49 protein-coding genes and 1 tRNA gene (2 of these 50 running past the window's edge) are annotated in these 57,671 nt (G+C 64.2%); 24 read left to right on the top strand and 26 right to left on the bottom strand.

The window, feature by feature from the left end; translation table 11 throughout:
* The 4 genes from JJE66_RS14310 to JJE66_RS14295 all read right to left on the bottom strand — a co-directional run.
* A protein-coding gene (locus JJE66_RS14310) for a microcin C ABC transporter permease YejB (RefSeq protein WP_200514879.1) crosses the window boundary here: on the bottom strand, nucleotides 1-320 show its 5' portion. It extends 790 nt beyond the left edge of the window; 320 of the gene's 1,110 nt are visible here — the first part of the coding sequence; its start codon is at nucleotides 318-320; its stop codon lies off the left edge, out of view.
* Nucleotides 321-322: 2 nt separating this feature from the next.
* Complete coding sequence (locus tag JJE66_RS14305; RefSeq protein WP_246756188.1) at nucleotides 323-2,209, bottom strand: extracellular solute-binding protein; 1,887 nt, start codon at nucleotides 2,207-2,209, stop codon at nucleotides 323-325.
* On the bottom strand, nucleotides 2,206-4,104 hold the full coding sequence (locus tag JJE66_RS14300) for an extracellular solute-binding protein (RefSeq protein ID WP_200514878.1): 1,899 nt from the start codon (nucleotides 4,102-4,104) through the stop codon (nucleotides 2,206-2,208). The genes JJE66_RS14305 and JJE66_RS14300 overlap by 4 nt, the downstream gene beginning before the upstream one ends.
* 212 nt (nucleotides 4,105-4,316) lie before the next feature.
* Nucleotides 4,317-4,871: a cytochrome c family protein gene (locus JJE66_RS14295; protein WP_200514877.1), complete on the bottom strand. Its 555-nt coding sequence runs from the start codon at nucleotides 4,869-4,871 to the stop codon at nucleotides 4,317-4,319.
* 219 nt (nucleotides 4,872-5,090) lie between these two features.
* Between JJE66_RS14295 and JJE66_RS14290 the strand changes: the two genes are divergently transcribed.
* On the top strand, nucleotides 5,091-5,831 hold the full coding sequence (locus JJE66_RS14290; protein ID WP_200514876.1) for a 3-deoxy-manno-octulosonate cytidylyltransferase: 741 nt from the start codon (nucleotides 5,091-5,093) through the stop codon (nucleotides 5,829-5,831).
* Nucleotides 5,832-5,852: 21 nt separating this feature from the next.
* Complete coding sequence (locus JJE66_RS14285; protein ID WP_200514875.1) at nucleotides 5,853-6,698, top strand: prephenate dehydratase; 846 nt, start codon at nucleotides 5,853-5,855, stop codon at nucleotides 6,696-6,698.
* A gap of 6 nt (nucleotides 6,699-6,704) precedes the next feature.
* Here JJE66_RS14285 and JJE66_RS14280 read toward each other — a convergent pair whose 3' ends face one another.
* Complete coding sequence (locus JJE66_RS14280; RefSeq protein ID WP_200514874.1) at nucleotides 6,705-7,721, bottom strand: LLM class flavin-dependent oxidoreductase; 1,017 nt, start codon at nucleotides 7,719-7,721, stop codon at nucleotides 6,705-6,707.
* A gap of 384 nt (nucleotides 7,722-8,105) precedes the next feature.
* Here JJE66_RS14280 and metF point away from each other — a divergent pair, with 384 nt between their 5' ends.
* The 3 genes from metF to JJE66_RS14265 all read left to right on the top strand — a co-directional run bounded on the left by metF (nucleotide 8,106) and on the right by JJE66_RS14265 (nucleotide 14,177).
* Nucleotides 8,106-9,032 (top strand): methylenetetrahydrofolate reductase [NAD(P)H], encoded by a 927-nt coding sequence (gene metF, locus JJE66_RS14275; RefSeq protein ID WP_200514873.1) that lies wholly within the window; start codon nucleotides 8,106-8,108, stop codon nucleotides 9,030-9,032.
* 6 nt (nucleotides 9,033-9,038) lie between these two features.
* Nucleotides 9,039-12,890: a methionine synthase gene (gene metH / locus JJE66_RS14270; RefSeq protein ID WP_200514872.1), complete on the top strand. Its 3,852-nt coding sequence runs from the start codon at nucleotides 9,039-9,041 to the stop codon at nucleotides 12,888-12,890.
* Between the two features lie 279 nt (nucleotides 12,891-13,169).
* Complete coding sequence (locus JJE66_RS14265; protein ID WP_200514871.1) at nucleotides 13,170-14,177, top strand: DUF3592 domain-containing protein; 1,008 nt, start codon at nucleotides 13,170-13,172, stop codon at nucleotides 14,175-14,177.
* Nucleotides 14,178-14,374: 197 nt separating this feature from the next.
* Here JJE66_RS14265 and JJE66_RS14260 read toward each other — a convergent pair whose 3' ends face one another.
* The 7 genes from JJE66_RS14260 to JJE66_RS14230 form a co-directional block, all read right to left on the bottom strand.
* Nucleotides 14,375-15,004, bottom strand: coding sequence for a glutathione S-transferase family protein (locus tag JJE66_RS14260; protein ID WP_200514870.1), 630 nt, complete (start codon nucleotides 15,002-15,004; stop codon nucleotides 14,375-14,377).
* Between the two features lie 329 nt (nucleotides 15,005-15,333).
* Nucleotides 15,334-16,839, bottom strand: coding sequence for a glycerol kinase GlpK (gene glpK / locus JJE66_RS14255; protein WP_200514869.1), 1,506 nt, complete (start codon nucleotides 16,837-16,839; stop codon nucleotides 15,334-15,336).
* Nucleotides 16,840-17,100: 261 nt separating this feature from the next.
* Nucleotides 17,101-17,874, bottom strand: a complete 774-nt coding sequence (locus tag JJE66_RS14250; protein WP_200514868.1) for an SDR family NAD(P)-dependent oxidoreductase — start codon at nucleotides 17,872-17,874, stop codon at nucleotides 17,101-17,103.
* 167 nt (nucleotides 17,875-18,041) lie between these two features.
* Nucleotides 18,042-19,184: a pimeloyl-CoA dehydrogenase small subunit gene (gene pimD / locus JJE66_RS14245; protein ID WP_200514867.1), complete on the bottom strand. Its 1,143-nt coding sequence runs from the start codon at nucleotides 19,182-19,184 to the stop codon at nucleotides 18,042-18,044.
* Between the two features lie 192 nt (nucleotides 19,185-19,376).
* The gene (gene pimC, locus JJE66_RS14240) at nucleotides 19,377-20,567 is read right to left on the bottom strand and encodes a pimeloyl-CoA dehydrogenase large subunit (RefSeq protein WP_200514866.1); all 1,191 of its coding nucleotides are present in this window, start codon (nucleotides 20,565-20,567) and stop codon (nucleotides 19,377-19,379) included.
* 27 nt (nucleotides 20,568-20,594) lie between these two features.
* Nucleotides 20,595-22,262, bottom strand: coding sequence for a dicarboxylate--CoA ligase PimA (gene pimA, locus JJE66_RS14235; protein WP_200515362.1), 1,668 nt, complete (start codon nucleotides 22,260-22,262; stop codon nucleotides 20,595-20,597).
* 100 nt (nucleotides 22,263-22,362) lie between these two features.
* Nucleotides 22,363-24,459, bottom strand: a complete 2,097-nt coding sequence (locus JJE66_RS14230; RefSeq protein WP_200514865.1) for a 3-hydroxyacyl-CoA dehydrogenase NAD-binding domain-containing protein — start codon at nucleotides 24,457-24,459, stop codon at nucleotides 22,363-22,365.
* Nucleotides 24,460-24,589: 130 nt separating this feature from the next.
* Here JJE66_RS14230 and JJE66_RS14225 point away from each other — a divergent pair, with 130 nt between their 5' ends.
* From JJE66_RS14225 to JJE66_RS14180, 10 genes are all read left to right on the top strand, one after another.
* A complete protein-coding gene (locus JJE66_RS14225) occupies nucleotides 24,590-25,456 on the top strand; it encodes an IclR family transcriptional regulator (RefSeq protein ID WP_200515361.1) in 867 nt (288 codons plus the stop codon).
* A gap of 66 nt (nucleotides 25,457-25,522) precedes the next feature.
* Nucleotides 25,523-26,320, top strand: a complete 798-nt coding sequence (locus JJE66_RS14220; RefSeq protein ID WP_200514864.1) for an ABC transporter ATP-binding protein — start codon at nucleotides 25,523-25,525, stop codon at nucleotides 26,318-26,320.
* Complete coding sequence (locus JJE66_RS14215) at nucleotides 26,317-27,030, top strand: ABC transporter ATP-binding protein (RefSeq protein ID WP_027530248.1); 714 nt, start codon at nucleotides 26,317-26,319, stop codon at nucleotides 27,028-27,030. Before JJE66_RS14220 ends, JJE66_RS14215 begins: the two co-directional genes overlap by 4 nt.
* A gap of 12 nt (nucleotides 27,031-27,042) precedes the next feature.
* Nucleotides 27,043-27,921, top strand: a complete 879-nt coding sequence (locus tag JJE66_RS14210; RefSeq protein WP_200514863.1) for a branched-chain amino acid ABC transporter permease — start codon at nucleotides 27,043-27,045, stop codon at nucleotides 27,919-27,921.
* Between the two features lie 2 nt (nucleotides 27,922-27,923).
* Entirely contained in the window at nucleotides 27,924-28,943 is a 1,020-nt protein-coding gene (locus JJE66_RS14205) for a branched-chain amino acid ABC transporter permease (RefSeq protein ID WP_200514862.1), read from the top strand.
* 27 nt (nucleotides 28,944-28,970) lie between these two features.
* Nucleotides 28,971-30,200, top strand: coding sequence for an ABC transporter substrate-binding protein (locus tag JJE66_RS14200; RefSeq protein ID WP_200514861.1), 1,230 nt, complete (start codon nucleotides 28,971-28,973; stop codon nucleotides 30,198-30,200).
* Nucleotides 30,201-30,320: 120 nt separating this feature from the next.
* Complete coding sequence (locus JJE66_RS14195) at nucleotides 30,321-31,547, top strand: ABC transporter substrate-binding protein (RefSeq protein ID WP_200514860.1); 1,227 nt, start codon at nucleotides 30,321-30,323, stop codon at nucleotides 31,545-31,547.
* Between the two features lie 242 nt (nucleotides 31,548-31,789).
* Nucleotides 31,790-33,019, top strand: a complete 1,230-nt coding sequence (locus JJE66_RS14190; protein WP_200514859.1) for an ABC transporter substrate-binding protein — start codon at nucleotides 31,790-31,792, stop codon at nucleotides 33,017-33,019.
* Nucleotides 33,020-33,234: 215 nt separating this feature from the next.
* Nucleotides 33,235-34,518, top strand: a complete 1,284-nt coding sequence (locus JJE66_RS14185; RefSeq protein ID WP_200514858.1) for a glycerate kinase — start codon at nucleotides 33,235-33,237, stop codon at nucleotides 34,516-34,518.
* Nucleotides 34,519-34,724: 206 nt separating this feature from the next.
* Nucleotides 34,725-36,821: a bifunctional diguanylate cyclase/phosphodiesterase gene (locus tag JJE66_RS14180; protein ID WP_200514857.1), complete on the top strand. Its 2,097-nt coding sequence runs from the start codon at nucleotides 34,725-34,727 to the stop codon at nucleotides 36,819-36,821.
* Nucleotides 36,822-36,836: 15 nt separating this feature from the next.
* Here the strand turns inward: JJE66_RS14180 and JJE66_RS14175 are convergent, their stop codons facing one another.
* A complete protein-coding gene (locus JJE66_RS14175; RefSeq protein WP_200514856.1) occupies nucleotides 36,837-37,382 on the bottom strand; it encodes a MarR family winged helix-turn-helix transcriptional regulator in 546 nt (181 codons plus the stop codon).
* A 178-nt stretch (nucleotides 37,383-37,560) separates the two neighbouring features.
* Here JJE66_RS14175 and JJE66_RS14170 point away from each other — a divergent pair, with 178 nt between their 5' ends.
* Genes JJE66_RS14170 through JJE66_RS14160 form a run of 3 tightly spaced genes read left to right on the top strand, consistent with a single transcriptional unit; the run spans nucleotide 37,561 to nucleotide 41,106 of the window.
* Nucleotides 37,561-38,601, top strand: a complete 1,041-nt coding sequence (locus JJE66_RS14170; RefSeq protein WP_200514855.1) for a branched-chain amino acid ABC transporter permease — start codon at nucleotides 37,561-37,563, stop codon at nucleotides 38,599-38,601.
* Between the two features lie 7 nt (nucleotides 38,602-38,608).
* A complete protein-coding gene (locus JJE66_RS14165; RefSeq protein WP_200514854.1) occupies nucleotides 38,609-40,378 on the top strand; it encodes an ABC transporter permease subunit in 1,770 nt (589 codons plus the stop codon).
* Nucleotides 40,375-41,106: an ABC transporter ATP-binding protein gene (locus JJE66_RS14160; RefSeq protein ID WP_200514853.1), complete on the top strand. Its 732-nt coding sequence runs from the start codon at nucleotides 40,375-40,377 to the stop codon at nucleotides 41,104-41,106. Before JJE66_RS14165 ends, JJE66_RS14160 begins: the two co-directional genes overlap by 4 nt.
* On the opposite strand, the gene JJE66_RS14155 is transcribed toward JJE66_RS14160, so the two are convergent.
* Nucleotides 41,107-41,649 carry a disulfide bond formation protein B gene (locus tag JJE66_RS14155; protein ID WP_200514852.1) on the bottom strand — a complete coding sequence of 181 codons (543 nt, stop codon included), beginning with the start codon at nucleotides 41,647-41,649 and terminating at the stop codon, nucleotides 41,107-41,109.
* A gap of 157 nt (nucleotides 41,650-41,806) precedes the next feature.
* On the opposite strand from JJE66_RS14155, the gene JJE66_RS14150 reads away from it, so the two are divergent.
* Nucleotides 41,807-41,891 (top strand) — tRNA-Leu (locus JJE66_RS14150).
* A 135-nt stretch (nucleotides 41,892-42,026) separates the two neighbouring features.
* Here the strand turns inward: JJE66_RS14150 and JJE66_RS14145 are convergent.
* Nucleotides 42,027-42,476, bottom strand: coding sequence for a DUF6314 family protein (locus JJE66_RS14145; protein WP_311979870.1), 450 nt, complete (start codon nucleotides 42,474-42,476; stop codon nucleotides 42,027-42,029).
* Nucleotides 42,477-42,568: 92 nt separating this feature from the next.
* Here JJE66_RS14145 and JJE66_RS14140 point away from each other — a divergent pair, with 92 nt between their 5' ends.
* From JJE66_RS14140 to JJE66_RS14125, 4 genes are all read left to right on the top strand, one after another.
* Nucleotides 42,569-42,802, top strand: coding sequence for a hypothetical protein (locus tag JJE66_RS14140; RefSeq protein WP_200514850.1), 234 nt, complete (start codon nucleotides 42,569-42,571; stop codon nucleotides 42,800-42,802).
* A gap of 455 nt (nucleotides 42,803-43,257) precedes the next feature.
* On the top strand, nucleotides 43,258-45,933 hold the full coding sequence (locus tag JJE66_RS14135; protein WP_200514849.1) for a DUF2235 domain-containing protein: 2,676 nt from the start codon (nucleotides 43,258-43,260) through the stop codon (nucleotides 45,931-45,933).
* A gap of 78 nt (nucleotides 45,934-46,011) precedes the next feature.
* A complete protein-coding gene (locus JJE66_RS14130; protein ID WP_200514848.1) occupies nucleotides 46,012-46,695 on the top strand; it encodes a response regulator transcription factor in 684 nt (227 codons plus the stop codon).
* Nucleotides 46,692-48,599 (top strand): sensor histidine kinase, encoded by a 1,908-nt coding sequence (locus tag JJE66_RS14125; RefSeq protein ID WP_200514847.1) that lies wholly within the window; start codon nucleotides 46,692-46,694, stop codon nucleotides 48,597-48,599. The genes JJE66_RS14130 and JJE66_RS14125 overlap by 4 nt, the downstream gene beginning before the upstream one ends.
* A gap of 135 nt (nucleotides 48,600-48,734) precedes the next feature.
* Here JJE66_RS14125 and JJE66_RS14120 read toward each other — a convergent pair whose 3' ends face one another.
* Nucleotides 48,735-49,025 (bottom strand): hypothetical protein, encoded by a 291-nt coding sequence (locus tag JJE66_RS14120; protein WP_200514846.1) that lies wholly within the window; start codon nucleotides 49,023-49,025, stop codon nucleotides 48,735-48,737.
* Between the two features lie 254 nt (nucleotides 49,026-49,279).
* Between JJE66_RS14120 and JJE66_RS14115 the strand changes: the two genes are divergently transcribed.
* On the top strand, nucleotides 49,280-49,504 hold the full coding sequence (locus JJE66_RS14115) for a cysteine rich repeat-containing protein (protein ID WP_200514845.1): 225 nt from the start codon (nucleotides 49,280-49,282) through the stop codon (nucleotides 49,502-49,504).
* 60 nt (nucleotides 49,505-49,564) lie between these two features.
* Here JJE66_RS14115 and JJE66_RS14110 read toward each other — a convergent pair whose 3' ends face one another.
* The 10 genes from JJE66_RS14110 to JJE66_RS14065 form a co-directional block, all read right to left on the bottom strand.
* Nucleotides 49,565-50,257: a hypothetical protein gene (locus JJE66_RS14110; protein ID WP_200514844.1), complete on the bottom strand. Its 693-nt coding sequence runs from the start codon at nucleotides 50,255-50,257 to the stop codon at nucleotides 49,565-49,567.
* 86 nt (nucleotides 50,258-50,343) lie between these two features.
* Entirely contained in the window at nucleotides 50,344-51,051 is a 708-nt protein-coding gene (locus JJE66_RS14105; RefSeq protein WP_200514843.1) for a hypothetical protein, read from the bottom strand.
* A 132-nt stretch (nucleotides 51,052-51,183) separates the two neighbouring features.
* Entirely contained in the window at nucleotides 51,184-51,432 is a 249-nt protein-coding gene (locus JJE66_RS14100) for a hypothetical protein (RefSeq protein WP_200514842.1), read from the bottom strand.
* Nucleotides 51,433-51,973: 541 nt separating this feature from the next.
* Nucleotides 51,974-52,747, bottom strand: coding sequence for a thioesterase family protein (locus JJE66_RS14095; protein WP_200514841.1), 774 nt, complete (start codon nucleotides 52,745-52,747; stop codon nucleotides 51,974-51,976).
* An 89-nt stretch (nucleotides 52,748-52,836) separates the two neighbouring features.
* Nucleotides 52,837-53,805 carry a nitronate monooxygenase family protein gene (locus JJE66_RS14090; RefSeq protein WP_200514840.1) on the bottom strand — a complete coding sequence of 323 codons (969 nt, stop codon included), beginning with the start codon at nucleotides 53,803-53,805 and terminating at the stop codon, nucleotides 52,837-52,839.
* A gap of 280 nt (nucleotides 53,806-54,085) precedes the next feature.
* Nucleotides 54,086-55,486, bottom strand: a complete 1,401-nt coding sequence (locus tag JJE66_RS14085) for an aspartate ammonia-lyase (RefSeq protein WP_200514839.1) — start codon at nucleotides 55,484-55,486, stop codon at nucleotides 54,086-54,088.
* A 37-nt stretch (nucleotides 55,487-55,523) separates the two neighbouring features.
* On the bottom strand, nucleotides 55,524-56,054 hold the full coding sequence (locus JJE66_RS14080; protein ID WP_200514838.1) for a hypothetical protein: 531 nt from the start codon (nucleotides 56,052-56,054) through the stop codon (nucleotides 55,524-55,526).
* Between the two features lie 54 nt (nucleotides 56,055-56,108).
* Nucleotides 56,109-56,711, bottom strand: a complete 603-nt coding sequence (locus JJE66_RS14075) for a YqaA family protein (RefSeq protein WP_200514837.1) — start codon at nucleotides 56,709-56,711, stop codon at nucleotides 56,109-56,111.
* A 135-nt stretch (nucleotides 56,712-56,846) separates the two neighbouring features.
* Entirely contained in the window at nucleotides 56,847-57,251 is a 405-nt protein-coding gene (gene hisE, locus JJE66_RS14070) for a phosphoribosyl-ATP diphosphatase (protein WP_200514836.1), read from the bottom strand.
* A 116-nt stretch (nucleotides 57,252-57,367) separates the two neighbouring features.
* Nucleotides 57,368-57,671, bottom strand: the 3' portion of a protein-coding gene (locus tag JJE66_RS14065) for a hypothetical protein (protein ID WP_200514835.1). The gene runs 68 nt beyond the window's last position; only the last 304 of its 372 coding nucleotides appear in the window; the start codon falls outside the window, past its right edge; it ends in the stop codon at nucleotides 57,368-57,370.

Genomic DNA, 57,671 nt, shown 5'->3' with positions numbered 1-57,671 from the left:
GCGAAGCGTTCCGGCGCCGGCTTGTCGAAACCGAACTGCACTTCCAGCTTCTTGATGAAATCGGGGTCGAGGCCCTGCGCACCGCGGTACTTGGAGTTGATGGCATCGCCACCGGCCCCCAGCTGCCCGGGCGCGCGTTGCGCAAAGTCGCCGCCTCCGGAAATGCGCGAACTGCCGCCGGTGTCGGCCCCGGAGAGCTGCGCGATCACGCGCTCGACCGGACCACCCGGCGCGAACTGCACGACGACGAACGACACGAAGAGGATTCCGAGCAGGGTCGGAATCATCAGGAGAATGCGGCGGGCGATATAGGCGCTCATGATTATTTCGCCTGCTCGAGCTTGGCCGCCTTGGCGGCGTCGAACCACCAATTCTCCGGCGCGCCGACGCCTTGCGCATATTTCGGCGGCTTGTCGGGATGGCTGAACTGGTCCCAATAGGCGACGCGATGAAAGTTCGCATACCACTGCGGCACCCAGTAGCGCCCGGCCCGGAATACGCGGTCGAAGGCCCTGCAGGCCGTGGTCAGCTCCGCCCGGGTCTGGGCGGCGATGATCTTCTCGATCAGCGCGTCGATGATCGGATCGGAGATGCCGGCGAGATTGTACGAGCCCTTGGTCCTGGCGGCCTGGGAGGAGAAGAACGCCCGCATCGCATCGCCGGGCGTCGCCGACATCGAGAAGCGCTCGATCGTCATGTCGAAATCGAAATCTTCCAGCCGCGCGCGATACTGCACGGCGTCGACCAGACGGAAGGTCGCATCGATGCCGAGGGTTGCGAGATTCTTTAGATAAGGTCCGTGATGTGGCTGGATCGAGGCTTCGTCGTTGAGGAATTCGATCGTGAAGGGCTCGCCATTGGGCAATACCCGCTTGCGGTCCTTGATGACGTATCCGGCCTCGTTGAGCAGCTCACCCGCCTTGCGCAACAGGGTGCGGTCCTGTCCTGAGCCGTCCGATACCGGCGGCACGAACGGCTGGCCGAACACTTCGTCGGGCACCTTGCCGCGGAACGGTGCGAGCAGCGCGAGCTCTTCAGGCGACGGCGGGCCGGAGACCATCATGTCCGAATTCTGGAACGGCGAGACCGTGCGCGCATAGGCGCCGTACATGATGGTCTTGTTGGTCCACTCGAAGTCGAAGGCGTAGATCAAAGCCTCCCGCACCCGAGCATCCCTGAATTTGTCACGGCGCAGATTGATGAACCAGCCCTGTGCGCCGGAGGGCGTCTCGTCCGGCAGCTGCTCGCGCTTGACGCGGCCGTCCTTCACCGCCGGGAAATCATAGCGGGTGGCCCAGATGCGCGCCGTCAGTTCCTCGCGAAAAAGATAGCTTTTGCCGCTGAAGCCTTCGAAGGCGACGTCGCGATCGCGGTAGAATTCGTAGCGCACGGTATCGAGATTGTAACTGCCGCGGCACACCGGCAGATCGGCGCCCCACCAATCCTTGACGCGCTCATATTCGATGTAGCGGTTGACCTCGAATTTTCCGACCTTGTAAGGCCCCGAACCGAGCGGCGTGTCGAGTGTGGATTCATCGAAAGCACGCGCCGCGTAATACGCCTTCGAGAAGATCGGAAGGCTCGCGACATAGAGCGGCACGTCGCGCGCACGGTTCGGCGCGAAGGTGACGACCACCGTGGCCTCGTCAAGCGCGTCGGCCTTCACGAAATCGCGGAGCTGCACCACGATCAGCGGATGGCCCTTCTCCTTCAACGTGTTGAGCGAGAAGGCGACGTCCTGCGCGGTGAGCCTGGAGCCGTCATGGAAGCGGGCCTCGGGCCGCATCGTGAAGGTGTAGGTCAACTTGTCCGGCGAGATCCGCACCGATTTTGCCGCAAGCCCGTACATCGCGTCGGGTTCGTCGTTGGCGCGCGCCATCAACGGCGCGAAGGTCATGTCCATGCCCTGCGCACCCTCGCCCTTCAGGATGTAGGCGTTGAGCGACGAGAACGTGAAATAGGATTGATTGTAGGCCCGCACGGAGGGAATGAGCGAGAACACGCCGCCCTTCGGCGCGTCGGGATTGACGTAGTCGAAATGGTGGAAGTCGACCGGATATTTGAGATCGCCGAAGGCCGACATGCCGTGGGCCTCGGCGAGAGTTTCGGAGGTCGCCGCGCCCGGCAAACAGGCGGCGCCGAGCGCGCTGAAACCAACGCCGAGCGCCTGGCGGCGAGAGAACAGCGGCCTGCCAAGGGGCCGGCTCAAGAGCGTCCACCCGTCTTGGCGGCTTTTTCGGCATCCCACCACCACAAGCTTGGAAATCCAGTGACGCCGTACTTAGGCAATGGCTCGGGATGGCTGAAACGATCCCACCGCGCTGCGCGCTGAAATCCCGCGGCAAACTGCGGGACGACATAGCAATTCCAGAGCAAGACGCGGTCCAGGGCCTTGCAGCTTGCAACCAGCTCTGCACGATCCTTGGCGAAAATAATCCGATCTATCAGGGCGTCGACTGCGGGATTCTTGATTCCGGGAAGATTCCGCGAACCGGGCCGATCGGCCGCATCCGAACCAAAGAAATCACGTTGCTCGTTGCCGGGCGAGAGCGATTGTCCCCATACAGCCGTCGTGATGTCGAAGTCGAAGCTTCGCAAGCGATTCTGGTACTGCACGCTATCGACCGTGCGAACATTGACTGCGATGCCGAGCCGTTCGAGGTAAGGCTTGTAGAAGAGCACGCTGCGCTCGTCGCCTTGCTCCGCAGACAAGAATTCAACGCTGACAGGTTTCCCTGAAGGATCGATCAGCTTTCGATCACGAATATCGAAACCAGCTTCCTTCAGGAGCCGCGCCGCCTCGCGCAAGTTGTTGCGAGACGCTTCGGCATTGCCGCCGACCGGATTCTTGTAAGGTGTGGTGAAGAGCTCGGACGGCACCTTGTCGCGCAACGTCTCTAGAACCTCGAGCTCCTTTCCCTCAGGAAGGCCCGACGACATGAGATCGGGGATACCATCAAAATAGCTGCTGTCGCGATGGTACTCTCCGTTCGAGAGCTGCCGATCGGATTCCTCCCAATCATAGGCATAGTTGAATGCGCGGCGCACTCTGACGTCGGCAAACAGCGGACGGCGCAGATTGAACGCAAAACCCTGCATCTGCCCAGAGCTCGCATCCGGGAACTTTTCCTTTATGACTCGCTTTTCGCGCTCTGCCGGAAAGTCATAGGCCGTCGACCATTGCTTACCGCTACGTTCGGTGAACCAGTCCAGCTGATCAGCCTTGAAAGCCTCGCGTCCGACGGTGTCGTCGCGGAAGAATTCGTAGCGGAGTTGGTCGAAATTGTCCTGACCGACGCTGTGCGGCAGGTCCTTCCCCCAATAATCCTGGACCCGTTCCAGCACCAGCGTCCTGGCCGCAACAAACTCCTTGATGCGAAAGGCCGCAGATCCCAGCGGGCTCTCAAGAGTCGTCAACGTAACGTCTCTTTTGCGCCCATCGGCCCCGCTGCCTTCCCACCAGTGTTTCGGCAGGACCGGAACCTCGCCGGCGATGGATGGAAGCTCGCGGTTGCCGGGCTTGTCGAACGTGAACTTAACGACCCGATCTGCCGTCTGCTCGCAATTGACGATGTGCCGATAATACGCGGCGTACATCGGACTGTTCGTCTTGAACGCATTGAATGAAAAAATGACGTCATCGGGCGTCACCGGCTTGCCGTCGTGCCAGCGTGCCGCTGCATTCAATCGATAGAGCACGTAGGAAAAGTCGTCGGGATAGGCGACAGCGTCGGCCAACAGTCCGTACGCGGTCGAGGGTTCGTCCTGCGACCTGACGGTCAGTGTCTGATTGATCAGGGCAGCGCCGCCTGCGAGCGATCCCTTCAATCCGGCGATCACCAGATTGAAATTGTCGAAAGTACCGAATTCAAACAGGCGTACGATGCCTTGTTTTGGCGCGCCCGGATTGACGTAGTCGAAATGTTTGAAGCCGGCGGGATATTTCACGTCGCCAAAAGTCGAAACGGCGTGACGCCAAGGCAGCTCGCCGGCGGACTGCGCCTGTGCGGATCCGGTGATCGAAACCCCCGCCACGGAGCCGAAGGCGGGGAGCGCAGCGACGGCCGCGCCGGTGAGCAGGAGATCGCGTCGGGTAATGGCCAAATCAACATCCCAGTCTTGAAGGAGGTTACCCCTTTAAGAGCTCAATATAGGCGAGGTTTCGACCGAATATGTTGCTTTTTCCTCATGTTGGAAGCCGGGTTGGGCGGTTCGCTGCGACCAAACGCCCCGATAACGACATTGCGAGGCCTTGAAGCGGAAACGGCCAGGCTTTTCAGCCTGGCCGCGCATTCCATGAACGATGCCGAAGAGCCTTATTTCGCCGCGGTCGGCAGCGGCTTCGGGCTGTCGGAGAGGCTGTTCAGGTAAGCGATGACGTCGGCGCGCTCGGAGTCCTTCTGAATACCGGCGAAGCCCATCGCGGTGCCCGGGATGAACCCCTTCGGGTTGGCGATGAACTTGTTCAGGTCGTCGATGGTCCAGGTGCCGCCCTTGGCCTTCATCGCGGCCGAGAAATTGAAACCGTTGCGGTCTTCGCCGCGGCGATCGTCGACGATGCCGTAGAGGTTCGGACCAACGCGATTCGGACCGCCCTTCTCGAAGGTGTGGCAGGCCTGACACTTCTTGGCGGCGGAGGCGCCCTTCTCGACGGAGGCGGTCTGAAGCAGCTTTTCAATCGGCTCGGAGGGCGCAGCAGCAGCCGGGGCACCTCCTTTGTCGCCAGCCGTCTCCTTCACCGCGATTTCAAAACCCGGCTTTTCCGGAAATTTCGGCGAGAACAGCGCCTGGGCGGTGAAGCTCGTCACCAGCAGAATGAGACAGGTGCCGAGCACGGCACCGAGGATCTTATTGAGTTCGAAAGAGTCCATTTCCGGCCAGGCCCCACACCGCAAGAAGGAAACAGCGGCCGGTCGGCCGCCAGGACGAGCCTCGGGAGAATCAAACGTTCCTTATTGTTTCCCCGAGTTTTGCCATTCAGATATCGGTTTGCCCGGGGTCTGGCAACCCGTATAAGCGATGCGGCTTTCAGCCCATCCCCACCCCATTTCCTGGTGCGGAAAACGCCCCATTTCCAGGCTCTTGAACCGATGAGCAATCCCCGCATTCTGGTGCTAATCCCGGCCCGCATGGCGTCAACCCGCCTGCCTGGCAAGCCGCTGAAGGACATCGTGGGCCTGCCGATGATCATCCACGTGCTGCGCCGGGCGCAAGAGGCCGCGGTCGGCCGGGTCGCGGTCGCAACCGATACGCAGGAGATCGCGGACGCCGTGACGGCGGATGGCGGCGTGGCGGTGATGACCAGCCCCAACCATCCCTCGGGCTCGGACCGCATCCACGAGGCCATGCAGAAGCTCGATCCGGGTGGACAGGCCGAGATCGTAGTCAATCTCCAGGGCGATTTCCCGACGATCACAACCGACAATATCCGCGACGTGCTGCCGCCGCTCGAAGACCCCGCGGTCGATATCGCGACTCTGGCCTCGCAGATCCACACCGAGGAAGAGGACCTCGCCCCGAGTGTCGTGAAGGCGATCGGAACCTCGCTCGGAGGCCGGCGCATGCGTGCACTTTATTTCACCCGCGCGACCGCGCCGACCGGCAACGGACCGCGCTACCACCATATCGGCCTCTACGCCTATCGCCGCGCCGCGCTGGAGCGCTACGTTTCGCTGCCGCCCTCGCCGCTCGAATTGCAGGAAGGGCTCGAGCAGCTCCGGGCGCTGGAGGCCGGGATGCGCATCGACTTCACCATCGTCGACACGGTCCCCCGCGGGGTCGACACGCCGGCGGACCTCGAGACTGCCCGCGGCATCCTTTCCAAATCCTGAGCCGCTGCTACAAGGCAGATCATGAGCAAGCTGAAAATCGCATTCCAGGGCGAACCTGGCGCCAATTCCCACATCGCCATCGTCGAGGCCTATCCCGACGCCGAGCCGGTGCCCTGCGCCACTTTCGAGGACGCGCTGTCGGCGATCTCCTCGGGTGAAGCCGATCTCGGCATGATCCCGATCGAGAATTCGGTCGCCGGCCGCGTCGCCGACATCCATCATCTGCTGCCGGCCTCCGGCCTCTTCATCGTCGGCGAATGGTTTTTACCAATCCGGCATCAGCTGATGGCGGTGAGGGGCACCAAGCTCTCCGACATCAAAAGCGTCGAGAGCCATGTGCACGCGCTGGGTCAGTGCCGGCGCATCATCCGCAAGCTCGGCATCAAGCCGATTGTCCATGCCGACACCGCCGGCAGCGCCCGCGACATCTCCGAGCGCAATGACAAGACCGTCGCCGCGATCGCCTCGCGCCTGGCAGCAAAGATCTACGGCCTCGACATCCTCGCCGAGGACATCGAGGATGAGGCCCACAACACCACGCGCTTCGTGGTGCTGGCGCGCGAGCCTAAATGGGCCGCGCCAGGCTCGGGCCCGCTGGTCACCACTTTCGTATTCCGGGTGCGCAACCTGCCCGCCGCGCTCTACAAGGCGCTGGGCGGCTTCGCCACCAACGGCGTCAACATGACCAAGCTCGAGAGCTACATGGTCGACGGCAATTTCTTCGCCACGCAGTTTTACGCCGACGTCGACGGCCATCCCGACGACAAGGGCCTCGCGTTCGCGATCGAGGAGCTGAAATTCTTCTCGCGCGAATTCCGCATCGTCGGCGTATATCCGGGACACCCGTTCCGGGCGACGATGGAGTAGTTCGGCCTACGCCGCCTGCTTCACCAGCCCGAACGCCTCCGCCAGCAGCGAATACGACTTCTTCCGCGCCTCGTGGTCGTAGACCGCGGTGATCACCATCAACTCGTCCGGCTTGCTTGCATCCATCAGGGGCTGAAGCTTCTTCCGCACTGTCGCCGGGCTGCCGACGAATAGGCGCGAGCGGTTACGCGCAATCGAGACGCGCTCGGAGTCCGTATAGGGATAGGCCAGCGCCTCCTCAACACTTGGCAGCGGCAGATATTGACCACGGTCGCGGCGCAGGCGATTGAGATCGAAAGACGTCGCGAGCTTTTCGGCCTCTTCGTCGGTATCCGCCGCGATAGCGGCGACCGCGAGGATCGCGCGGGGGCTCGTGCTCCAAGCCGAGGGCTGGAAGCGATTGCGGTAGTGGATCATCGCATCGATGGCGTCGTGGGACGCGAAATGATGGGCGAAGGCGAAGCCCATGCCGACCTGGGCGGCCAATTCCGACGAATAGTCGCTCGAGCCGAGCAGCCAGATCGGCGGCAACGGCGTATCGTCGGGCATCGCGACAACGTTGTTATAAGGATGGCCCGAGGGGAATTCGCGGGTCTGCCACAAGATCAACTCGTGCAGCCGCTCCAGGAAATCGTCGCCCTCACGGCGGTCGAGCCGGCTCCTGAGCGCGTAAGCCGTAGCACCGTCCGTACCGGGCGCGCGGCCAAGCCCAAGATCGATCCGGCCGGGAAACAGCGCCTCGAGCATCTTGAAGCGCTCGGCCACGATCAGAGGCGCATGGTTGGGCAGCATCACGCCGCCGGAGCCGACGCGGATATGTTTCGTCACCGCCGCGATCTGTCCGATCATGACATCGGGTGCCGGGCTCGCGACAGAGGCGAGGTTGTGATGCTCGGCGAGCCAGTAGCGGACATAGCCGAGCCCATCGACATGACGCGCCAGGTCGATGCTGTTGCGCAGCGCCACGGCGGGCTTTGTGCCTGTGGTGACGACGGAGAGGTCGAGGACTGAGAGCGGAATCATAGCGCGCTAACGTAGTGGAGGGCCGCGCGGCGGCAATGGGCTGACTGCGCAGATCTGGCGTGTGCGGGCCGCGAAACCATGCGCTCGCTCGAGGCGAGGCGTTGGGACGATCATAGCCGATGTAGCTCGAAATTCACCTTGCCCAACAACAGAATTTGGGATGTCGACAGCTCAAAGCGCTGTTTTTTATTGATATCTTTATATATTTTAATTGTCACATCTTCCCACTCAAATTCGATCAGATGGGGTATTTGACAATATTAATCTGATAGTGGGCCATTTCCCACGATCGATGGGCTGTCGAGAAACCCCTCTTTGTCCTATCTTAGCGTCTCCCGAGCTAGAGCCGACCGCCGGCCGCCCGAGACTGGAGTAAGTGGTGCCATGATCGATCCGACCAATCCTGCCCAAGCCGACGGGCAAGACGGGCACCTTGCCGTCAAGCGGCCTGCGATCTCCTTCGAGTTCTTTCCGCCCAAGACGGAAGATATGGAGCGGAATCTCTGGGACACCATCAATCGGCTGGCCCCGCTCGACCCGAAATTCGTCTCGGTGACCTATGGCGCCGGCGGCTCGACCCGTGAGCGCACCCATTCCACCATCTCGCGCATCCTCAATGAGACCGCGCTGCTGCCGGCCGCTCATCTGACCTGCGTCGGTGCTTCGCGCGGCGAGATCGACGAGATCGTCGACCGTTATCACGAGGTCGGCGTCCGCCACATCGTCGGCCTGCGCGGCGATCCCGCCGGCGGCATCGGCACGCCCTATTCCAGCCATCCCGACGGCTACCAGACGTCCGACGCGCTGGTCGCGGGCATCAAGAAGCGCCACGCGGATATCGAGGTGTCCGTCTCGGCCTATCCCGAGAAGCATCCCGAAGCCCGCGACTTCGACGCCGATATCGATACGCTCGAGGCAAAAGTCGATGCCGGCGCGACGCGCGCGATCACCCAGGTCTTCTTCGATAACGACCTCTACTTCCGCTATCTCGACCGCGTCCGCGCCCGCGGCATCAATATCCCGATCGTGCCGGGCATCATGCCCATGCACAATTTCAAGCAGGCGCGCAATTTCGTCACCCGCGCCGGCACCACCGTGCCGGACTGGTTCGCCGCGAAATTCGAGGGCCTCGATGACGATTCCGAGACCCGCAAGCTGGTGGCCGCCACCGTTGCGGCCGGCCAGGTGCAGAAGCTCGCAAAGCACGGCGTCGACACCTTCCATTTCTACACCATGAACCGCGCCGATCTCGTGTTCGCGATCAGCCATTTGCTCGGCATTCGCGCCAAGAGCGCGCAGAAGGCGGCCTAAGACACCATGACCGTATCCACCTCGCCCAAGCGAACCGCCCTCATCAATGCCGCCCGCGAGCGCATTCTCGTGCTCGACGGCGCCATGGGCACGATGATCCAGAATCTGCAGTTCGACGAAGCTGCCTTTCGCGGCGAGCGCTTCAAGAATTTCCATCGTGACCTGCGCGGCAACAACGATCTCTTGATCCTGACCCAGCCGCAGGCGATCGAGGACATCCACGCCGCTTACTTGCGCGCCGGCGCCGACATCGTCGCGACCAACACCTTCTCCACGACTTCGATCGCGCAGGCCGATTACGACCTCACCGATATCGTCTACGAGATGGCACGCGAAGGCGCCCGCCTCGCCGGCAATGCCGCAAGGCGCGTCGAGGCCGAGGACGGCAAGCCGCGCTTCGTCGCCGGCGCCATCGGCCCCACCAACCGCACCGCCTCGATCTCGCCCGACGTGTCCAATCCCGGCTACCGCGCCGTCACCTTCGACGATCTACGCAAATCCTATGGCGAGCAGATCCGCGGTCTGCTCGACGGCGGCGTCGATCTGCTGCTGGTCGAGACCATCTTCGATACGCTGAACGCCAAGGCGGCGCTCTACGCCATCGCCGAGATCACCGAAGCGCGCGGCATCGACATGCCGGTGATGGTGTCGGGCACCATCACCGACAAATCCGGCCGCCTGCTCTCCGGCCAACTGCCGGAGGCGTTCTGGAATTCGGTGCGGCACGCCAAACCCGTCACCATCGGCTTCAACTGCGCGCTCGGCGCCGAAGACCTGCGCGCGCATATCGCCGATATCGGCCGTGTCGCCGACACGCTGGTCTGCGCCTATCCCAATGCCGGCCTGCCGAACGAATTCGGCCAGTATGACGAGACCCCGGAATGTATGGCGCGGCTGGTCGGCAAGTTCGCGCGCGACGGTCTCGTCAACATCGTCGGCGGCTGCTGCGGCACCACGCCGGATCATATCGCGGCGATTGCCGCGGCTGTCGCCCCGCACAAGCCGCGCATCGTGCCGGAGATCGCGCCGCGCCTGAGGCTCTCCGGCCTCGAGCCGTTCATTCTGACGGATGCGATTCCCTTCGTGAACGTCGGCGAGCGCACCAACGTCACCGGCTCCGCGCGTTTCCGCAAGCTGGTCACCGCCGGCGACTACACGGCGGCGCTGCAAGTCGCGCGTGACCAGGTCGAGAACGGCGCGCAGATCATCGACGTCAACATGGACGAGGGCCTTCTGGATTCGGAAGCCGCCATGGTGACCTTCCTCAACCTCGTCGCTGCCGAGCCCGACATCGCCCGCGTCCCCGTGATGGTCGACTCGTCAAAGTTCTCGGTGATCGAGGCCGGCCTGAAATGCGTGCAGGGCAAGCCGGTCGTCAACTCGATCTCGATGAAGGAAGGCGAGGACAAGTTCATCCACGAGGCCAAGATCGCCCGCCGCCACGGCGCGGCGGTCGTCGTCATGGCTTTCGACGAGGTCGGCCAAGCCGACACGTTCAAGCGCAAGACCGAGATCTGCAAGCGCGCCTACGACATCCTTGTCGATCGCGTCGGCTTCCCGCCGGAAGACATCATCTTCGATCCGAATATCTTCGCGATCGCGACCGGTATCGAGGAGCACAACAATTACGGCGTCGATTTCATCGAGGCGACGCGCTGGATCCGCAAGAATTTGCCGGGCGCGCACATCTCGGGCGGCGTCTCCAATTTGTCGTTCTCGTTCCGCGGCAACGAGCCGGTGCGCGAGGCCATGCACTCGGTGTTCCTGTATCACGCCATCAAGGCCGGCATGGACATGGGCATCGTCAATGCCGGGCAGATGATCGTCTATGACGACATCGATGCCGAGCTGCGCCAGGTCTGCGAGGACGTCATCCTCAACCGCGATCCGGGCGCGTCCGAACGGCTGCTGGCGCTGGCGGAGAAATTCCGCGGCAACAAGACCCAGACCAAGGAAGCCGACCTCGCCTGGCGCGAATGGCCGGTGGCGAAGCGGCTGTCGCATTCGCTGGTCCACGGCATCACCGAGTTCATCGAGACGGACACCGAGGAGGCCCGCAAGGCCTCGAAGCGTCCGCTCGACGTGATCGAGGGCCCGCTGATGGCCGGCATGAACGTGGTCGGCGATCTCTTCGGCGACGGCAAGATGTTCCTGCCGCAGGTCGTCAAATCCGCGCGGGTGATGAAGCAGGCGGTGGCTTGGCTGATGCCGTTCATGGAGGAGGAGAAGGCGCGCAACCTCGCCAACGGCATCGGCACCGAGGGCTCCTCGTCCGCCGGCAAGATCGTGCTCGCGACCGTCAAGGGCGACGTCCACGACATCGGCAAGAACATCGTCGGCATCGTGCTCCAGTGCAACAATTACGAGGTCATCGACCTCGGCGTGATGGTGCCCGCCGCCAGGATCGTCGAGACGGTGAAAGCGGAGAAGGCCGACATCGTCGGTCTCTCCGGCCTGATCACGCCCTCGCTCGACGAGATGGCGTTCTTCGCCGGCGAATTGCAGCGCGAAGGCTTGAAGCTGCCGCTGCTGATCGGCGGCGCCACCACGAGCCGCGTGCATACGGCCGTGAAGATCGACCCGAGCTATCGCGCCGGTCCGGTCGTGCATGTCAACGACGCCAGCCGCGCCGTCGGCGTTGCCTCCGCGCTGCTCTCGCCCGAGAAGCGCGAGGCCTACGCCGCCGAGGTGCGTGCCGAATACGCCAAGATCTCGGAGGCGCATCTGCGCGCGCAGGCCGACAAGAAGCGGCTGAAGCTGGATGCAGCCCGCAAGAACCGCGTGCCGGTCGACTTCGCCGCGAACAAGCCGGTGAAGCCGACCTTCCTCGGCATCAAGAGCTTTGACGACTACGACCTCGCCGAGCTCGTGCCCTATATCGACTGGACGCCGTTCTTCCAGACCTGGGAGCTCGCGGGGCGCTTCCCCGCCATTCTCAACGATGCCAAGGTCGGCGAAGTCGCGCGCTCGCTCTATGACGATGCGCGCAAGATGCTCGACCTGATCGTCAAGGAAAAATGGTTCCGGGCGCGCGCCACCGTCGGCTTCTGGCCGGCGAACGCGCGAGGCGACGACATCGTGCTCTATGCCGACGAGAGCCGGACCAAGAGCATCGCGACGCTGCACACGCTGCGCCAGCAGCTCGAAAAGCGCGAGGGCCGCTTCAACGCGGCGCTCGCCGACTTCATCGCGCCTGCCGGCACGCCCGACTATGTCGGCGGCTTCGTGGTCACGGCGGGCATCGGCGAAGATGTGGTCGCCGACCGCTTCAAGATGGCGAATGACGACTACTCCTCGATCCTGTGCAAGGCGCTCGCCGACCGTCTCGCCGAAGCGTTCGCCGAGCGCATGCATGCCCGCGTGCGCCGCGAGTTCTGGGCCTATGCGCCGGACGAGGCGCTCTCGACCGACGAGCTGATCCTCGAGAAATATCAGGGCATCCGTCCCGCGCCCGGCTATCCCGCGCAGCCCGATCACACCGAGAAGGCGACGCTGTTCGAGCTGCTCGACGCGGAGGCGACCTCCGGCGTGAAGCTGACCGAGAGCTTTGCGATGTGGCCGGGCTCATCCGTGTCCGGGCTCTATTTCGCCAATCCCGAGAGCTATTATTTCGGCGTCGGCAAGATCGAGCGCGACCAGGTCGAGGACTACGCCGCGCGCAAGGGCATGAGCGTGGCCGAGACCGAGCGCTGGCTCGCGCCCGTGCTCAACTACATCCCGCCGCGCGAGGAGACCGACAAGGCTTTCGCGGCGACGCCCGCGAACGACGAGGCCTCAAAAGACCTCGCCTCGCATCCGCCCGGCTGCACCTGCGCAGTGCATCTGGTCTGGCAGAAGAAGCGCGCCGGCGCGGGATAGGCGCCTCCGCACTCAAAAGCGAAAAACAACCCCATGCACAGTAGAGATGGGGTTGAAGCGCTTATACAATTTCGTTTTTACAGAACACTACTTGCTCCGTCGGGCAAAACAGCTGTAATATCCCATCATCACCCGCCCTGCCTATCGTCGCCAGCGTGGACGCTGCGCCTTCGGCGTCGTCAGCGGCTGCACGATTTGCCGGAACGCTGCCAGCGCCGTGAACGCAACCCGCGCTCGCCGCGACCAATGACGGTCGTCGCCAATGAGCAGGAAAATCGGATGCTGGATGCCCAAGGATTGATGTGGACGCAGATTGCCGCCGGCGTCTCGGTGCTGCTGTTTGGATTGATGCTGTTCGCTCTGGTCCGCATGCGGGGCCGGATGCAGGCCGCGCGGCACTGGGACAAGGTGGAGGGCATCATCACGGTCTCCACGGTCGACCAGCCGGCGACGCACGTTTCGGACGATCAGAACGATGCCAAGCCCGTCATCCGCTATCGCTATCGTGCCGGCGGCGAGGAGTTGGAAAGCGACAAGATCTTTGTCGGCGGCATCGCCATGACGACGAGGGTGCTCGCCGCCAAGCTGGCGGGACGATACCCGGTCGGCGCCCATGTCGACGTCCATGTCGATCCGGCGTGCCCGGCCGAGGCGCTGCTGGAGCCCGCCGCGGCGCAGAACGTCGCGGCGCTCGTCGCATTCACGATCGTGTTCGGTCTGATTGCCGCCACCCTGACCGCGCATTCGCTCGCGGGGCACGTGCTTTACGCCAACAATGGCGTTCCGTTGTTCGCATTCGCGCTGCCGATCATCGTGCTCCTGGGCGGCGTGTACTGCGTCGCAGAGTATGTCAGCACGCGCCGGCTGGCGAGCGCCAGCCTGCGCTGGCCGACCGCGGCGGGCAGGATCACCCATTCCGACGTGATCGAGGAGATCGTCGAGGAGAAGACCGACCATGACGACAAACCGACGACGTCAAAGCTCCAACACCGCTATCAGGTCGATCTTCGCTACGCCTACAAGGTCGACAAGCGCGACTTCATCGGCACTGAAGTCAATTGGGGCGGCACCATGATCTCCGGGCTGCGCGATGTCGCCGAACAGGCCGCGGCGAAATATCATCCCGGGCAGAACGTCAAAGTCTATTACGATCCGGAACGACCGGGACATGCAGTGCTGGAGCCTGCAAGCCGGGAAGGCGCGCTGGGGCCACTGATCGGCGCCGTGGTCTGCGCCATCGTGGGCGGCATTTTCCTGACATTCCTGATCAAGGTCGGGTTCGCCTAATGCGAACTGATCATGATCAATCTCCAGCGGCTGTCCCGGTGCGACACCTCTCCCGCAGGGAGAGGTCGGCGCGCAGCGCCGGGTGAGGGATCCAAGTCTATCGAGAGGGCGGTCCCCCTCACCCGGACCGCATCTACGATGCGCTCCGACCTCTTCCTCCAGGAGAGGTAAAGACCGGGCGCAGCCGCCTTCCCCGTTCACCCCTTCGGCGGCGCCAGCGGCTGCACGATCTCCCTAAACGGCGCCAGCGCCTCGCAGCGTTCGGCATGCGCTGACAGCGCCGGATAACGCGCGGCGTCGAACAATTGCGGATGCGCCTCGCGGGTGAAGCGGACGACGCAGGCCACCGCGATGTCGGCATGGCCGATGCGTTCGCCCAGCCAGTACGGCGTCTTGACCTTCGCGCGCTCTGCTTCCAACACGGCGAGCACGTCGCCGATCTGCGCCTGGCAGCGCTCGACCCACAGCGCGAGCTGCTCCTTTCGCAGCACCCGCTCATAGAGCAGGCTGACGGCCTTGTCGCCGAGGCCGGAGGCGAGCGCGCAGATGCGCAAATGCCGGCGACGCTCGACACCGCTTCGCGGCAGCATCGCCTTGTCCGCACCGACCAGCTCGTCGAGATAGTCCAGGATGATCGTGCTCTCGATCAGCGCCTCGCCGTCATCGAGCACCAGCGTCGGCACCCGGCGCAACGGATTGTACGGTGCGATCTTGTCGGCATCGCCGAAGGTCGACCACGGCCTGTGCTCGAAGGCAAGCCCGTAGAGCCGCAGCGCGATGGCGACGCGGCGGACGAAGGGGGAATCGTATTGGCCGATCAGGAACATGGGTCTCGCTCTTCTCTGGCGTTGGACAAGGCAGGGCCGATCAGTTCACCGTCAATGCGCGCTCACCGCAACAGATTTCTCGGAAAGAGAGCATTGCGCACGCCGCAACAAAGCGGAATCACCGTGCAGCCGACCAGCCGGGAGTCCTGCCGTCATTGCGAGCGGCTTGTCCGTCGAAGCTCGAAGAGCGAAGGCGGAAGCGAAGCAATCCAGAATCTTTCCGCGAGCAGCCTGGATTGCTTCGTCGCATCAGCGCAAAACTGCTTCGCAATTTTGTCGCGAGCTCCTCGCAATGACGGTGGGGAGAGAGCCCGGGCCACGAGACTCTCCTAATCCTCCCCCTCATCGCTCGCCAGCACGCCCTTCACCGCACGCGCCCAGCCCGCCAACTTCCGCTCCCGCGTCGCCTGGCTCATGTTCGGCTTGAAGCGATGCTCCAGCCGCCAATTGTCGGCGAACTTGGTCGGCTCGGGATAAACGCCCGCGTTGAGGCCGGCGAGATAGGCGGCGCCTAACGCCGTGGTCTCCTGGATCACCGGGCGATCGACCGGCGCGTCCAAGAGATCGGCGAGGCGCTGCATGGTCCAGTCGGAGGCGGCCATGCCGCCGTCGACGCGGAGCACGATGTGCGCGGTGTCGGAATCCGGCCAGTCGGCGCGCATCGCGGCCCAGAGGTCGAAAGTCTGGTAGCACACGCTCTCCAGCGCGGCGTGCGCGAGCTCGGCAGGCCCGGTGTTGCGGGTGAGGCCGAACAGCGCGCCGCGCACGCGCGGATTCCAGTAGGGCGCGCCCATGCCGACGAAGGCGGGGACGAGATAGACGCTCTGCATGGAGTCCGACTGATCGGCGAGAGGTCCGGTTTCGGCGGCGTGCTTGATGATGCCGAGGCCGTCGCGCAGCCACTGCACGGCCGAGCCTGCGACGAAGATCGAACCTTCGAGCGCGTAGGTGCGTTTGCCGTCGAGCTGGTAGGCGATGGTGGTGAGCAGCTTGTTCTTCGACGCCACGGGCGTGGTGCCGGTGTTGAGCAGCGCAAAGCAGCCGGTGCCGTAGGTCGACTTCATCATGCCCGGGCGGAAGCAGGCCTGCCCGATGGTCGCGGCCTGCTGGTCGCCGGCGATGCCGGAGATGGCAATGGCGCCGCCGAACAGGTCCGGCGTGCTCTCGCCGAAGCGGGCGGAAGAATCCTTCACGTCGGGCAGCATCGAGCGAGGCACGCCGATGATCTCCAAGAGCTCGTCATCCCACTGGCCGGTGTGGATGTTGAACAGCAGCGTACGCGAGGCGTTGGTGGCGTCGGTGGCGTGCACCTTGCCGCCGGTGAGGCGCCAGAGCAGATAGCAATCGACGGTGCCGAACATCAGCTCGCCACGCGCGGCGCGCGCGCGTGCGCCGGGGACGTGGTCGAGAATCCAGGCGACCTTGGTGCCGGAGAAATAGGGGTCGATGATCAGGCCGGTCTTTTGCGAGATCACGGGCTCGCGGCCGTCGGCCTTCAGTTTCGCGCAGATGTCGGCGGTGCGGCGGTCCTGCCAGACGATGGCGCGGTGCACGGCCTGGCCGGTGGCGCGGTCCCACACCACGGTGGTCTCGCGCTGGTTGGTAATGCCGATCGCGGCGATGTCCTTCGCGGTGATGCCGGCCCGCTCGATCGCGTCGCGGCAGACCATCACGGTCGAGGTCCAGATGTCCTCCGGCTCGTGCTCGACCCAGCCCGAGGCCGGGAAATGCTGCGGAAATTCCTGCTGCGCGCGCGCGGCAATCGAGATGTCGCCGCGGAAGACGATGGCGCGCGAGGAGGTGGTGCCCTGGTCGATGGCGAGGACGAAAGACATGGAAGCACCCTTGGCGTTTTCTTGGCGTTTTCCCGAGAGGGATCATTGTGTCGCGCCAAAAGGAGCCGATTAGGGCGTGGAGGTCAATATCCCGGAGGGTCGTTCTTGTCTCCGCTGTCGTCCCGGCGAAGGCCGGGATCCATAACCCCAAGGAGCAGTTATGTCGTGGGCTGATAACCACGAGTCTTCGTCAAACGTAATCCTGTGGTTATGGGTCCCGGCCTTCGCCGGGACGACCCGTGGAGAGATCAGCGCGGAACCCTACGGCGCAGCCGTGGTCACGCCGCCGTCGATGACGATGGTCTGGCCGGTCATGAAGCTCGACGCATCCGAGGCGAGGTAGGCCACGGCACCGGCGATCTCGTCGGGCTCGCCGATGCGGCGGAGCGGCGTGGTGGCGGTGCGGCGCTTGAGGTTGGCTTCGTCTTCCCAGAGCGCGCGGGCGAAATCGGTTTTGACGAGGCCGGGTGCGATGCAGTTGATGCGGACGCCCTTCGGGCCCCATTCGCCGGCCAGAGAGCGGCACAGCGCGAAATCGGCGGCTTTCGAAATGCCGTAGGCGCCGATCACGGTCGAGCCGCGCAAGCCCCCGATCGAGGAGATGATGACGACGGAGCCGCCTCCACGCGCGGCCATCCCAGGGATCGCCAGCGCCGAGAGCCAGATGTTGCTCTTGACGTTCGAGCCCATGATCTTGTCGAAGGCCTCGTCGGTGATGTCGAGCAGCGGACCGTAATACGGGTTCACCGCGGCGTTGCAGACGAGGACGTCGATCTTGCCGTAGTGCTTGATCGCGCCCGCGATCAGCGCCTCGACTTCGTTCTTCCGCGCGATGTTGCAGGGGATGACGATGGCATCGCCGCCGGCCGCAATGATGCCGTCGGCGACTTCCTTGCAGGCATCAAGCTTGCGCGAGGAGACCACGACCTTGGCGCCGAGCTTGGCGAGCAATTCAGCCGAGGAGCGGCCGATGCCGCGGCTGGAGCCTGTGACGATGGCGACCTTGCCGGTGAGATCGAACGGGGTGTTTTTCATTGGTGTTGGGCTCCGCTGATGCCATCTACTCCGTCATTGCGAGCGCAGCGAAGCAATCCAGAATCTTTGCGCGGAGAAAGTCTGGATTGCTTCGTCGCAATGGCTCCTCGCAATGACGATGAGGCGAGATCCCGAGCTCATCTTGCGATGTCCCGGGATGACAGTCGTCAGATCAATCCACCACCATCCGCGACGCGCCGCTGGTGGTAGTCGGTATCGCCGAAGGTGTTCTCGATCATGGTGAGGCGCTTGAAGTAGTGGCCGATCTTGGCCTCCATGGTCATGCCGATGCCGCCGTGGAGCTGGATCGATTGCTGGCCGACGAATTTTGCCGACTTGCCGATCTGCACCTTGGCGGCTGCGATGGCATTGGCGCGCTCTTTGGCATCCTCGAAATCGCCCGCCATGGTCGCGAACATCGACATCGAGCGCGCCTGCTCGGCCGCGACGAACATGTCGGAGGCGCGGTGCTGGAGCGACTGAAACGAGCCGATCGCGACGCCAAATTGCTTGCGCGTCTTGATGTACTCGACCGTGGTCTTGAGCGATTCGTCCATCAGGCCGACGGCTTCGGCGCAGAGCGCGACCCGGGCTTCGTCCACCACGCGTTCGATGAGAGCGAGCGAGTCATCGGGATTGCCGATCGCCGCATCAGCGCCGACCTCGACACCGGTGAAGGTGACGTCGGCGGCATGCAGGCCGTCCTGGGTCGGATACGACTTCTTGGTGACTCCCTTGGCGCTCGCGGGCACCAGGAACACGCCGATGCCGGTCTTGTCGCGGCGATCGCCCTTGGTACGGGCGGTGACGACAAGGGTGTCGGCGTTCTCGCCGTTGAGAACGACGAATTTCTCGCCGTCGATCACCCAGCCGTCGCCCTTCTTCTTCGCCGTCGTGGCGACGTCGAACAGATCGTAGCGCGAGTTCTTCTCGAGCTGGGCAAATGCCAGCGTCTTGCTGCCGTCGATGATGCCGGGTACGTGCGCTGCCTTCTGCGCATCGGAGCCGGCATGACGCAGGAATCCGCCCCCGATCACGACCGTTGCCAGATAAGGCTCGAGCACCAGCGCCTTGCCGAGCGCTTCCATCACGATCATGGTCTCGACGCCGCCACCGCCGAAGCCGCCGTCGGCCTCTGCGAAGGGCAGGCCGAGCAGGCCCTGCTCGGCGAGCTTGCCCCAGACGGCTTTGCTCCAGCCGCCCTTCTCCTTCATGTACTTCTTGCGGCTCTCGAAATCGTAGGAATCGGTCAGCAGGCCGTCGATGCTGTCCTTGAGAAGCCGCTGCTCCTCGTTCAGATCAAAATCCATTTCTGTTTCCTCAAGTAACTGGCGTCAACGTTGCGCGGAGGCCTCTTCACCTCGCCCCGCTTGCGGGGAGAGGTCGACACGCGAAGCGTGGCGGGTGAGGGGGTACCAGTCTCTCGACAGTCTCACGTGCGGAGAGAGGCCCCTCACCCCAACCCTCTCCCCGCGAAGAGCGGGGAGAGGGAGAAGAAAGCATCACAGCCCCAGCACCGCCTTGGCGATGATGTTGCGCTGGATCTCGTTGGAGCCGCCGTAGATCGAGACCTTGCGGTTGTTGAAGTAGCTCGGCGCGATCTGGGCGGTCCAGTCCATGGCTTCGTTCGAGCCGTCGTCGCCGTGCACGTCGTAGGGCGCGGCGAACGGGCCGATCACTTCCATCAGGAGCTCGGTGGTGGTCTGCTGGATCTCGGAGCCCTTGATCTTCAGCACCGAGGACGCCGGATTGGGCTTGCCCTTGCCGTGCTTGCCTTCGTCGGCGACGACACGCAGCTGCGTCAGCTCGAGGGCCTTCAGCTCGATCTCACAGGCCGCGAGCTTCTCGCGGAACGCCGCGTCCTGGATGATCGGCTTGCCGCCGGACTCGACCTTGGAAGCGAGATCGCGGATGCGGCGCAGCCGCTCCTTGGAGACGCCGACCCGGGCGATGCCGGTGCGCTCATTGCCGAGCAGGAATTTGGCATAGTCCCAGCCCTTGTTCTCCTCGCCGATCAGGTTCTCGATGGGCACCTCGACGTCGTCGAAGAACACTTCGTTGACCTCGACGCCGCCGTCGATGGTCTGGATCGGGCGCACGGTGACGCCCTTCGACTTCATCGGGAACACGATGAAGGAGATGCCCATCTGCTTCTTGGCGGTTGCATCGGTACGGCACAGGCAGAAGATCATGTCGGCGTGTTGCGCCAGCGTGGTCCAGGTCTTCTGGCCGTTGATGATCCACTTGTCGCCCTTGCGCTCGGCCTTGGTCTTGAGCGAGGCGAGATCCGAGCCGGAGCCGGGCTCCGAAAAACCCTGGCACCACCAATCGTCGACATTGGCGATCCGCGGCAGATACTTCTTCTTCTGCTCTTCGTTGCCGAAGGTGTAGATGACGGGGCCGACCATGCTGACGCCGAAGGCGAGCGGCTGCGGCGCCGGATAGGACTGCAGCTCCTCGTTGAAGATGTAGTGCTGCACCGAGGTCCAGCCGGTGCCGCCATACTGCGTCGGCCAGTGGCTGGTGCCCCAGCCCTTCTTGTTGAGGATGCGCCACCACGTCACCATCTCGTCCTTCGAGAGATGACGGCCCTCGACCAGCTTGCGCCGCGTGTCCGGCGGCACGTTATCGCGGAAGAATGACCGCACTTCCTCGCGAAACGCCTGCTCTTCCTTCGTGAATGCGAGATCCATCGGATCCTCCTGTTTAATGTCTCGGCCTTATACGCGTGGACCGGATTGTGACCGCTTTTGCTGCTGCCTCAATTCGTGGCGCGACAGCTTTCCGACCGGCGTGCGCGGCAGATCGTCGACGAACTCGACCTCCGCCGGCAATTCGTGCTTGCCGACCTTGCCGGCGAGCTGCGCGCGCAGCTCGTCGAGCGAGAACGGTTTTGCGTCCGGCTTGAGCTTGATGAAAGCTTTGGCGGCCTCGCCCCGATACTGGTCGGGAATGCCGAGCACGATCACCTCGTGCACGCCTGATACGGTGTAGATCGCCTGCTCGATCATCTGCGGATAGACGTTGAAGCCGCCGGAGATGATCATGTCCTTCTTGCGATCGACCAGGAAGAAATAGCCGTCGGCGTCGACATAGCCGATGTCGCCGGTGAGGAAACGGCCGTCGGAGAAATACTCCGAGGATTCCTTCTGCTTGTTCCAATAGCCCTTGGTGACGTTGGGACCCTTGATGCGGATCTCGCCGACTTCGCCTGGTGGCAATACTTTCGTTGGGTCTTCCAGCGAGACGACGTCGAGCTCGATGCCGGGCAGCATCAGGCCGATCGAGCCCGGCTTGTCGGGACCGACCGGCGGATGGCCGGTGCCGGGCGAGCAGGTCTCGGTCATGCCCCAGCCGCTCCTGAGCTTCTTGCCGACCTTGCTTTCGAAGAACCTGGCGACCTCGACCGGCAGCGGCGCGCCGCCGGAGCCGATCGCGCTCAGCGAGGAGAAGTCGCGCTTGTCGAGATTGGGAAGTGCGGCGATCGCGATCCACATCGTCGGCACGCCCGGGAAATAGGTTGCGCGCTTGACCTCGATGTCGCGCATGACAGCTTCGACGTCGAAGCGCTGGTGCAGCGAGATCAGATTGCCACGCTGGAGCGAGGACAACAGCACGACGGTGAGCGCATAGATGTGGAACAGCGGCAGAACGCAGATCACGCGCTCGACGACGTCACCGCGCGCCGCCCGCCCCGGCTTGCCCCAGATATCGTAGATCGACACCGCGGAGGTGAGATTGCCGTGGGTGAGCATGGCGCCCTTTGGCAGGCCGGTGGTGCCGCCGGTATATTGCAGCAGCGCGACGTCGTCGACCGCGACGGCGGGCCATTGTGCCGGCAACGTGGCGCCCTCGACGAAGGCCTTGAAGGTGACGATGCGGGGATCATCAGGGATGGCCGCCTGCGGCGTGCCGGCGTTGCCCCAATCGTTGTCCTCGCAGACGACGAGCCGATCGATCAGCCCCTTCTCCAGAAACTTCAGCGCGGTCGGCAACAAGGCCTGGAGGTTCGACGTCACCAGCAGGCGCGAGCCGGAATCGGAGACTTTGTGGGTCAGCGCGATCTCGCCGTCGAGCGGCGACAGATGCGCGACGCGGGCGCCGGCCCTCAGCGCGCCGAAGAAATTGACGGGATGATCGGGCGTATTGCCCATAAACAGCGCGACCGAGGAGTTCTTGCCGCAGCCGGCGCGGAGAAACGCGGCCGCCGCACGCTCGGCCATTGCGGCGAGCGCGGTGTAGGTGATCGGATGATCACGGAACTCCAGCGCGGTTCGCGGGCCGTAATTCGCGGCGGCCGTCGAGAGCAGGTCAGGCAGCGTGCCCTGGGGAATCGTGTCGTCCCAGTGCACGCCCTCGGGATAAAACTGTTCGCCGGGATGGGTCATTATTCTTGATTGCTTGAGCGAGTCACTGACAGAGACGGTCATTCCGGGTCTGCGCCTTGCGGCGCATCCCGGAATGACAGGGGTTGAGACGAAGCGGCCATCAAGCCGCTTTCGACGCCGCCGCAAGCGACGCAAAGGTCTTGCCCTCGGCCGCGAGCTTCTTCAGCAGCGGCGCCGGCTCGAGGCTCGGGTCGTTGGTCTCCTTGGCGTAGAAGGCGAGGCGATCGGCGATATGCTTGAGGCCGACGGTGTCGGCCCAGAACATCGGGCCGCCGCGGTAGATCGGCCAGCCATAGCCATAGAGCCAGACCACGTCGATGTCGGAGGGACGCGCCGCGATGCCCTCTTCGAGGATCTTCGCGCCCTCGTTGATCATCGGATACATCATGCGCTCGAGGATCTCGTCGTCGCTGACGATGCGCTTCTTGCGGCCGAGACGCAGCAGCGTCTCGTCGATCAGCTTCTCGACTTCGGGATCCGGCAACGCCGAGCGGGAGCCGGCTTCGTATTTGTAGTAACCCTTGCCGGTCTTCTGACCGAAGCGGCCGGCTTCGCACAAGGCATCCGCGATCTCCGACTTGATGCCGCGGTCCTTGCGCGAGCGCCAGCCGATGTCGAGGCCGGCGAGATCGCCCATCGCGAACGGTCCCATCGGCATGCCGAATTTCGTCACCACGGCGTCGACCTGCTGTGGCAGGGCGCCTTCGAACAGCAGCTTTTCCGACTGCTTGCCGCGCTGGGCCAGCATGCGGTTGCCGACGAAGCCGTCGCAGACGCCGACCACGGCCGGCACTTTTGCGATTTTGCGCGCGATCGTGACGGCCGTCACCAGCGCGTCCGGCGCGGTCTTGTCGGCGCGCACGATCTCGCACAGCTTCATGACGTTGGCCGGCGAGAAGAAGTGCATGCCGAGCACGTCCTGCGGACGCCTGGTCGCCTTCGCGATCTCGTCGATGTTGAGATAGGAGGTGTTGGAGGCGAGCACAGCGCCCGGCTTGACGTATTGGTCGAGCTTGCCGAAGACTTCCTGTTTCACCGCCATGGTCTCGAACACGGCTTCGATGACGAGGTCGGCATCGCCGACGTTCTCGATCCCGACGACGCCGGTGATCAGCGCCATGCGCTTGGCCGGCGCGTCCGCCGGGATACCGCCGCGCGCGGCGGTCGCTTCCCAGTTCTTCTGCATGATGCCCATGCCGCGCTTGAGCTGCTCTTCGCCGGTCTCGATCAGGGTGACGGGAATACCAGCGTTGGCAAACGACATCGCGATGCCACCGCCCATGGTGCCGGCGCCGAGGATGGCAACGCGGTTGACGGGGCGCGACTTCGTCCCCTCAGGGACGCCCGCGATCTTCGCGGCTTCGCGCTCGGCAAAGAAGGCGTAGCGCTGCGCCTTGGACTGGTCGCTGGCGACCAGCTTGAGGAAGCCCTCGCGCTCCTTCTTCAGACCTTCGTCGAATGGCAGGTCGATGGCCGCACCGACCGCATCGGCGGCCGCGAATGGCGCTTCCAGGCCGCGCGACTTCTTGGTCATGGCGGCAACCGCATTGGTGAAGATCGAGCGGTCGGCCTTGGCGGCCGCGATCTTGGAATCGTCATCGCGCAGGCGGCGCAGCGGACGCTTCTCGGCGAGGACCTTGCGGATAAAGAGTTCAGCCCCCAGGGTCGGGCCTTCGACGATCTCCTCGATCAGGCCGTTCTTGAGCGCTTCCGCCGCGCCAATCGGATCGCCGCCGACGATCATCTTGACGGCGAGCTCCGGTCCGACCGCGCGCGGCAGGCGCTGGGTGCCGCCGGCACCCGGCAGCAGGCCGAGCTTCACCTCGGGCAGGCCGAGCTTTGCCTCTTTGACAGCCACGCGGAAATGACAGGCCAGCGTGACCTCGAGGCCGCCGCCGAGCGCGGTGCCGTGGATCGCCGCCACGATCGGCTTCGGCGAATTCTCCATCTCGGCCAGCACCTCGTTGAGGGCCGGCGCCTTCGGCGGCTTGCCGAATTCGGTGATATCGGCACCCGCAATGAAGGTGCGGCCGGCGCAGGTCAGCACGATGCCCTTGATCGCGGGATCCGCGATTGCGGCCTTGATGCACTCCAGGATACCACCGCGGACCGCGGCGCTGAGTGCGTTCACCGGAGGGCTGTTGACCGTGACGATACCGACCTCGTCATGACGTTCAAGCTTGACCACTTCGCTCACGGCATACCCTCCTTGGTGGGGTTTACTTTTATTCGATTTCGCAGTGCGGAATTTAATTCCGCATCTTGACGGCAGGGTTATTTTGAAGCACGGACGTTGTCAACGACTCCGCGCAAGAAGCAGATCAGGGATGAAGCGTACAGGAAAGAAGACAGCGACCGATCGGAATTTCGTCGTCGCGCTTTCCCGCGGGCTTGAAGTATTGCGCGCATTCCACCCCAGCGACGGGCTTCTCGGCAATCAGGAGATCGCGGCCCGCACCAATTTGCCCAAGCCAACCGTCTCGCGGCTGACCTATACTCTGACGAAGCTCGGTTATCTTACACCGGTTCCCCGCTTCGAGAAGTATCAGCTCGCCCCCGCCGCGATGGCGCTCGGTTACGCGGCGTTAGCCAATCTCGGTGTTCGGCATTTGTCCGAGCCGTTTCGCGAGGACATGATGCGCGCGACCGGCGGCGCGGTCGCGATCGGCGGCCGCGACCGCCATAGCATGATCTATTTCGGACAAAGCCGCGGCAGCGAGACCGTCGGCGTTCAACTTGACGTCGGCTCCCGCGTGCCGATTGCAACCAGCGCGATGGGCCGCGCCTATTTCTGGGCGCTGGGCGAGGACGATCGCGCCGAATTGTCACGCGTCCTGCGCGAACATTACGGCAGCCGCTGGCCCAAGATGCGCGACGGACTGGAGCGTTCCGGCGAGACGGTGGCGAAACACGGTTTTGCGATTTCGGTCGGCGACTGGCACGACGACATCGGCGCCGCCGGCGTCGCGCTCAAGCTGAACGACGGAACCGGGCCTTACGCTTTCAATTGCGGCGCGCCGGCATTCCGCTTCACGGAAGAGCGCTTGATCAACGACATTGGACCGCGTCTGCTGACGATGGTAAGGAACATCGAAGCGGCACTTGGGGGTCTGATGCCGCATTCACAAAAACAACTCAGCAAAAAGCTGAAATCAGGAGGAAAAGTTGCGCGTGTGGCCGAGGGGATCAGATAGCCTTTGTCATCATCGGGAGCGGTTTGCATCGCCCCTTCGCCCACCGAATCGTATGGGCGAGACGAGATGACGCAGGTACAGCTCGCGCAGGGGACATCGCCTCTGCTCGCGGTTCGCGACGTCAGCGTCGTGTTCGGCGGCATCGTCGCGCTCAACGGCGTGTCCTTTGACATGCACAAGGGCCAGATCCTCGGACTGATCGGTCCCAACGGGGCGGGCAAGACCACGCTCTTCAACTGCCTTTCCCGCCTCTATCAGCCGTCGTCCGGCGACATCCTGATGGAAGGCGTGAGCATTCTGAAGCGGCCGCCGCACCGGATCGCCGAGATCGGCATCGGCCGCACCTTCCAGAACGTGGCGCTGTTTCCGAACCTCTCGGTAATGGACAATGTCCGCGTCGGCACCCACGCCCGCACCTCCTCTGACATCATCAGCGACTCGCTGCGTCTCGCCTGGATTCGCCGCACCGAAACCGGCGTGAACAAGAAGGTGCACGAGATCCTCGCTTATCTCGACCTCGAGGACGTCGCCCACACCACCGTCTCCGGCCTGCCCTTCGGCACCCAGAAGCGTGTCGAACTGGCGCGGGCGCTCGCCGCGGACCCGAAGATCCTGCTGCTCGACGAGCCCGCCGGTGGCCTCAACCACGAAGAGGTCCACGTCCTCGGCGACCTCATCCGCAAAATCCGGGATGAGCGCCACATGACCGTGCTGCTGGTCGAGCACCATATGGGCCTCGTGATGTCGATCGCCGACCACGTCGTCGCGCTGAATTTCGGCAAGAAGCTCGCGGAAGGCACGCCCGCCCAGGTGCAGGCGGACCCCGACGTGATCAAGGCCTATCTCGGGAGCAAGGACCAATGACGACGCTGCTCAACGTCAAGGACCTGCGCGCCTATTACGGCCAGGTCCAGGCGCTCCATGGCCTCTCCTTCTCGCTCAGCGAGGGCTCGCTCGTGACGCTGCTCGGGGCCAACGGCGCCGGCAAGACCACGACGCTGCGCGCGATCTGCAACATGGTACGCTCCACCGGCGGCATCGAGTTCGACGGCAAGCCGCTGAACAACCGCTCCACCGAAAGTATCGTCCGGTTCGGTATCGCCCATGTGCCGCAGGGCCGCGGCACCTTCACTACCATGACGGTGGAGGAAAACCTCCAGCTCGGCGCCATCACCCGCAAGGACAATGCCGGCATCGTCTCCGACATCGAGCGCATGTATGCGCATTTCCCGGTTTTGAAGCAGCGGCACACCCAGCAGGCCGGCACGCTCTCCGGCGGCGAGCAGCAGATGCTCGCGGTCGCGCGCGCACTGATGCTGCGGCCGCGCCTGATGCTGCTCGACGAGCCGTCCTTCGGCCTCGCTCCGCTGGTGGTGCGCGACCTGTTCGGCATCCTCGGCAAGATCAACCGCGAAGACAAGGTGTCGATCCTGGTGGTCGAGCAGAACGCCCAGCTCGCACTCGAGCTCGCCGACCAGGCCTATGTGATCGAGACCGGCCGTATCGTGATGTCGGGCAATGCCAAGGACATCGCGAACAACGAAGAAATCCGCAAATCCTATCTGGGTTACTGAGGAGCCGGGACAATGGAACTGTTCACCAACCAGGTCCTGGCTGGGATCTCCACCGGCGCGATCTACGCCTGCATGGCGCTCGCGGTGGTCATGATCTACCAGGCGATCGACCATCTCAACTTCGCGCAGGGCGAGATGGCGATGTTCTCGACCTTCATCTCGTGGCAGCTGATGCAATGGGGCGTGCCCTATTGGGGCGCCTTCGTGATCACGCTGGCGCTCTCCTTCGTCGGCGGCATCGCGATCGAGCGCATCCTGTTCAAGCCGCTGGCGAAGGCGCCGGTGCTGACCAACGTCGCCGGCTTCATCGCGCTGTTCGCGATCATCAACTCCTCGGCCGGCCTGATCTGGGACTTCACCATCAAGCAATATCCGACCCCGTTCGGCTCCTCGCCGTTCCTCGGCAGCCAGCTGATCTCGACCCACCAGGCCGGCATGATCGGCGTCACCGTGCTGCTGTTGATCGCGCTCTACTTCTTCTTCCAGTACACCAGGATCGGCCTCGCCATGCGGGCGGCCGCTTCGGTGCCTGAATCGGCGCGTCTCGTCGGCATCAACACGAGCTGGATGATCGCGCTCGGCTGGGGGATGGCGTCTGCGATCGGCGCGATCGCCGGCATGCTGATCGCACCGGTCGTGTTCCTGGAGCCCAATATGATGGGCGGCGTGCTGATCTACGGCTTCGCCGCAGCCGTGCTCGGCGGCCTGACCAGCCCGTTCGGCGCCGTGGTCGGCGGCTTCCTGGTCGGCATCTTCGAGAACCTCGCCGGCACCTACATCCCCGGCGTCGGCAACGAGCTGAAACTCCCGATCGCGCTCGCGCTGATCATCTCCGTCCTGGTCGTCAAACCCGCTGGTCTGTTCGGCCGGCACATCGTCAAGCGAGTTTGATCATGAGCGCAGCAGAAGAAGTCGTCGCCGAAGGCCACGCGGCGGTCGAAGCCGTTCCGAAGCGGGCCATGACGCTGGGCACGGGCACCTCGATCGTGGTGCTTCTGGCTCTGATCGCCGTTCCGTTGTTTGCGAAGAACTTCGTGATCTTCCAGCTGACCCAGCTCTTGTATCTGGGCCTGGCCGTGCTGGCGCTGAACATCCTGACCGGCGGCTCGGGCCAGTTCTCGCTCGGCCAGAGCGCGTTCTACGGCATCGGCGCCTACGTCACAGCGGTGATGATGGAGCAGTTCAACATCCCCTACTTCCTCTGCCTGCCGGTCGCGGGCGTGGTTTGCTTCGGCGCGGGCTTCCTGTTCGGCCAGCCGGCGCTGCGGCTCTCCGGCGTCTATCTCGCGCTCGCGACCTTCGCGCTCGCCACCGCGATGCCGCAGCTGCTCAAGCTGAACTTCCTCGAGCCCTGGACCGGCGGCGTGCAGGGCCTCGTCGTCACCAAGCCCGATGCGCCGTTCGGCCTGCCGATGTCGCAAGACATGTGGCTGTACTACTTCTCGCTCGTCGTCGTACTCGCGATCTACATCTTCTCCGTCAACCTGCTGCGCTCCCGCTCGGGCCGCGCCTTCATGGCGATCCGCGACAATGAGATCGCGGCCTCCGCCATGGGCATCAACGTTGCGCTGTACAAAACGCTCGCATTCGGCGTCTCCGCCGGCATCACCGGCGTCGCCGGCGGCCTCAGCGCCATCGCGGTGCAGTTCGTCGCGCCCGACAGCTTCACCATCACGCTCGCGATCCAGCTGTTCCTCGGCATGGTCGTCGGCGGCGTCGGTTGGCTGCCCGGCTCGATCGTCGGCGCCGCCTTCATCATCTTCGTGCCGAACATCGCGGAGGGCATCTCGAAGGGCCTCTCCGGCGCCGTGTTCGGCGTGCTGCTGTTCGCCGTCATCTACCTCGTGCCGCATGGCGCAAGGCAAGTCGCGATCCTGGGCCAGCAACTCGCCGGACGGCTCAGAAAAAACTGAAACCCTCAATCAGGTAAGGAGACCAAATTGTCTTTCGGAAAAACACTGCGAACCACCGCACTGGTAACGGCGGTCGCAAGCCTCGCCTCCGGCGCAGCATTCGCCCAGAAGAAATACGACACCGGCGCGTCCGATACCGAGATCAAGATCGGCAACATCATGCCGTACAGCGGTCCGGCGTCGGCCTATGGCATCATCGGCAAGACCGAAGAAGCCTATATCAAGATGATCAACGACAAGGGCGGCATCAACGGCCGCAAGATCGTCTACGTCACCTATGACGACGGCTATTCGCCGCCGAAGGCGGTCGAGCAAGTCCGCAAGCTGGTCGAAAGCGACGAGGTGCTCGCCGTGTTCAACCCGCTCGGCACGCCCTCGAACAGCGCGATCCAGAAGTACCTCAACGCCAAGAAGATCCCGCAGCTGTTCGTCGCCACCGGCGCTACCAAGTGGAATGACCCGAAGAGCTTCCCCTGGACCATGGGCTGGCAGCCCTCCTACCAGAGCGAAGCGCATATCTACGCGAAATGGCTGATGAAGGAGAAGCCCGACGCCAAGGTCGCGATCCTCTATCAGAACGACGATTTCGGCAAAGACTACCTCAAGGGCACCAAGGACGGTTTTGGCGCCAAGGCTTCGTCCATGATCATCATGGAAGAGAGCTACGAGGTCTCCGAGCCGTCGATCGACGGCCACATCGTCAAGATCAAGGCCGCCAATCCCGACGTGCTGCTGATCTACACGACGCCGAAGTTCGGTGCCCAGACCATCAAGAAGACCGCCGAGCTCGGCTGGAAGCCGCTCCAGATCATCACCAACGTATCGGCTTCGGTCGGCAGCGTGATGAAGCCGGCGGGCTTCGAGGCCTCGCAGGGCGTGCTGTCCGCGGCCTATGCCAAGGACGGCGCCGATCCGCGCTGGAATGACGATCCCGGCATGAAGAAATGGTCCGAGTTCCTCGACAAATACATGCCCGGTGCGGACAAGACGGATGCGAGCATCGTCTACGGCTACGGCGCCGCGCAGACGCTCGTCAAGACTCTGGAGATGTGCGGCGACGACCTTACCCGCGCCAACGTCATGAAGCAGGCGGCGAGCCTGAAGGATTTCACGCCAGATACGTTGCTTCCAGGCGTGAAGATCAACACCAGTCCGAGCGATTTCGCCCCGATCAGCCAGCTGCAGATGCAGCGCTTCAAGGGCGAGAAGTGGGAACAGTTCGGCGACATCCTGAGCGGCGATGTCGCTCCGGAATAATCCGCTGACGCAATAGTCCAAACTGACAAAGGCCCCCGCGAGCGATCGCGGGGGCTTTTTGTTGACGTCGGGGATCAATCTTGTTCAATGCGGCGCCGATCCAAGCGGGGTAGGAGAGCAATGGCTGTCGTTCGATTACAGGTTGCAGCGTTTTCGGCCGCATTGGCGTTGTGCACTGCAATGAGCAATCCCGCGCTGGCGCAGAAGAGCTACGACAGCGGCGTCTCCGACACCGAGATCAAAATCGGCAACATCATGCCCTATAGCGGCCCGGCCTCCGCCTATGCCGCGATCGGCAAGGCCGAGGAAGCCTATTTCAACAAGGTCAATGCCGAGGGCGGCATCAACGGCCGCAAGGTCAAGTTCATTTCCTACGACGACGCTTATTCGCCGCCGAAGACGGTGGAACAGGCACGCAAGCTGGTCGAGAGCGACAACGTGCTGCTGATCTTCGGCTCGCTCGGCACCTCCACCAACAGTGCCATCCGCAAATACATGAACGAGAAGAAGGTGCCGCAGCTGTTCGTGGCGAGCGGCGCCTCGAAGTGGAACGATCCCAAGCAATATCCGTGGACCATGGGCTGGCAGCCGAGCTACACCAGCGAGGCGAAGATCTACGCCAAGTACATCCTGAAGGAGAAGCCGGACGCGAAGATCGGCGTGCTCTACCAGAACGACGATTTCGGCAAGGACTATCTGAAGGGGTTGAAGGACGGGCTCGGCGCCAAGGCCGCCATGATCGTGCTGGAGGAGCCGTACGAGACCTCGGAGCCTGCGGTCGACGAGCATGTCGTGAAGCTGAAGGCCGCCGGCGCCGATGTCTTCATCAGCATCACCACGCCGAAATTCGCAGCCCAGGCGATCAAGAAGGCGGCCGAGATCAACTGGCATCCGATCCACATCATCTCCAACGTCTCGGCGTCCGTCGGCGGCGTGATCGAGCCTGCGGGCTTCGAGATCTCGCAAGGCATTTTGTCGGCGAGCTACATCAAGGACGGCTCCGACCCGCAATGGAACGCCGATGACGGCATGAAGAAGTTCTACAACTTCCTCGCGCAGTTCGATCCGAAGGCCAACAAGCTCGATGCCGGCGTGGTGTTCGGCTATGCCGCCGCCCAGACCATGGTGAAGGTGCTGCAGATGTGCGGCGACAATCTCACCCGCGACAACGTCATGAAGCAGGCGGCCTCCTTGAAGGATTTCGAACCGGACACGCTGCTGCCCGGCATCAAGATCAACACCGCGCCCGACAATTTCGCCCCGATCGAGCAGCTCCAGATGATGCGCTTCAAGGGCAAGAAATGGGAGCTGTTCGGCGACATCATCTCGAGTGAGCTCCGTCACTGAGGGGGATCAACTCTAAATAGCTTCGCTGTCATCAAGCCACTCAAGGAGGTGCCGCCTTCTCGCAGTCGCACATGGTAAATTGCGGTGCTCCTGACTACTAAAGAAGCAGCCCCTGCGACCCCGTCGCGGGGGCTTTCTGTTGAAGGCGCCGGCCAAATCGTATTGAATTGCGGCTGCGTCGGCCAAAAACAGTCAAGACAAAAAAAGGAACGCACACACACCAAGAAAATAGGGAGATAGGAATGCCCGCTGTCACCGGCAAGCTTGCGGCCGCATCATTGGCGCTCGCGCTCATTGCAGCCGCGACCTCCACTGCATCAGCCCAGAAGAAATACGATACCGGCGCGACCGACACCGAGATCAAGGTTGGCAACATCATGCCCTACAGCGGACCGGCGTCCGCCTATGGCATCATCGGGCGGACCGAAGCCGCCTATTTCAAGAAGATCAATGACGAGGGCGGCATCAACGGCCGCAAGATCAACTTCATCTCCTATGACGACGCCTATTCGCCGCCAAAGACGGTGGAGCAGGCGCGCAAGCTGGTCGAGAGCGACGAGGTGCTGTTCATCTTCAACTCGCTCGGCACGCCGCCGAATTCGGCGATCCACAAATACATGAACGCGAAGAAGGTGCCGCAGCTCTTCGTCGCCACCGGCGCCACCAAGTGGAACGATCCGAAGAACTTCCCCTGGACCATGGGCTGGCAGCCCAACTACCAGAGCGAAACGCAGATCTACGCGAAGTGGCTCCTGAAGAACAAGCCGGACGCCAAGATCGCCGTGCTCTACCAGAACGACGATTATGGCAAGGACTATGTCAAGGGCCTCAAGGACGGCCTCGGCGCCAAGGCTGCGTCGATGATCGTTGCCGAGGAGAGCTACGAGACCTCGGAGCCGACCATTGACAGCCACATCGTCAGCCTGAAATCGTCCGGCGCCAACGTCTTCATGAACATTACGACGCCGAAATTCGCCGCACAGGCGATCAAGAAGGTGGCTGAGGTCGGCTGGAAGCCGCTGCACTTCCTCAACAACGTCTCGGGCTCGGTCGGAAGCGTGCTCAAGCCCGCGGGCTTCGAGAACGCGCAGGACATCATCTCCGCCGATTATCTGAAGGACGTCTCGGATCCGCAGTGGAACAACGATCCCGGCATGAAGGGCTTCCTCGCCTTCATGACCAAATACTTCCCGGACGGCGACAAGCTCGACCACGGCACCATCGTCGGCTACGGCGTGGCGCAGACCCTGGTCCAAGTCCTGAAGCAGTGCGGTGACGATCTCACGCGCGAGAACGTCATGAAGCAGGCTGCCAGCCTGAAGAACTTCCGCACCGAAGTGCTGCTGCCGGGGATCCAGATCAACACCTCCCCGACCGACTTCGCGCCGATCAGCCAGCTCCAGCTCGAGAAGTTCAAGGGCGAGAAATGGGATCTGTTCGGCGACGTGATCAGCGCCGACGTCGGCGGCTAGCCGCCCGAACAGTCAACGAATGGAAAGCCCCTGCGAGATGATCGCGGGGGCTTTTGCTTGCATGGCGATTATGATCACGCGATTGCACAATCGAATGACGGTAAAGCCTGCTTACGCTTTGGCGCATGATGCGGTAGGCAGAGCAATGGCGACGCCCCCGCCGCCGCTTGAGTCTGCCCAAGAACTTGTTCAAGAGTCTGCTGAAAGCCATCGTCATGACCGACCGACGTCCCCTGCTCCGCGCGCTCTACGACGCCGCCGTTGCCGCGGCCCATCCGAACACGATATTGGCGCCGCATCTGCGCCCTTCGCCCAAGGGGCGCGTGATCTGCCTCGCCGCCGGCAAGGGCGCCGCCGCGATGGCCGCGGCTGCGGAGCGGCACTATCTCGATACGCTCATGTTGGCGCCGGAGCGCCTCCTCGGCATCGCCACCACGCGCCATGGTTACGGCGTGCCGACACGCCGCATCCGTGTGGTCGAGGCCGGCCATCCCGTGCCTGATGAAGCCGGGCTGCAGGGCGCGGCTGACACGCTCGCGCTCGCGGGCGAAGCCGGACCTGACGATCTGCTGCTGGTGCTGCTCACCGGCGGCGGCTCGGCGAACTGGATCGCGCCGGTGGACGGCATCAGCTTCGCGCAGAAGCAGGCGGTCAACAAGGCGCTGCTGCGCTCGGGCGCGCCGATCGGCGAGATGAACGTCGTGCGCAAGCACCTCTCGCGCATCAAGGGTGGGCGGCTGGCGCGCGCCGGCATGAACGCCGCCGAAATCGTGACGCTCGCGATCTCCGATGTACCGCATGACGATCCCTCTGCGATCGCCTCCGGTCCCACCGTGCCGGATCCGACCACGCTTTCGGACGCGCGCGCGATCGTCGCGAAGTACAAGCTCGATATCGACGATGCCGTGCGCCGCGCGCTCGACGACCCCGCCAACGAAAGTTGCAAGCCGGGCGACGCCGCCTTCGCGCGCGCGCATTTCGAATTGATCGCGCGACCGAAGCAGTCGCTCGACGCTGCGGTGAAGCTCGCCAAGGATGCCGGCTACGAGACGGTCGATCTCGGCGCCGACCTCGAAGGCGAGGCGCGCGACGTCGCCGCCGATCACGCCAGGCGCGCACTCCAGGCGCGCGCGCAAGGCAAACACATCGCAATTCTCTCCGGCGGCGAGCTCACGGTCACCGTGCACGGCAATGGCCGCGGCGGCCCCAACCAGGAATACGCGCTGGCGCTCGCCGACCTGTTGAAGGACACGCCGAACGTCTCGGCGCTGGCCGGTGACACCGACGGCGCCGACGGCGGCGGCGGCCATCCCACCGACCCCGCCGGCGCGCTGATCGACGCAGCGACGTTCGCGAAGATGAAGGCGCAAGGGCTCGCGCCGCAGGCCTATCTCGACAACAACGACGCGACGACGTTCTTCGAGGCGACTGGCGATCTGCTAATGCCCGGGCCGACGCTGACCAATGTGAACGATATCAGGGTGATTCTCGTCGACTGATGCCGCGACAGGCCGGATCCCTCCGTAGTTCCCCGGGCCACCATGGTTAACGATCTCTGAGTCCGCGCCGGACGCCCATTTGGCCGCCGGCGCCGCCGCCCTTAACCTCGTGTTCGCCGCAGTTTGAAGAACCAGCCTCTAATTTGGGCAAATCGTTTGGGTTCGTTCACCACCGCCTGCTCTAATCCGCATTCGGGGACAATCGCATGGCTGAGAGTGACCAGGAGGTCGGAGGCGTCGATCCACTCGTGCTGGGTGAGCTGCTCGCATGCGCCACCAACAATCTGTGGCTCGGCATCATCCTCTTTGACCGCGACCGCAAGGTCATTTTCTGCAATCCGCGCTACCGCGAGATGTACGCGCTCTCACCCGAACAGGTTCGCGCGGGCACGCCGATCAAGGACCTGATCGCGCATCGGCTCAAGCTGGGCCTGAACATTCGTGGCGAGGCCGGCGCCTATATCCGCGCCCGCACCGAAGGCTCCGTCGCCAGCGAGGAGACCGTCCAGCAATTCGCCGACGGAAGGATCATCGCCTACACCATCCATCCCCTGCCCGGCGGCGGCGGCATGGCGACCCACGAGGACATCACCGAGCGCGAAGAACTCAGCGCGCGGCTCCAGGAGCGCAATTTCCAGTTCGACATCGCGATCAACAACATGTCGCACGGGCTTTGCTTCTTCGACGCCGACCATCGGCTGCGGGTCTGCAATGCGCACTATATCGACATGTACGGTCTGCCGGCCGATCGCGTCGGTCCGGGCACGCCGCTCGCGGAGATCCTGGACATGCGCTTCGAAGCCGGCAGCGTGCCGGCGATGGCGCGCGAGGAATACGCCAATTGGCGGACTGGAGTCGCCACGTCGGCCGAGGCCGCCGACAGCATCGTCGAGATGCGAAACGGGCGCACCTTCAAGATCAGGCACCGGCCAATGCCGGATCTGGGCTGGGTCGCAACCCACGAAGACATCACCGAGCAACGGAAGGCGGAGCTTCAGATCGCGCATATGGCGCATCACGATGCGCTGACAGACCTCGCCAATCGTGTGCTGCTTGGCCAGCGGCTCAAGCAGGCGCTCGAACAGGGCGGGATGTTCGCGGTCCATCACATCGATCTCGACAAGTTCAAGGCGGTCAACGACACCCTCGGCCACCAGGCCGGCGACATCCTGCTCCAGGACGTCAGCCGTCGGCTGCGCCGGCTCGCGCGCGAGAGCGATACGATTGCACGCATGGGCGGCGATGAATTCGTGATCCTCCAGACGCCGATCTCCGGGCAGGGCGACGCGGAGGCCCTGGCGCGCGATGCCGTCAGCGCCCTGAGCGCGCCGTTCGCGCTTGGCGGACACCAGGCCAGCACCAGCGCGAGCATCGGCATCGCCATTGCGCCGCGCGAGGGCGCAACGCCCGAACAACTCCTGCACAATGCCGACCTCGCTCTCTACCGCGCGAAAAACGACGGTCGCGGCGTGCACCGCTTCTTCGAGCCGGCGATGGACGAAGAGGCGCAAAATCGGCGTGCACTGGAGTTCGACCTGCGCAACGGCCTTGCGGCCGGCGAGTTCGAGTTGCACTACCAGCCGATCGTGAAGACCGACGGCCCCGAGATCAGCGGGTTCGAAGCCTTGATCCGGTGGCGGCACCCGCGGCGCGGACTGGTCGCACCGGGCAGCTTCATCCCGCTCGCGGAGGAGAACGGCTTGATCGTGCCGATCGGAGAGTGGGTGATCCGGCAGGCCTGCGCCACCGCGAGCCGGTGGCCGAGCCATCTGCACGTCGCCATCAACATTTCGGCCGTGCAATTCCGCCAGCCGGGCCTGACGGAGGTGATCGTGAACGCGCTGGCGGCCACCGGGCTTGATCCGGGACGGCTGGAGATCGAGATCACGGAGAGCGTGCTGATCCAGGACCGGAATGGAGCGCTCGCGACGCTGCACCAGCTTCGTGCGCTGGGCATCAGGATCGCCATGGACGATTTCGGCACCGGCTATTCGTCACTGACCTATTTGCAGTGCTTCCCCTTCGACAAGATCAAGATCGACCGGTCTTTCGTCAGCGGGGTGGGCAACGATGCCGCGTCCCTCAGTATCGTGCGGGCGGTGGCTGCTCTGGCGCACGGGATGGGCATGACGACCACGGCGGAGGGCGTGGAAACTGACGAGCAGCGTGAGCGGATCACGGCCGAGGGCTGCACGGAAATGCAGGGCTATTTGTTCAGCCCGCCCCTGCCCGCAACGGAAATCGAGCGCCGCTTCCTCACCGCGGACGTGCCCGCCATGCCGGCCCGGATCGCCGCGGCTTAGCCGGGACAGCGGCCGTCAAAACTCGTTGGCGATCTTTGACAGCATCTCGAGCAGGGCTTCGCGGTTGGCCTGGCCCAAGAGCTCGTTGAGCCGCGACTCGTGCTTTGTCGCGACCAGCTTCTTCGCCCGCGTCAGCACGGCCTTGCCCTTGTCGGTCAGCACCAGGATGTGCGAGCGGCGGTCGTTGGTGGAGCGGATCCGGGCGCAGAGGTCGCGGCTCTCGAGATTGTCGAGCAGGGCGACGAAATTCGGCCTGAGAATGCCGAGGGTGGAGGCGACCTCGGTCTGGTTGCGGCCCGGGTTCTTCTCGACGAGCAGCAGCACCGAGAACTGCGCCGGCGTGAGCTGGAGCGAGGCCATGCAGCGCAAAAAGTTCTCGAACACCTTGAGCTGCGCCCGCTTCAGCACGTAGCCGAGCTGTTCGGACAGCTCGCCAAGCTGGAGGGCTTCGGCAGAACCCTGCCCTTGCCCCGGCCCCGGCCCCTCGGCCGCATCCTTGCGGCTCTTGGTGGCCTCTCCGGATTTTTCAGGGGCTTTTTCAGCGGTTTTCGAAACGGTCATCGCCTCATGCTCGTAATCCCGCTAAATTCGGGACGGGTCGTTTGCTGCCCTTGAGATTATATTTGATAATTGTTATGGACCATATCAAATATCGTCAGCGTATTTCAATGGCTGTGAACGGACCATCCCCCGCAATCGCGAGGACAGGTCCTTAATCTTCGAGGGGGAGCGTCCGGTCTTGAACACCACCATCATGCTGTTCCTGCTGCAGGACGGCATCACCAATGGCGCGATCTATGCGCTGCTCGGACTGGCACTGGTGCTGGTGTTTGCCGTCACCCGCGTCATCCTGATCCCCCAGGGCGAATTCGTCACCTATGGCGCGCTGACCTATGCCTCGCTGGCCTCGGGCCAGATGCCTGGCACGGCCAAGCTCGCGCTGGCCATGGGCATCGTCGCCTTCGTTTTCGACCTGTTCGTGGCCCGCAAGGCGCTGCATGGCCGCCTGATCCTGCGTAGCGTCCTCGCCAACATCGTACTGCCGGCCGTCGTGCTGGCAATCACGCTCTATTTCGCCGGTGAGAGGCCGCCGGTCGCGGTCTGCATCGCGCTGTCGCTTTTGATTGTGGCGATGATTGGCCTCTATCTCTACCGCATCGCATTCCAGCCGCTGGCGCACACCTCGGTGCTGGTGCTGCTGATCGCCTCGGTCGGCGTGCATCTGGCGCTGCAGGGACTGGGCCTGCTGTTCTTCGGCGCCGAGGGCCAGCGCGGACCGGCGGTGCTCTCCGGCGCCTTCACCGCGGGCTCGCTGCGCTTCACCGGGCAGAGCCTCACGGTCTACGGCATCACCGTCGCCTTCATCGTCGGGCTCTGGCTGTTCTTCGGGCTGACGCTCTACGGCAAGGCGCTGCGCGCCACCGCCGTCAACCGGCTCGGCGCGCGGCTGGCCGGCATCCGCACCACGCTGTCGGGACAGATCGCCTTCCTGCTGGCCTCCGTGATCGGCGCGCTGTCGGGCATCATGATCGTGCCGATCACGACGCTCTACTATGACAGCGGCTTCCTGATCGGCCTGAAGGGCTTCGTTGCCGCGATCATCGGCGGCCTCGTCAGCTATCCCCTCACGGCCGTTGCGGCCCTCTTCGTCGGCATCGTCGAGGCGTTCTCGTCCTTCTATGCCTCCAACTACAAGGAGGTGATCGTGTTCATGCTCCTGATCCCCGTGCTGCTGCTGCGCTCGCTCGCCGCGCCTGCGGTCGAGGAAGAGAAGGACTGAGGCCAAGATGCAGAGCCGGCTTCCCATCCTCGTCTTCGCAGCTCTGATGGCGGCGATCCCGTTTGTCCCGGGCATGCCGCCGTTCTGGATCGTGCTGCTCGACAATATCGGCCTCACCGCGCTGGTCGCGATGGGCCTCGTGCTGCTCACCGGCGTCGGCGGCCTGACCTCGTTCGGACAAGCCGCCTTCGTCGGCTTCGGCGCCTACACGACCGCAGTGCTGACGACGACCTACGGCCTGTCGCCATGGCTGACGCTGCCGCTGTCGCTCGTGGTCAGCGGGTTGCTGGCGGTGTTGCTTGGCCTGGTCACGGTCCGCCTCTCCGGCCACTATCTGCCGCTCGGCACGCTCGCCTGGGGGCTCGGCCTGTTTTATCTCTTCAGCAAGCTCGAGTTCCTGGGGCGTAACGACGGCATCTCGGCGATCCCGCCGCTGTCGATCGGCACGTTCAAGATGCTCTCGCCCGGCTCGATCTATTACGCGATCTGGGTCGCGGTGATCCTCTCGGCCCTCCTCACGATGAACCTGCTGGATTCCCGCACCGGCCGCGCCATCCGCGCGCTGCGGCGAGGCCACGTCGCAGCCGAAGCCTTCGGCGTGCACACGCCGCGCGCCAAGATGCTGGTCTTCATTCACGCCGCCGTGCTCGCCGGGCTCTCCGGCTGGCTCTACGCCCATCTCCAGCGTGCGGTGAACCCGACGCCGTTCGGGGCGCAGGCCGGCATCGAATATCTCTTCATCGCGGTGGTCGGCGGCGCCGGCTATGTCTGGGGCGGCGTTCTGGGTGCGGCGATCGTCGTGATCCTGAAAGAGGTGCTGCAAAGCTATCTGCCGCTGATCCTGCCCGGCTCCGGCCAGGTCGAGACCATCGTGTTCGGTATCATGCTGGTGGCGCTGCTCCAGCTCGCGCCCGGCGGCGTCTGGCCCTGGCTGATGTCGCTGCTGCCCGAACGCACCAGTGGCAGGAAGCCGGACACTTCGCTGAAGCTCGAGGCCCGGCCCCGCTCGCCCGGCGAGTCCAGCGTGCTGCTTCACGTCGAGAAAGCGCGAAAACAATTCGGCGGCGTGATTGCGGTCAACAACGTCTCCTTCGACGTCCAGGCCCGCGAGATCGTCGCGCTGATCGGACCGAATGGCGCCGGAAAAAGCACCACCTTCAACCTGATCACCGGGGTGCTGTCGGCGACATCCGGCTCGATCTCGGTGCTCGGCAACAAGGTGGATCGCGCGCCGCCGCAGGAGATCGTCAAGCTCGGCATCTCCCGCACCTTCCAGCACGTCAAGCTCGTGCCCGACATGACCGTGCTGGAGAATGTCGCGATCGGCGCGCATCTGCGCGGCGATTCCGGGCCGCTCGCCTCGATGCTGCGCCTAGACCGCGCCGACGAAGCAAAACTGCTTGCCGAAGCCGCCCGCCAGATCGAGCGCGTCGGCCTCGCCGACCAGATGCATCAGCTCGCAGGCTCGCTGTCGCTCGGCCAGCAGCGCATCGTCGAGATCGCGCGCGCGCTGTGCGTCGATCCGATGCTGCTGCTGCTCGACGAGCCGGCCGCCGGCCTGCGCCACATGGAGAAGCAGCAGCTCGCAAAATTGCTACGCGATTTGCGCGACGGCGGCATGAGCGTGCTGCTGGTCGAGCACGACATGGGCTTCGTGATGAACCTGGCCGACCGCATCGTGGTGCTCGATTTCGGCACCAAGATCGCGGAAGGCACGCCCACCACGATCAAGACCAATCCCGAAGTGATCAAGGCCTATCTGGGAGTGACGGCATGAGCGCGCTGTTGTCCGTCACTGACGCGCACGTCGCCTATGGCAAGGTCGAGGCGGTGCGTTCCGTCTCGCTCGAAGTCGGCGAGAACGAGATCGTCACCATCGTCGGCGCCAACGGCGCCGGCAAGACCACGCTGCTGTCAGCCATCATGGGCATCCTGCCGTTAAAGGGCCGCGTCGCCTTCGCCGGCCGGGACCTGGCCCGGCTCGACATCGAGGACCGCGTCGCGATCGGCCTCGGCCTGGTCCCCGAGCACCGCGAATTGTTCGTGACCATGAATGTCCAGGACAATCTCGAATTAGGAGCTTTCCGCATCGAGCGGCGAAAGGCGAAAGCCTCGATGGAGCGGATCTTCACGCTGTTTCCGCGCCTGAAGGAGCGGCGCAAGCAGCTCGCCGGCACGCTCTCCGGCGGCGAGCAGCAGATGCTCGCGATGGGCCGCGCGCTGATGGGCGCGCCGAAACTGCTGATGCTGGACGAGCCGAGCCTCGGTCTCGCGCCGATCATCGTTGCCGACATTTTCCGCATCGTCACCGAGCTGCGTGCCAGCGGCGTCTCCGTGCTGCTGGTGGAGCAGAACGCCCAGGCCGCGCTGAAGATCGCCGACCAGGCCTATGTGATGGAGCTCGGCGAGTTCGTGCTCAGCGGCAAGGCCAGCGACGTCGCAGCCAACGAGCAGGTGGCGGCGAGCTATCTCGGTTTCCAGCACGAAGGCGCAAGCGCGATCTAGTTACCCACGCTGCGCCGTCCGCACAAAGCCCCAGGCGGCGATCGCGGCCATGAGCAGGGAGATCAGCACGTTGTAGCCGGCCAGAGAAAGGCCGAGGAAACGCCACTGCACCTCGTCGCAGCGCACCACCTTGACGGTGTCGAGCCGTAACAGCAGATCGCCGGCGCGGCCGAGATTGACGACCGGACCGGTGCAATCGGTCGGCCCCTTCCACAACCCCCATTCGACGCCCGAATGATAGGTGCCGAGGCCGGCATTGGCGAGCGCCGCCAGCGCGAGGATCGCGAGCCCCGCAAGCAGCAGCGGCCGCGGCGCGCCGCTCCTTGCTGCAAGCCCGGTGAGCGCACCGAGTGGGATCGCGAGATAATAGGCGTAGCGCTGCTCGAGGCAGAGCGGACAGGGCAGGATCTCCAGCACCAGCTGGAAGAACCAAGCCCCTGCGATCGTCGCCGCCGCGATCAGGGTCACGGCCAGCGAGGCCGTCAGGGCGGGGCTGCTCGCGGCCTTTCGAAACGCAGGTATCGCGGCACTCTGGGTCGTCACGGCAGCCTCTCCGGATCTGGCGTTGCTTTAAGGCTCTAACCCTGGTCCAGGTCCCTGTCGAGAACGCCCGGGATCACTTTGGCGCGGGTTGACCCCGCTTTTTCCATGGCTATAGTCCGCCGGCTTCGCGATGCCCCCTTCAAAGGGCCGACCGAGGGCCCCTGTGGCGGAACTGGTAGACGCGCTCGACTCAAAATCGAGTTCCGCAAGGAGTGCTGGTTCGATTCCGGCCAGGGGCACCACGCTTCGCCCGTTCGGGCTGCGCGTGGCACCCAAGACCGCAAGGGCGCAGCGTGTGCGGCGAAGCCTCTTGACGAAGACGGACTGGCTCGACGAAGCTTGATCCCATCCCCCTCGCAACGACGCGGCCGCGCGCGTCACGTGACGCGCGCGTAGATCGTCGTCATCGTGTAGTCCTTGCGTGGGCCCGACACCACGTGACGAATAGTGAAACGTCCATTGGGCAGGAACGCGTACGTCGACTGATAGTCGTCGAGACTGCATAGATGTCCCGCGCTTCCGCTCAGGGCTCCGCCGTCGGATGCGGACAGCGAGATGGTGTGGAATAGCCGCGGCGGCGTCTCCTTGAAGAAGACGTCGAAGCCTCCACCCGTCCTGCGGAGGACATATTCTCGCTCTGCCTCGAGCTCGGTGCCGTTCAGCAGCCGCAGACGCCCCTGCTCGTGATAGGCCAACGTCGCCTCATCCCGCGGGGTGACAATCGCAACGCCCTGCATCGTGCCTTGACCTTCGATGACCCGGTTGAACGACCAGGATCCGGTCAGCCTCGTCACCGCCTCCGAGGCGTCACCCCAACGATCGATCACCGTTTCGTCCATATCCTCGGGACCTGAGTTCGACTTCGCCGAGCCAATACCTATATCCTACGGACAAAGCGTGTCGATGTAGCGAGCGTGTGATGGCCAGGAGACGTACGACGGACACGGACGCCGACGAGCTGCCCCGCTATTTCGTCTGGGTCCGCGGCCTCGATGGCCCCGAGCCACAGAAATGGGTGGACATGGAGTTCGGCGTCGGTGACTGGAAGCGGCCGCTGGTGCTGGCCTGGCTGGAGCTGCCGGCGGACGAGCGGCGCCTGCCGCTGTCGATGCTGGCGCGGCGCTATCCGCCGCCGCGGGTGGAGTCGTTGTAGGGTGGGTTAGCCCTGCGGACTGCGCGAAGCGCAGACCGCTCGGCGTAACCCACCACGGTGTGTCTCCAGGGAAGCAGAAGAGGTGGGTTACGCACCCCGCCCTCGTTCTTCGGCACGTCGCTAACCCACCCTACAACGGCCGCGAAGAACGAGCCTTCACTTGCCCAGCGCCGCGGTCGTCGTAAGCCCAAACCGGCGGCGAAAGCAGCTGTTGAAATAAGGGAGATCGTTGAAGCCGCGAGCAAATCGTGCCGGGGCTTGCCCGGGCATTTCTTTTGCCGATTGTGGCTGAGATCATAGAAAGCCGGAGCACGACGGCGCAATTCTTCTTGCTACCTCAGCGCGATTGTGGATGAAATACATCCATTATTTCATTTCGCGACCATTGATTGAATTTGAAGGATGCCGCCCGAGCGGGGCTTAAAGCATCCCCAACTGAATTTTCGGAGGAGTCCATGTCACACCGGGATGGGGCGGGACCGGAACACGCGCACAACAATCCGGATGCTGACGAGATCGCGGCCGACGCCCGTCCGCCGCGCAAGCTGGTGCTGTTCGCCGACGGCACCGGCAACGCCTTCACGACCCAGGAATCCAGCGTCTGGCGTCTCTACGAGGCGCTCGACCATACCAAGCCCGACCAGATCGCCTATTACATCAAGGGCGTCGGCACCGCCGGCTGGGCGCCGCTCGCCGCACTCGACGGCGCCACCGGCATCGGCGTGCCGGCCAACGTGCGCAAGCTCTATCGCTTCCTGTGCTGGAACTGGCGCGAGGGCGACGAGATCTACATCTTCGGCTTCAGCCGCGGCGCCTTCACCGCGCGCACGCTGGCAGCCCTGATCGCGAGCCAGGGGCTGGTGCCGGCGGTGATCGACAAGGTCGCTGTGTCGCATGCGGAGATGCAGCGCAACACGATGGCCGCATGGCGGAAGTATCGCAAGGAGTCGGTCGGCTATCGCAGCCTGCCGACAATCTGGGTCGTGCGCTGGATCCGCGACGTGCTGATCTATCTCTATGATCTCATTTTCCGGCATCGCTCTTATGCCAGCGTCCGCGAGGCCATGGACGGCCGCAAGGAGGTCAAGATCGAATTCCTCGGACTGTTCGACACGGTCGAGGCGTTCGGCGTACCGATCGAGGAGCTCCGTGTCGCTATCGACTGGGCGATCTGGCCGATTTCGTTCCGAAACTACCGGCTCTCCGGCAAGGTGAAGCACGCCTGCCAGGCGCTCGCGCTTGACGACGAACGCACCACCTTCCACCCGCTGCGCATCGATCAGGCCGGGCTTGCCGAGGGGCAGGCCGTCAAGGAGGTGTGGTTCGCAGGCTCCCATTCCGACATCGGCGGAGGCTATCCGGAATCCACGCTGTCCTTCGTGCCGCTGGTGTGGATGGTCGAGCAGCTCGGCAACCAGCTCCGTTTCCAGGACGGCACGATCGCGCATTTCCGCGAGTACCAGTCGGCGATCGGGCCGATGCACGATTCGCGCAGCGGCGCCGGCGTGCTGTACCGCTACGGCCCGCGGCCGATCCACGACCGCGTCGAAGATGGCGGACCGCCGGTGGTGCACTTCGGCGTGGTCGAACGCATGCTGCACGGATGCGACAATTATGCGCCGCTGATGCTTCCGGCAAATGCCAAAGTGCTGCTGCCGGATGGACAGGTGCTGCCGCTGACGCGGGACGAAACGCGCAAGGCCATGAGGTCCGCCTACGCGAAAAGAGAAGGCGATGGCCATAGGGCGGCGGAAGCCGACGCCTTCATGGCGATGAGCCCGCCGAATCCCGAGATGGCGCGGCAGGTTCTCGACACCGTGTGGTGGCGCCGCGTCGCCTATTTCTCGCTGCTGATCACGCTCGGCATCCTGGCCGCATGGCCCTGGATCGCGCGCTCCGTCGTGGGATCGTCCAAGCAGCACGGACTTGAAGATACCACCCTGCTCAAATGGATCACGGCGATCGACAACGGCACGGGCACCGTCGTCAAGCCGTTCGCCGATCTGCTCGCGAGCGTGCTGCCGTCCTACGCGGCGCCATGGCTTGCCATCGCGCTCTATTATCCGTTCGTCACGACGGTGCTCGTCATCATCATCCTGATCGCGTGGAACAGGAATGCGGTGCTGCGCGACAGCATTCAGGAACGCGCCCGGCTGGCCTGGTACAGGCCCGACCGGATGGCATCGCGACGCCGGGTCAGCAAATCCGGCTGGCTGCTCGCGATCGGCCGCTGGATGCGCCTGCATGCCTGGCCGGTGCGTATGGCCTTCACCAACGTGCTGATGCCAGCTGTTTTCCTCGCCGCCATTTTCGGCTCGGGTCTGCTGTTGCTGTCCCGCGGCTATCTCGACTGGCGCGCGGGCGTCGGCGATTTCTGCAAGAGCAGCGCATCGCCGCATGCCGTCGGCGACATTCCGGTCACGGCCCGCGACGGAGAATTGTTCGACGTCAGCGATTTCTGCTGGCCAAGCCGACTCGCGGTCGAGAAGGGGCGCAAATACCGCGTCTGGATCCAGATGGCCGATCCATGGTTCGACCGCACCATCATGACCGGCCTGAACGGCTTCAAGACCCCGCCGGATCCGACCCACCGCCTGGCCGTCCCGATCCTGCGGCTTCAGGGCGCGGACTGGTTTCAGCCGGTCCTCCGCGTGGGCGCGCGCGGATCGAACGATCTGCCGCTGCAGGCCGTCAACGGGCTCCCGGCGAACGATCTGCCGCGACGGATCCACACGACTGTGCCGGACTATGAGGACGAGAGCAAGGACGACTATCCGATCCATGTCGAGGACTCCGCGGAGTTCAAGAACCCGGATAGCGAATTGAGTCGCGCCTGGAAGCCGTTCGGGGATTTCGAGCCGATCCCGGCCGCGGCGCTGCCGGCGGCGCGCGCGCTCTGGCGCAAGCAGGGATTGTCCGAACTGTTCGTCGCGGAGTTCGAGGCGCCCGAGGCCGGCGAGCTGTTCTTCTACGTCAACGACGCCGTCCAGCTCTTCCCGCGCCTCATCCCCACGCGGCTCGCACCACGCTGGCTCGTTCCGCTCCAGGGACGGCGCGTCCAGTTCTACAAAAACAACAGCGGAACGGCGACGATCCGCCTGCAGCGGTTGCCGGCGCCCCCGCCCCCATGATTATGGGTGTCACGTCCTCCGCGCCGCGGCTAAACTTGGCGCGCGCGCCGCGGGGGACACGCGGCCGGGACCACGATCATGACGGACCAGGGCGAGACCGGTGCGGCCATCACCATCCTCCTCGTCGAGGACGACGCACCGACCTGCTGGCGTCTTCAGGACGCGCTGGTGAAGGCCGGCTACGAGGTGCGCATGGCCGGCTCGCTCAGTGAGGCCCGCGATGCGCTCACCAGTGGCGCGCCGCGCGTGCTGCTGACCGATCTGCGGCTGCCCGACGGCCACGGCGTCGAGCTGATCCGCGAGACCCGGCGGCGCTTTCCGGACACCGAGATCATGGTGATCTCGGCGCTGGGCGACGAGGAAAGCGTGATCTCCGCGATCACCGTCGGCGCCACCGGCTATCTGCTGAAGGACGCCTTCCCGACCGACATCGCCACCACCGTGCGCGATCTCGTCGCCGGGCATTCGCCGATCTCGGCCTCGATCGCCCGCTTCATCGTGCGCAGAACACAAGGGACTGCGCAGAACTCGGCAGAGCCGCCGCCCGGGCCGGTGCTCAACACCGCGAAACTGACGCCGCGCGAGATCGACATTCTCTGGGGCATCGCCAAGGGTTTTAGCTACGCCGAGATCGCGAGCCATCTCGGTCTGTCACGCCAGACCGTGCCCGGCCACATCAAGAACGTCTACCGCAAGCTCGAGGTGCACACGCGCGGTGAAGCCGTCTTCGAGGCGGTGCAGCAGGGTCTGATCAAGCTGTGAGCGAGATTGCCGCGAAGGCCGTGGTCCCGCGGCACAGGCTGCGGCTCGCGCGCGTCGCGCCGTATCTGCTGCTCCAGGCACTGATCGTGGTCGCCACCATGCTCGGGCTACGGCTGCTCCAGCCCAGCGACCCCGACGATTTTGCGGTGAGCGAATTTTCCCTGCGCGAAGCCGGCACGACGCGGCAAGTCACGCTGCCGCATTTTACGGCGGCGCGCTATTCGCTCGACGATCCGCCGCGCTATTCGGGCAAATTCGCCTTCAGGCCCGATGCTGCTGATACGACCTGGTCGGTTTTCCTGCCGCGCTTCAGCAACGGCGTGGAGGTTGCGGTCAACGGCGTCGCCATCCTGGATTCCCGGCGCGACCCAAACGCCAATCGGCCCGACCGCAATACGCCGGAGATCGCGGTGATCCCGGCCTCGCTGCTGCGCGACGGAGCGAACGACATCACCGTGCGGCTGTTCGTGTGGGGACCGTTGCGAGGCTTTCTCGACACCGTCTATGTCGGCCCGGACGCCGCCCTGCGTCCGGCCTTCGAGACGCGCACGCTGCTGTTCGTGACGCTGCCGGTGGTATTCTCCGCCTGGCAATCGATCCTCGCGGTCATCCTCGCGATCATGTGGCTGATGCGGCGCCACGAGCCGGTCTATGGCGTTCTGGCGGTGGCGATGGTGCTCGGCGTAATACAGGCCTTCCTGCCGCCGCCATTGCCGCCGGCCACCTCGTCCCGACTTGCCGGGGTGCTGCTCTCCTCCGCGCCGATCGAGAGCGCGCTGATCGTGCTGTCGACCGTGCTGTTCCTCGGCTGGCGCTGGCCGCGCTACGGCGTGCTGCTGTTCGTGCCGGGGATCATCGTAATCGCAGGCGGCCTGATCGCAGGCCCGCCGCTGCCGCGCATTCTCTTCCCGCTTCTCGGCATCCCGACGGTCGGGTTCTGCCTGGTCCTGATGGCCGGCATCGCGGCCTACGCCGCGCTCCGGCGACAGGACGTGGCCAGCTTCATACTCGGCTGCGCGGCGACCATCGTGCTGACCTGCTGGGTCCACGACATGCTGTCTGTGTTCGAGATCATGCCCAACGAGCGCACGTTCGTCTCGCGGCTGTCCTACTCGGCGCTGCTGATCGCGATCGGCGCCGGGCTGACCTGGCGCTTCGCCCGTGCCCTAAACCAGGTCGACAGCTTTGCCGGTCAGCTCGTCGCGCGCGTGCGCGAGGCCGAGGAGCGGTTGAAGGCGAGCTTCGCCCGCGAGGAATCACGCGCGCGGGCCGCAACCCTCGCCAACGAGCGCACGCGACTGATGCGCGACCTGCATGACGGTCTCGGCGGCCAGCTGATCAGCATCGTCGCGCTGTCCGAGCGCGGGCAGGAGGGCGCGACCATCACGGACGCGGCGCGCGCCGCGCTGAAGGATTTGCGCCTGGTCATCGATTCCATGGACGACATCGGCGGCGACCTCATGCTGGCGCTCGGCTCCTGGCGCGAGCGCGCGGCGATGCAATTGCGGCCGCATGACATCGCGCTCGACTGGCGCGTGGCGACGCCGCAGGGGCTGCCACTGCACCCCGAGCTCAGGCCCTGGCACGTCATCCAGATCGTGCGCATCCTGGACGAGGCCGTGACCAATGCGGTCAAGCACGCGAGCGCCCGCCACATCATCGTGACCATCGAAACGCGCGATGACGGCCAGGGAGCGTATGGCGTGATCTGCATTGCAGACGACGGTCATGGCTTTGCCCTTGGCGACGACGGCGCGAGCCAGACGGCTCGCGGCTTGCGCAACATGAAGAGCCGCGCGGCGCGCAGCGGCGCAGTCCTCGATTTGAGCTCGGATACGTCGGGCACGCGCGTGCGGCTGCACTTGCCGCAAGTTTTTCCCGACAGCGACGCGGCCGCAGGCTGAAAAGCCCCCTCCCCGGGCGCATGGGACGTGCGGGGAGAGGGATCGGGCCGGGATGTTGGTTTGCGAAGGACGGGGGGTTCGTTCGCAGGCTCCCTGCGCCCGAAGGACGCAATCAACTCAATCCAAAGACAATCATTAGCGCACGCCGACGCGATTGACCGGGCCGCCGCGATTCATCGGCGTACCGGCGCGAACACCAACACCGGGCGCACCCACGCCAGGCGTTGCCACGACCGCAGCTGCAACCGGCGCTCCGGGCACAACCACCACCGCCGCGTCCGGCCGCACTATGCAGCCCTTGGGCACGCCGACCGTCTTGCAATAGACCACAGCCTGCGCCGGACTTGCGCCCAGCGCCACCGTCGCAGCACTCGCCAGCACCATGATCGTCAGGCCGGCATTCAGCGCTCCCATTCTTGTCGACATTTTTGCTCTCCTGCTCCCGTTCGGCGCCCCGATGCAATCACCGGGTCTCGCAGCCGACGTGCAGCCTCAATGGCAAAAGATGCAGCGCGGATACATGCCATGAAGATGGGGGGCGGCAGGCATCGCGGCGCCAACCCGACCCTCGCGATGCCATGAACATGGCATGGACCGGCACCAAGCCTGCGCGAGATGGTCCCCCCGCTTGATCCCAAGCCGACGATTCAATCCCCAAGAACAATCCTAAGAGGTGCCTCATGAAGACTTCGGTACTCGCCGCGCTGTTGCTCGCCACGACCATCCTTCCCGCCACGGCGCAATCCGGCCCCACGCTGCAGGAGCAGATGGCCTGCCGCAGCGACGCCGGCAAATTCTGCGCGGAGCACATCGGCAAGCCGCCGCAGATGAATGCCTGCCTGCGCGAGAACAAGACCAAGCTCTCGGACGCCTGCCGCAAAGTGGTGGCGTCGCACGGCGGGTGAACTTCTGCAGGAGAAGTTCGCGCGCTCGGCCGCCTGCATCACGAGCTGAGTGCCGGCGGGCTAATCGTCGTCATCCAGGCCGAACAGCCTGAAGCCGCCGCGCGGACGGCTGACGACAACATCACGGGTGTCGGAATCCGCGCGAACGTTGCGGGCGACGTCATCCCAGTCGGTCTGATCGCGCCCGCCGCGTGCATCGCGCTGGTCATAGCGGCGGCGCTCGGCCCAGCGCTCATGCCGCTCCGCACGTCGCCGCTCGGACGCGGCACGCTTCACGTCGGAATCCCTGGCCTTGGCATAGGCGTTGTCGGGAGAGGATGCCGGCTCGGTTGAGGCCTGCTGGTCGACGGGTTTTGTCGCTCGCGGAGGTGGCGCAGGCTTGGGCGGCTCGACCGCCGCCGTCGTCCGCGGAGGCGGCGGTGCCGCGGGTTCGGCGTTCGCCTGAGTGGTCTGCACATCAGGCTTGGCTTCAGTCTTGGCTTCAGTCTTGGCTTCGCTCTGCGCCTGCGCAGGCGCGGCGATCATCGCGCCGAAACTTTGCGAACCGGTAAGGTATTGCACAGGCTCAGACGGCGCATTCGTCGTAGCCGGCGCGGCGGCTTCCGCGCGCCGCTCGATCTTGCTGGTGTCCGGGCCCTGCTTGGGCGGGATCGGATGCATGATATCGCCGGCGACGATACCGCCGCCAAGACCAATGGCGATGGCGGCGACAATCGATCCGGCACCGACGAAATAGGCTGTCGAGGCACGCATTGGTCCACTCCCTGTTTGGAGCGGGCAACGCTTGTCGATTGCCGGATGTTCCTGACGGGCGCGCAGTTTCCTCGAGGAACTATGCCTCAGATCTGCTGTGCGACCTTCTCGAGCCCGATGATGCGGGCGAGCTTGCGCACTTCTTCCTTCTGGTCGTCACGCAGTTGGAACAACAGCGGCATCGCGGCCGACTTCAGCTCCTGGACCTCGTCGCAGTTCGGATCGATCGGCACACGCGGCCCGTTCGGATTGGAGAGCTTGTTGGCCGAAATCTTGCGGACGACGTTGCGCAGCGCGGTCTCAACCGAAGGCCAGTAATATTCCTGCGATGAGGACAGCTTCAGGCGATCCCTGATGCCCGCGATCTGCACGTCGGACAGCAGCGAATAGGTCTTTTGCGGCGGCGGCTTCGCGACGACCTTCGGCTTGGCCGGAGCTTCGACTGCGGCGGGCGCTTCCGCGGCAGCGGGCGCCTCGTTGACGTTCGCTTTGGAGATCGGAAAATCGGACCGTGTCGCGGCAGCAAAGGCCTGGCGCAGCGGCTCGGTCAGCACTTGTGCCTGCGACAGCCTGTCGGGGGGAACCTGCACCGGATCGATCGCGGCCGAGGCCAGCGCCAGCGTCGGAACCAGCCGGTCGGCCTTGGCGGCGCGGTTGGCGGCAAGCGGCTTCGGCGCCTCGGTGATCATCTCGGCGCTGACGCTGGGCACGCTGTCGCGGCCGAGGATGGCGGTGGTAGCGGCGCCGAGGACGAGAAAGCAGGTCAGCACGAGGATGGTGATGGCTCTGGACAAACGTCTCTCCGGAAGAACCGCTTCACGATGTTGTTAGAGATGCCCGGGAAAAGGGCACGAATTAAGGCTTGAGTGTGCCTTTGCGGCGACAATCACAATGCCTCCCGCGACAAGACCGAAAGCCAAGTGAAATCAGGCAGCGGCGGCTAGATCGTAGGAGTCCTGGATGTCGGCGACGATCTCGGACGCCTCCCAGACCGCGCGCGGCTCGACCGATTGCAGCGTCACCGTCCAATTGCCGCCCCGGCGGGTGCGGGGGACGCTGAGGATGTCGAACCGGACGTTGCGGCACAGTGGATGGCGGGCCAGTGCATGGGCGACGCGGCCGCGGATTTCGTCCAGCGTTGCGGCTGTCTTGCTGTTGAGAAAATCGAAATCCATTCGCCTGTCCCTCTCGGTCCCGATTGGCGGCCGTGACAGGGATTCTTGGCCGGCGATGGTTAATCTGCCGTTAAGCGCGGGGCGCGCGGAGCCATGCGGGACCGTGCTGAGGGGCGCGGGACGCGACCGGCGATATCGCGCGCCCTGGTGCGATACCGCACAGGCTGCTGGAGCAGACGGGACCGGATGGTGGGGTCAAACCCCCGGGATTTTACGGTGTCGTTGTGGCCTCGGCACCACAATGCATGGCGGAGTACGTATCTGTGGTGGCCGTCCGATTGCCGGCGAATCAGGGAATCAATTAGACCGCTAATGGGGCTGGGAAGCGGAGTGAGCAATGAGAGTCGCTTCCCTGGAAAGTGCGGTCGCCGCGGTCACGTTGATCACGGCCATCATCGTGGTGCTGTGGGAGATCAAGATCTTCTACGGGCTGTGAACAGGCAGGATGCCCTGGTCGAACACGACCAAGCATCCCTTCCGCGGCGGCGGAAGCCTGCCGTTCAATCGGCCCACGCAGCAACAGCAGTGCTTACGGTGACGCTCACCGCTTCTCGATCACCAGACTCTGCACCGCGCGGCCGAAATAGCCCTGGCGGTCGGCCAGCCGCGATATCGCGAGCCCGGCGCCGTCGGGGCCGATCCAGGATTCGCCGTCGAGCAAGATCCAATCACCGACCGGCTGGCGCGCGAGGCTCACCGTGAGGTCGGCGTTGATGTAGGTCCAGGCACGGAAGTCGAGCGTCGAGGCGGTGCCGTTGGAGAAATCGGCAGCGATCACGGCGCGCATCGCCTGTGAGACAGCTTCGCCTGCGACCAGCGGATGGTCGAGGCGAAACCAGATCGCGCCGGCGCCAGCCTGGCCGAAGCGGCCGCGCGCGGCGCGCATCGAGACCATGCCCGCGAACGGACTGGTCGCGCCGTGGCCGTCCTCGACCAGCGAATCCTCTGGCGACGGCAGCATGACCGGCAAATCCCTGACGTCATCAGGCAACGGCAGCGCGTGCTGCTTGATCTTGAGCACGGTGGCGCCGACAACCTGCACGCCGTCGGCGAGCAGCCTGATTTCACAGAGCTGGATCTTGCGGCCCTCGCGCAGAACCTCGCTCTCAATCGTGAGCGGTGCCACCGGCACCGGGCGCATCAAATCGATGGTGACGCGCGCAATGTTCATCGGCACTGGCGTCGGAATGCGCTCCGCCGCCCACGTCACCAGCGCGGACGGCGCCGAGCCGTGCTGCATGCGCCGGTCCCATGGCCCCGCGGCATCAGGGCTGGTGACGACGCTGTTGCCGTCGACGCGGTAGATGGCGGTCATCGTTTCTCCGTGGGCATATTCGGAGTTCAGCAAATGGTGTCGTCCCGGCCTGGTGCGCAATTTGCGCACCAGGCCGGGACGACCAGAATTTACAGCGGCGGATCGATCGCCTCGTCGTACTCCTTCTTGAAACGCGCGATCATCTCGGCTGCGGGCACGATGCCCTCGACGCTGCCGATGCCCTGGCCGCTTCCCCAGATTTCCTTCCAGGCTTTCGGCTTGGCGCGCTCGCCGGAGGCGTCGGTGCCGAAGTTCATCTTGGAAGGATCGGAGGTCGGCAGGTTTTCCGGATCCATGCCGGCGGCGAGGATCGACGGCTTCAGATAATTGCCGTGCACGCCGGTGAACAGGTTGGAGTAGACGATGTCGTCGGCCGTCGAGCCGGCGATCATCTCCTTGTACGTCTCGACCGCGTTGGCTTCCTTGGTCGCGATGAAGGCGGAGCCGATATAGGCGAAGTCGGCGCCGAGAATGCGTGCGGCGCGGATCGCCTTGCCGTTGCCGATCGCACCCGACAGCGCGATCGGACCGTCGAACCACTTTCGGGTCTCGGCGACGAAGGCGAGCGGCGAGATGGTGCCGGCATGGCCGCCGGCGCCGGCCGAGACCAGGATCAGGCCGTCGGCGCCCTTCTCGATCGCCTTGTGGGCGAATTTCTGGTTGATCACGTCGTGGAAGACGATGCCGCCCCAGCCGTGCACGGCCTGATTGAGCTCCTCGCGCGCGCCGAGCGACGAGATCACCATCGGCACCTTGTACTTGGAGCAGAGCTGCATGTCGTGGTCGAGCCGGTTGTTCGACTTGTGCACGATCTGATTGACCGCGAACGGCGCCGACGGCTTGTCGGGATGGGCGCGGTCATAGGCCGCGAGCTCTTCGGTGATCCGCGCCAGCCATTCGTCGAGCAGCTCCGGCGGCCGCGCGTTCAGCGACGGAAACGAGCCGACCACACCCGCCTTGCACTGTGCGATCACGAGATCGGGCACCGAGATGATGAAGAGCGGCGAACCGATCACGGGGATCGACAGGCGTCCCTTGAACAGAGCAGGCATGGACATTGCGGAACGATCCTTGGTTGGCAGACGCATTGAAGGTTGGGAGCCATACCAACAAGGCAATCTTTCCACTGTCAAGTATTGCGTTTTGCCGCCGTGGCGGACGCCGTTACCGCAATTCCAACCCGCGGAATTCCTCTCTCACCTCTCCCGTAAGGAGAGGTCGAATTGCGCAGCAATTCGGGTGAGGGGATCAAGTCCCACGAGCGAGCGTAACCCCTCACCCGGCGCTACGCGCCGACCTCTCCCTGTGGGAGAGGTGTGGCACCTGCGAGCGATGAGATCACTCCATCATGTCCGGATTGATCAGCCGCTCGAACGAGAACATCTCGTCCCATTTCTCCTGCGTCAGCAATTTGCGCTCGACCACCACGATCTGGTGCAGCGACTTGCCGCTCTTGTAGCCCTCGCGCGCGATCTCGGCGCATTGCTTGTAGCCGAGCAGCGGCTTCAGCACCGTGACGATGCCGAGCGAGTTCAGCACCATGTTGCGGGTGTGCTCTTCATTCGCGGTGATGCCGACAACGCAGTTCTCGCGCAGGCTGTTGACGGCGCGCTCCATGGTACGGATCGAGAAGAACAGTGCGAACGAGATCACCGGCTCCATCACGTTGAGCTGGAGCTGGCCGGCCGACGCAGCGAGCGTCACCGTGGTGTCGAGGCCGATGACGAGGAAGCTGGTCTGGTTGACGACCTCGGGGATGACCGGATTGACCTTGCCGGGCATGATCGATGAGCCCGGCTGCAATTGCGGCAAATTGATCTCGTTGAAGCCGGCACGCGGGCCGGAGGCGAGCAGGCGGATGTCGTTGCAGATTTTCGTCAGCTTGCTCGCGGTGCGCTTGAGCACGCCGGAGAGCTGCACATAAGCGCCGGTGTCCGAGGTCGCCTCGACGAGATCGCCGGCGAGGATGAAGTCGACGCCGGTCAGCGCGCTCAGATGCCGGACCGCGAGTTTTGGATAACCGTGCGCCGCGGTGACGGAGGTGCCAATCGCGGTGGCGCCGAGATTGATCTCGCGCAGCAGCGCGCGCGCCTCGGAGATGCGGTCGACCTCCTCGCCCATCGTGGTGCCCCAACCGCGGAATTCGGCGCCGAGCGACATCGGCACCGCGTCCTGCAAATGGGTGCGGCCCATCTTCAGCACGCGGTCGAACTCGCGGCCCTTGGCGAAGAAGGCTTCCTGGAGCTGGCGCAGCGCCGTCATGTAGCTCTCGAGCCGCAGGATCAGCGCCAGCCGAAACGCGGTCGGATAGGTGTCGTTGGTCGACTGGCCGTAATTGACGTGATCGTTGGGGCTGACGTGCTGATAGTCGCCCTTGTTGAAGCCGAGCGCTTCCAGCGCGAGGTTGGCGATCACCTCGTTGGCGTTCATGTTGGTCGAGGTGCCGGCGCCGCCCTGGATGAAGTCGGTGACGAACTGATCCATCATGTCGCCGGCAATGACGCGGTCGCAGCCAAGGATGATCGCGTCGGCCACCTTGGTGTCGATCGCGCCGAGATCGCGGTTGGCCATCGCCGCGGCCTTCTTGACGTAACCCAGCGCCTTCACGAAGTAAGGCTCCTGGTTCATCGGAATGCCGGTGATGTGGAAGTTCTCCTTACCCCGGATGGTCTGGACGCCGTAATAGATGTCGTCGGCGATCTCACGCTGTCCGAGGAAATCCTGCTCCGTACGGCTCATGGGCGCTCCTTGCTGCTCGCGCGCGGGCTCACTCGCATCAGTTCTGGCACAGCGCGCTGGTGACGACGGTATCGGTACGGCAATCATCCGGTTTGCGTTGCCTGCCCGGAATGAGAACCTTGGCCGAGCATTTCTCGGCGGAATCGGTGTTCAGGCTCTTGCCTTCCTTGTAGCTCTTGCTCTGGCAAAGCTGGTCGGCGGCGAGCTTGCAGTCGGGCGCACCGTTGGAGGAAACCGGACAGGCCACGCGTCCCGACACCATGGTGGACGGCCGCGCCAGCCGCGACAGATCGTTCATGGTCTCGCGTGGGCTTTTGATCGGCGGCAGAATCGAGGGCAGCTTGTCGAACAGCTTGCCCATTTCGTGGATCAGCCCGGGACTGTCCTCACGCGCCGGCGCAGCGGGCGTCGATGGCGGCGGCGCGGCCTGCGGCCCCTGTTCCTGCAGACCGAACGTCGGCGGCGCCGATTGTGGCCATCCGGGCCCGCCGGCAGCGAGCAGGGCCAACAGCACTCCTGAAGTCAGCGTCCCGAGCCGCAGGACCGGATTGCCGGATCGAACCATCATGCCGGCAACCGTAGCCGAAGCCGGCGCGGCGTCAAAGCGCTGTGGATCCAAATCCTAGATCAGCTTGATCGCCACGACGAAGCCGAGCACCAGCACCAGGGCGCCGAGCGCGACCCACAAGCCGAGATTTCGCTCGAGCCTGACCCGGATCCAATCGCCATAGCGATTGATGACTATCGCTGCCAGAAAAAACCGAATGCCACGGCCGACAATAGAACACAGCACGAATAGCCAGATGTTGTAGCCGGCAAATCCCGAAGCGATGGTGACGAGCTTGTACGGGATGGGCGTGAGCCCTTTGCCGATGATGATGACGGCACCCCACTTGGCGTAGGAGTCGCGAAACGCATCAATCTTGTCGCCAAGCCCATAGAGATGGATCAGCCACAGGCCGACCGAGTCGTAGAGTAATGAGCCAATGGCATAACCCAGGACGCCGCCCGCCACTGAAGCCGCAGTGCAAATGGCTGCAAACATCCATGCGCGCTGCGGGCGCGCCAACGACATCGGCGCCAGCATCACGTCCGGTGGGACCGGAAAGAATGAGCTTTCGGCGAAGGCCACGGCACCCAGGATCCAGAGCGCGTAGGGCTTGTGAGCGGCGTCGATGCACCAGTCGTAGATACGTTTGAGCATGGCGCCGCGATGAAGCACCATGGGACGGATTTGTCCATCGCCAGTTTTGTGACGGTTCTAGCGTGATCCGGAAAAGTGTGTAGCGGTTTTCCGAAAAGATCACGCTCAAACAACGACCTAAAGCGCGATGACGCTTCGACCCAATTTCATCGCGCTTTAGTGCCGCTTGCGCGCCGCGCGGCCCTCGAGCGCGGCAATTGGCCGCCGGGCAGAGATGGACGGTGACGCGACTTTGGGCAGCTTCATCGGCGATTTGGGCAGCTTCTCGGCAATGCCGAGCATGTCCTCGCGCCGCGACATCTCGCGCCAGACGTCTTCAGGACGCACGCCGGCCGAGGCCCAGAGCACGGTGAGATTGTAAAGCAGATCGGCGCTTTCCCGGACCACGGCCTTGCTGTCGCCGTTGACGGCGTCGATCGCGACCTCGATCGCCTCCTCGGCCAGCTTTTTCGCCATTTTGGAGGGCCCACGCTGAAACAGCCGGGCCGTACGCGATGTTGCCGGATCAAGATCTCTGGCCGCGAGCACAGCCAGATATAGCCGCTCAAGCGAATCACTCATGGTTCTGAAAACTACTCTAAAGCAATGGCGAGCGCGTTAACGCCCGACAATAAAGGCAAAACAGGCCGTCGCGGCAAGCACGACAGCCTGTTGTGGTCAATCCTTCGTAGCTAAAGCTAGTAGCAGTTGGTGTAGTAGCCCTGGCCGCAGAGCTCGGACGGAGCCGTGCCGCCATAGCGCTGATATTGATAGTTTGGGCCCGGACCGTAATAGGGTCCATCACCATAGTAGGCAGGTCCGCTGTAATAGGCGGGACCGCCATAATAGGGCCCGTTGTCATAGGCGTAGGCGTCACGGGTTGCGGCAATCGCAAGGCCAGTGCCAATGGCGCCGGCAATGGCCGCGCCGGCAAAGGCCGCGCCGCCGCCGCCATGCCAGTGACGGCCGCCTGCGATCGATGCGGTGGGAGCGACGCTGGTC

This window comes from Bradyrhizobium diazoefficiens (assembly GCF_016612535.1).
Lineage (GTDB): Bacteria > Pseudomonadota > Alphaproteobacteria > Rhizobiales > Xanthobacteraceae > Bradyrhizobium > Bradyrhizobium diazoefficiens_C.
This window is presented reverse-complemented; position numbering and strand designations above follow the sequence as displayed.

Excerpts from the sequence above, each read along its gene's own strand:
- JJE66_RS14295 (WP_200514877.1), bottom strand. The coding sequence starts at position 4,871 with ATGGACTCTTTCGAACTCAATAAGATCCTCGGTGCCGTGCTCGGCACC.
- JJE66_RS14290 (WP_200514876.1), top strand. The coding sequence starts at position 5,091 with ATGAGCAATCCCCGCATTCTGGTGCTAATCCCGGCCCGCATGGCGTCA.
- JJE66_RS14285 (WP_200514875.1), top strand. The coding sequence starts at position 5,853 with ATGAGCAAGCTGAAAATCGCATTCCAGGGCGAACCTGGCGCCAATTCC.
- JJE66_RS14280 (WP_200514874.1), bottom strand. The coding sequence starts at position 7,721 with ATGATTCCGCTCTCAGTCCTCGACCTCTCCGTCGTCACCACAGGCACA.
- metF (WP_200514873.1), top strand. The coding sequence starts at position 8,106 with ATGATCGATCCGACCAATCCTGCCCAAGCCGACGGGCAAGACGGGCAC.
- metH (WP_200514872.1), top strand. The coding sequence starts at position 9,039 with ATGACCGTATCCACCTCGCCCAAGCGAACCGCCCTCATCAATGCCGCC.
- JJE66_RS14265 (WP_200514871.1), top strand. The coding sequence starts at position 13,170 with ATGCTGGATGCCCAAGGATTGATGTGGACGCAGATTGCCGCCGGCGTC.
- JJE66_RS14260 (WP_200514870.1), bottom strand. The coding sequence starts at position 15,004 with ATGTTCCTGATCGGCCAATACGATTCCCCCTTCGTCCGCCGCGTCGCC.
- glpK (WP_200514869.1), bottom strand. The coding sequence starts at position 16,839 with ATGTCTTTCGTCCTCGCCATCGACCAGGGCACCACCTCCTCGCGCGCC.
- JJE66_RS14250 (WP_200514868.1), bottom strand. The coding sequence starts at position 17,874 with ATGAAAAACACCCCGTTCGATCTCACCGGCAAGGTCGCCATCGTCACA.
- pimD (WP_200514867.1), bottom strand. The coding sequence starts at position 19,184 with ATGGATTTTGATCTGAACGAGGAGCAGCGGCTTCTCAAGGACAGCATC.
- pimC (WP_200514866.1), bottom strand. The coding sequence starts at position 20,567 with ATGGATCTCGCATTCACGAAGGAAGAGCAGGCGTTTCGCGAGGAAGTG.
- pimA (WP_200515362.1), bottom strand. The coding sequence starts at position 22,262 with ATGACCCATCCCGGCGAACAGTTTTATCCCGAGGGCGTGCACTGGGAC.
- JJE66_RS14225 (WP_200515361.1), top strand. The coding sequence starts at position 24,590 with ATGAAGCGTACAGGAAAGAAGACAGCGACCGATCGGAATTTCGTCGTC.
- JJE66_RS14220 (WP_200514864.1), top strand. The coding sequence starts at position 25,523 with ATGACGCAGGTACAGCTCGCGCAGGGGACATCGCCTCTGCTCGCGGTT.
- JJE66_RS14215 (WP_027530248.1), top strand. The coding sequence starts at position 26,317 with ATGACGACGCTGCTCAACGTCAAGGACCTGCGCGCCTATTACGGCCAG.
- JJE66_RS14210 (WP_200514863.1), top strand. The coding sequence starts at position 27,043 with ATGGAACTGTTCACCAACCAGGTCCTGGCTGGGATCTCCACCGGCGCG.
- JJE66_RS14205 (WP_200514862.1), top strand. The coding sequence starts at position 27,924 with ATGAGCGCAGCAGAAGAAGTCGTCGCCGAAGGCCACGCGGCGGTCGAA.
- JJE66_RS14195 (WP_200514860.1), top strand. The coding sequence starts at position 30,321 with ATGGCTGTCGTTCGATTACAGGTTGCAGCGTTTTCGGCCGCATTGGCG.
- JJE66_RS14190 (WP_200514859.1), top strand. The coding sequence starts at position 31,790 with ATGCCCGCTGTCACCGGCAAGCTTGCGGCCGCATCATTGGCGCTCGCG.
- JJE66_RS14185 (WP_200514858.1), top strand. The coding sequence starts at position 33,235 with ATGACCGACCGACGTCCCCTGCTCCGCGCGCTCTACGACGCCGCCGTT.
- JJE66_RS14180 (WP_200514857.1), top strand. The coding sequence starts at position 34,725 with ATGGCTGAGAGTGACCAGGAGGTCGGAGGCGTCGATCCACTCGTGCTG.
- JJE66_RS14175 (WP_200514856.1), bottom strand. The coding sequence starts at position 37,382 with ATGACCGTTTCGAAAACCGCTGAAAAAGCCCCTGAAAAATCCGGAGAG.
- JJE66_RS14165 (WP_200514854.1), top strand. The coding sequence starts at position 38,609 with ATGCAGAGCCGGCTTCCCATCCTCGTCTTCGCAGCTCTGATGGCGGCG.
- JJE66_RS14160 (WP_200514853.1), top strand. The coding sequence starts at position 40,375 with ATGAGCGCGCTGTTGTCCGTCACTGACGCGCACGTCGCCTATGGCAAG.
- JJE66_RS14140 (WP_200514850.1), top strand. The coding sequence starts at position 42,569 with ATGGCCAGGAGACGTACGACGGACACGGACGCCGACGAGCTGCCCCGC.
- JJE66_RS14135 (WP_200514849.1), top strand. The coding sequence starts at position 43,258 with ATGTCACACCGGGATGGGGCGGGACCGGAACACGCGCACAACAATCCG.
- JJE66_RS14130 (WP_200514848.1), top strand. The coding sequence starts at position 46,012 with ATGACGGACCAGGGCGAGACCGGTGCGGCCATCACCATCCTCCTCGTC.
- JJE66_RS14120 (WP_200514846.1), bottom strand. The coding sequence starts at position 49,025 with ATGTCGACAAGAATGGGAGCGCTGAATGCCGGCCTGACGATCATGGTG.
- JJE66_RS14115 (WP_200514845.1), top strand. The coding sequence starts at position 49,280 with ATGAAGACTTCGGTACTCGCCGCGCTGTTGCTCGCCACGACCATCCTT.
- JJE66_RS14110 (WP_200514844.1), bottom strand. The coding sequence starts at position 50,257 with ATGCGTGCCTCGACAGCCTATTTCGTCGGTGCCGGATCGATTGTCGCC.
- JJE66_RS14100 (WP_200514842.1), bottom strand. The coding sequence starts at position 51,432 with ATGGATTTCGATTTTCTCAACAGCAAGACAGCCGCAACGCTGGACGAA.
- JJE66_RS14095 (WP_200514841.1), bottom strand. The coding sequence starts at position 52,747 with ATGACCGCCATCTACCGCGTCGACGGCAACAGCGTCGTCACCAGCCCT.
- JJE66_RS14090 (WP_200514840.1), bottom strand. The coding sequence starts at position 53,805 with ATGTCCATGCCTGCTCTGTTCAAGGGACGCCTGTCGATCCCCGTGATC.
- JJE66_RS14085 (WP_200514839.1), bottom strand. The coding sequence starts at position 55,486 with ATGAGCCGTACGGAGCAGGATTTCCTCGGACAGCGTGAGATCGCCGAC.
- JJE66_RS14080 (WP_200514838.1), bottom strand. The coding sequence starts at position 56,054 with ATGATGGTTCGATCCGGCAATCCGGTCCTGCGGCTCGGGACGCTGACT.
- JJE66_RS14075 (WP_200514837.1), bottom strand. The coding sequence starts at position 56,711 with ATGGTGCTTCATCGCGGCGCCATGCTCAAACGTATCTACGACTGGTGC.
- hisE (WP_200514836.1), bottom strand. The coding sequence starts at position 57,251 with ATGAGTGATTCGCTTGAGCGGCTATATCTGGCTGTGCTCGCGGCCAGA.